Annotated in this window: 55 protein-coding genes (1 of these 55 running past the window's edge); 46 read left to right on the top strand and 9 right to left on the bottom strand. The window is 63.7% G+C overall.

Translation table 11 applies throughout. The features are described from left to right. Positions 1 to 453, bottom strand: partial view of an ABC transporter permease gene (locus tag OJJ21_RS14945; RefSeq protein WP_297687383.1) — the 5' portion only. The gene continues 489 nt to the left of window position 1, outside the view; 453 of the gene's 942 nt are visible here — the first part of the coding sequence; the start codon lies at positions 451 to 453; the stop codon falls past the left edge of the window. 39 nt (positions 454 to 492) lie between these two features. Next, on the bottom strand, positions 493 to 2,097 hold the full coding sequence (locus OJJ21_RS14940) for an ABC transporter substrate-binding protein (RefSeq protein ID WP_297687382.1): 1,605 nt from the start codon (positions 2,095 to 2,097) through the stop codon (positions 493 to 495). A 224-nt stretch (positions 2,098 to 2,321) separates the two neighbouring features. Between OJJ21_RS14940 and OJJ21_RS14935 the strand changes: the two genes are divergently transcribed. The 3 genes from OJJ21_RS14935 to OJJ21_RS14925 all read left to right on the top strand — a co-directional run bounded on the left by OJJ21_RS14935 (position 2,322) and on the right by OJJ21_RS14925 (position 6,004). Beyond that, positions 2,322 to 3,788, top strand: coding sequence for a M81 family metallopeptidase (locus tag OJJ21_RS14935; RefSeq protein ID WP_297687381.1), 1,467 nt, complete (start codon positions 2,322 to 2,324; stop codon positions 3,786 to 3,788). Between the two features lie 25 nt (positions 3,789 to 3,813). Further along, the gene (locus OJJ21_RS14930; RefSeq protein WP_297687380.1) at positions 3,814 to 5,361 is read left to right on the top strand and encodes a gamma-glutamyltransferase; all 1,548 of its coding nucleotides are present in this window, start codon (positions 3,814 to 3,816) and stop codon (positions 5,359 to 5,361) included. A gap of 85 nt (positions 5,362 to 5,446) precedes the next feature. Beyond that, positions 5,447 to 6,004 carry a VUT family protein gene (locus OJJ21_RS14925; RefSeq protein ID WP_297687379.1) on the top strand — a complete coding sequence of 186 codons (558 nt, stop codon included), beginning with the start codon at positions 5,447 to 5,449 and terminating at the stop codon, positions 6,002 to 6,004. 16 nt (positions 6,005 to 6,020) lie between these two features. Here the strand turns inward: OJJ21_RS14925 and queC are convergent, their stop codons facing one another. From queC to OJJ21_RS14905, 4 genes are all read right to left on the bottom strand, one after another. Further along, a complete protein-coding gene (gene queC, locus OJJ21_RS14920; protein ID WP_297687378.1) occupies positions 6,021 to 6,758 on the bottom strand; it encodes a 7-cyano-7-deazaguanine synthase QueC in 738 nt (245 codons plus the stop codon). Then, positions 6,755 to 9,346: a TRAP transporter permease gene (locus OJJ21_RS14915; RefSeq protein ID WP_297687377.1), complete on the bottom strand. Its 2,592-nt coding sequence runs from the start codon at positions 9,344 to 9,346 to the stop codon at positions 6,755 to 6,757. Before OJJ21_RS14915 ends, queC begins: the two co-directional genes overlap by 4 nt. 92 nt (positions 9,347 to 9,438) lie before the next feature. Continuing rightward, the gene (locus OJJ21_RS14910; RefSeq protein WP_297687376.1) at positions 9,439 to 10,416 is read right to left on the bottom strand and encodes a TAXI family TRAP transporter solute-binding subunit; all 978 of its coding nucleotides are present in this window, start codon (positions 10,414 to 10,416) and stop codon (positions 9,439 to 9,441) included. 297 nt (positions 10,417 to 10,713) lie between these two features. Next, a complete protein-coding gene (locus OJJ21_RS14905) occupies positions 10,714 to 11,637 on the bottom strand; it encodes a LysR substrate-binding domain-containing protein (RefSeq protein WP_297687375.1) in 924 nt (307 codons plus the stop codon). 196 nt (positions 11,638 to 11,833) lie between these two features. Between OJJ21_RS14905 and OJJ21_RS14900 the strand changes: the two genes are divergently transcribed. Beyond that, positions 11,834 to 13,093, top strand: a complete 1,260-nt coding sequence (locus tag OJJ21_RS14900; RefSeq protein ID WP_297687374.1) for a D-amino acid dehydrogenase — start codon at positions 11,834 to 11,836, stop codon at positions 13,091 to 13,093. On the opposite strand, the gene OJJ21_RS14895 is transcribed toward OJJ21_RS14900, so the two are convergent. The 3 genes from OJJ21_RS14895 to OJJ21_RS14885 are packed head-to-tail and all read right to left on the bottom strand — an operon-like array spanning position 13,090 to position 16,186. Continuing rightward, on the bottom strand, positions 13,090 to 13,923 hold the full coding sequence (locus tag OJJ21_RS14895; RefSeq protein WP_297687373.1) for a 3-keto-5-aminohexanoate cleavage protein: 834 nt from the start codon (positions 13,921 to 13,923) through the stop codon (positions 13,090 to 13,092). The genes OJJ21_RS14900 and OJJ21_RS14895 overlap by 4 nt on opposite strands. Beyond that, a complete protein-coding gene (locus OJJ21_RS14890; RefSeq protein WP_297687372.1) occupies positions 13,923 to 15,257 on the bottom strand; it encodes an aspartate aminotransferase family protein in 1,335 nt (444 codons plus the stop codon). Before OJJ21_RS14890 ends, OJJ21_RS14895 begins: the two co-directional genes overlap by 1 nt. Continuing rightward, positions 15,254 to 16,186: a MurR/RpiR family transcriptional regulator gene (locus OJJ21_RS14885; RefSeq protein ID WP_297687371.1), complete on the bottom strand. Its 933-nt coding sequence runs from the start codon at positions 16,184 to 16,186 to the stop codon at positions 15,254 to 15,256. The genes OJJ21_RS14890 and OJJ21_RS14885 overlap by 4 nt, the downstream gene beginning before the upstream one ends. A gap of 161 nt (positions 16,187 to 16,347) precedes the next feature. Between OJJ21_RS14885 and OJJ21_RS14880 the strand changes: the two genes are divergently transcribed. The 42 genes from OJJ21_RS14880 to OJJ21_RS14675 all read left to right on the top strand — a co-directional run. Beyond that, positions 16,348 to 17,256: a LysR family transcriptional regulator gene (locus tag OJJ21_RS14880; protein ID WP_297687370.1), complete on the top strand. Its 909-nt coding sequence runs from the start codon at positions 16,348 to 16,350 to the stop codon at positions 17,254 to 17,256. Between the two features lie 130 nt (positions 17,257 to 17,386). Continuing rightward, positions 17,387 to 18,190: a putative hydro-lyase gene (locus tag OJJ21_RS14875; protein ID WP_297687369.1), complete on the top strand. Its 804-nt coding sequence runs from the start codon at positions 17,387 to 17,389 to the stop codon at positions 18,188 to 18,190. 22 nt (positions 18,191 to 18,212) lie between these two features. Further along, positions 18,213 to 19,271, top strand: coding sequence for a TRAP transporter substrate-binding protein (locus OJJ21_RS14870; protein WP_297687368.1), 1,059 nt, complete (start codon positions 18,213 to 18,215; stop codon positions 19,269 to 19,271). A 72-nt stretch (positions 19,272 to 19,343) separates the two neighbouring features. Next, positions 19,344 to 19,943: a TRAP transporter small permease gene (locus tag OJJ21_RS14865; protein WP_297687367.1), complete on the top strand. Its 600-nt coding sequence runs from the start codon at positions 19,344 to 19,346 to the stop codon at positions 19,941 to 19,943. A gap of 4 nt (positions 19,944 to 19,947) precedes the next feature. Then, positions 19,948 to 21,231, top strand: a complete 1,284-nt coding sequence (locus tag OJJ21_RS14860) for a TRAP transporter large permease (protein WP_297687366.1) — start codon at positions 19,948 to 19,950, stop codon at positions 21,229 to 21,231. An 18-nt stretch (positions 21,232 to 21,249) separates the two neighbouring features. Next, a complete protein-coding gene (locus tag OJJ21_RS14855) occupies positions 21,250 to 21,930 on the top strand; it encodes a DUF2848 domain-containing protein (protein WP_297687365.1) in 681 nt (226 codons plus the stop codon). A gap of 24 nt (positions 21,931 to 21,954) precedes the next feature. Continuing rightward, positions 21,955 to 22,683 (top strand): 5-oxoprolinase subunit PxpB, encoded by a 729-nt coding sequence (gene pxpB / locus OJJ21_RS14850; protein WP_297687364.1) that lies wholly within the window; start codon positions 21,955 to 21,957, stop codon positions 22,681 to 22,683. Then, positions 22,680 to 23,732: a biotin-dependent carboxyltransferase family protein gene (locus OJJ21_RS14845; RefSeq protein ID WP_297687363.1), complete on the top strand. Its 1,053-nt coding sequence runs from the start codon at positions 22,680 to 22,682 to the stop codon at positions 23,730 to 23,732. Before pxpB ends, OJJ21_RS14845 begins: the two co-directional genes overlap by 4 nt. Before the next feature lie 16 nt (positions 23,733 to 23,748). Continuing rightward, positions 23,749 to 24,522, top strand: coding sequence for a 5-oxoprolinase subunit PxpA (locus OJJ21_RS14840; RefSeq protein ID WP_297687362.1), 774 nt, complete (start codon positions 23,749 to 23,751; stop codon positions 24,520 to 24,522). A 181-nt stretch (positions 24,523 to 24,703) separates the two neighbouring features. Next, positions 24,704 to 26,290, top strand: a complete 1,587-nt coding sequence (locus OJJ21_RS14835; protein WP_297687361.1) for an inverse autotransporter beta domain-containing protein — start codon at positions 24,704 to 24,706, stop codon at positions 26,288 to 26,290. Between the two features lie 59 nt (positions 26,291 to 26,349). Continuing rightward, positions 26,350 to 27,012: a TetR/AcrR family transcriptional regulator gene (locus tag OJJ21_RS14830; protein ID WP_297687360.1), complete on the top strand. Its 663-nt coding sequence runs from the start codon at positions 26,350 to 26,352 to the stop codon at positions 27,010 to 27,012. 120 nt (positions 27,013 to 27,132) lie between these two features. Further along, positions 27,133 to 28,152: a tripartite tricarboxylate transporter substrate binding protein gene (locus OJJ21_RS14825; RefSeq protein ID WP_297687359.1), complete on the top strand. Its 1,020-nt coding sequence runs from the start codon at positions 27,133 to 27,135 to the stop codon at positions 28,150 to 28,152. 78 nt (positions 28,153 to 28,230) lie between these two features. Then, positions 28,231 to 28,764: a tripartite tricarboxylate transporter TctB family protein gene (locus tag OJJ21_RS14820; RefSeq protein WP_297687358.1), complete on the top strand. Its 534-nt coding sequence runs from the start codon at positions 28,231 to 28,233 to the stop codon at positions 28,762 to 28,764. 15 nt (positions 28,765 to 28,779) lie between these two features. After that, positions 28,780 to 30,300 carry a tripartite tricarboxylate transporter permease gene (locus tag OJJ21_RS14815; RefSeq protein ID WP_297687357.1) on the top strand — a complete coding sequence of 507 codons (1,521 nt, stop codon included), beginning with the start codon at positions 28,780 to 28,782 and terminating at the stop codon, positions 30,298 to 30,300. Between the two features lie 85 nt (positions 30,301 to 30,385). Beyond that, positions 30,386 to 31,213 (top strand): sugar phosphate isomerase/epimerase family protein, encoded by an 828-nt coding sequence (locus OJJ21_RS14810; RefSeq protein WP_297687356.1) that lies wholly within the window; start codon positions 30,386 to 30,388, stop codon positions 31,211 to 31,213. Further along, positions 31,210 to 32,652 (top strand): enolase C-terminal domain-like protein, encoded by a 1,443-nt coding sequence (locus tag OJJ21_RS14805; RefSeq protein ID WP_297687355.1) that lies wholly within the window; start codon positions 31,210 to 31,212, stop codon positions 32,650 to 32,652. The genes OJJ21_RS14810 and OJJ21_RS14805 overlap by 4 nt, the downstream gene beginning before the upstream one ends. 17 nt (positions 32,653 to 32,669) lie before the next feature. Further along, complete coding sequence (locus OJJ21_RS14800; RefSeq protein WP_297687354.1) at positions 32,670 to 33,824, top strand: Gfo/Idh/MocA family oxidoreductase; 1,155 nt, start codon at positions 32,670 to 32,672, stop codon at positions 33,822 to 33,824. Between the two features lie 17 nt (positions 33,825 to 33,841). Beyond that, complete coding sequence (locus OJJ21_RS14795; RefSeq protein ID WP_297687353.1) at positions 33,842 to 35,005, top strand: dihydrodipicolinate synthase family protein; 1,164 nt, start codon at positions 33,842 to 33,844, stop codon at positions 35,003 to 35,005. Beyond that, positions 35,002 to 35,841, top strand: a complete 840-nt coding sequence (locus OJJ21_RS14790) for a sugar phosphate isomerase/epimerase (protein ID WP_297687352.1) — start codon at positions 35,002 to 35,004, stop codon at positions 35,839 to 35,841. The genes OJJ21_RS14795 and OJJ21_RS14790 overlap by 4 nt, the downstream gene beginning before the upstream one ends. A gap of 108 nt (positions 35,842 to 35,949) precedes the next feature. Further along, the gene (locus OJJ21_RS14785) at positions 35,950 to 36,504 is read left to right on the top strand and encodes a dTDP-4-dehydrorhamnose 3,5-epimerase family protein (RefSeq protein WP_297687351.1); all 555 of its coding nucleotides are present in this window, start codon (positions 35,950 to 35,952) and stop codon (positions 36,502 to 36,504) included. Continuing rightward, the gene (locus OJJ21_RS14780; protein ID WP_297687350.1) at positions 36,504 to 37,361 is read left to right on the top strand and encodes an urease accessory protein UreD; all 858 of its coding nucleotides are present in this window, start codon (positions 36,504 to 36,506) and stop codon (positions 37,359 to 37,361) included. The genes OJJ21_RS14785 and OJJ21_RS14780 overlap by 1 nt, the downstream gene beginning before the upstream one ends. 305 nt (positions 37,362 to 37,666) lie before the next feature. After that, on the top strand, positions 37,667 to 38,944 hold the full coding sequence (gene urtA / locus OJJ21_RS14775) for an urea ABC transporter substrate-binding protein (protein ID WP_366093091.1): 1,278 nt from the start codon (positions 37,667 to 37,669) through the stop codon (positions 38,942 to 38,944). A gap of 134 nt (positions 38,945 to 39,078) precedes the next feature. Next, on the top strand, positions 39,079 to 41,010 hold the full coding sequence (gene urtB / locus OJJ21_RS14770; RefSeq protein ID WP_297687348.1) for an urea ABC transporter permease subunit UrtB: 1,932 nt from the start codon (positions 39,079 to 39,081) through the stop codon (positions 41,008 to 41,010). After that, positions 41,003 to 42,172, top strand: coding sequence for an urea ABC transporter permease subunit UrtC (gene urtC / locus OJJ21_RS14765; RefSeq protein ID WP_297687347.1), 1,170 nt, complete (start codon positions 41,003 to 41,005; stop codon positions 42,170 to 42,172). The genes urtB and urtC overlap by 8 nt, the downstream gene beginning before the upstream one ends. Before the next feature lie 56 nt (positions 42,173 to 42,228). Then, entirely contained in the window at positions 42,229 to 42,999 is a 771-nt protein-coding gene (urtD, locus tag OJJ21_RS14760; RefSeq protein WP_297687473.1) for an urea ABC transporter ATP-binding protein UrtD, read from the top strand. A gap of 3 nt (positions 43,000 to 43,002) precedes the next feature. After that, on the top strand, positions 43,003 to 43,695 hold the full coding sequence (gene urtE, locus OJJ21_RS14755; RefSeq protein WP_297687346.1) for an urea ABC transporter ATP-binding subunit UrtE: 693 nt from the start codon (positions 43,003 to 43,005) through the stop codon (positions 43,693 to 43,695). 35 nt (positions 43,696 to 43,730) lie between these two features. Continuing rightward, a complete protein-coding gene (locus tag OJJ21_RS14750) occupies positions 43,731 to 44,033 on the top strand; it encodes an urease subunit gamma (protein ID WP_297687345.1) in 303 nt (100 codons plus the stop codon). Positions 44,034 to 44,166: 133 nt separating this feature from the next. After that, on the top strand, positions 44,167 to 44,472 hold the full coding sequence (locus OJJ21_RS14745) for an urease subunit beta (RefSeq protein ID WP_297687344.1): 306 nt from the start codon (positions 44,167 to 44,169) through the stop codon (positions 44,470 to 44,472). 17 nt (positions 44,473 to 44,489) lie between these two features. Further along, positions 44,490 to 46,253 carry an urease subunit alpha gene (ureC, locus tag OJJ21_RS14740; RefSeq protein WP_297687343.1) on the top strand — a complete coding sequence of 588 codons (1,764 nt, stop codon included), beginning with the start codon at positions 44,490 to 44,492 and terminating at the stop codon, positions 46,251 to 46,253. A 92-nt stretch (positions 46,254 to 46,345) separates the two neighbouring features. After that, on the top strand, positions 46,346 to 46,945 hold the full coding sequence (locus OJJ21_RS14735) for a DUF4145 domain-containing protein (RefSeq protein ID WP_297687342.1): 600 nt from the start codon (positions 46,346 to 46,348) through the stop codon (positions 46,943 to 46,945). Continuing rightward, positions 46,942 to 47,532, top strand: a complete 591-nt coding sequence (locus OJJ21_RS14730) for an urease accessory protein UreE (protein WP_297687341.1) — start codon at positions 46,942 to 46,944, stop codon at positions 47,530 to 47,532. The genes OJJ21_RS14735 and OJJ21_RS14730 overlap by 4 nt, the downstream gene beginning before the upstream one ends. Continuing rightward, positions 47,516 to 48,199 (top strand): urease accessory protein UreF, encoded by a 684-nt coding sequence (locus tag OJJ21_RS14725; protein WP_297687340.1) that lies wholly within the window; start codon positions 47,516 to 47,518, stop codon positions 48,197 to 48,199. Before OJJ21_RS14730 ends, OJJ21_RS14725 begins: the two co-directional genes overlap by 17 nt. Continuing rightward, positions 48,196 to 48,810 (top strand): urease accessory protein UreG, encoded by a 615-nt coding sequence (ureG, locus tag OJJ21_RS14720; protein ID WP_297687339.1) that lies wholly within the window; start codon positions 48,196 to 48,198, stop codon positions 48,808 to 48,810. Before OJJ21_RS14725 ends, ureG begins: the two co-directional genes overlap by 4 nt. 86 nt (positions 48,811 to 48,896) lie before the next feature. Continuing rightward, on the top strand, positions 48,897 to 49,742 hold the full coding sequence (locus OJJ21_RS14715; RefSeq protein WP_297687338.1) for a helix-turn-helix transcriptional regulator: 846 nt from the start codon (positions 48,897 to 48,899) through the stop codon (positions 49,740 to 49,742). A gap of 74 nt (positions 49,743 to 49,816) precedes the next feature. Continuing rightward, a complete protein-coding gene (locus tag OJJ21_RS14710) occupies positions 49,817 to 50,260 on the top strand; it encodes a nuclear transport factor 2 family protein (RefSeq protein ID WP_297687337.1) in 444 nt (147 codons plus the stop codon). A gap of 81 nt (positions 50,261 to 50,341) precedes the next feature. Then, positions 50,342 to 51,010 carry a bifunctional 4-hydroxy-2-oxoglutarate aldolase/2-dehydro-3-deoxy-phosphogluconate aldolase gene (locus tag OJJ21_RS14705; protein WP_297687336.1) on the top strand — a complete coding sequence of 223 codons (669 nt, stop codon included), beginning with the start codon at positions 50,342 to 50,344 and terminating at the stop codon, positions 51,008 to 51,010. 1 nt (position 51,011) lies between these two features. Further along, positions 51,012 to 51,263, top strand: a complete 252-nt coding sequence (locus tag OJJ21_RS14700; protein WP_297687335.1) for a DUF1272 domain-containing protein — start codon at positions 51,012 to 51,014, stop codon at positions 51,261 to 51,263. A gap of 3 nt (positions 51,264 to 51,266) precedes the next feature. After that, complete coding sequence (glpK, locus tag OJJ21_RS14695) at positions 51,267 to 52,766, top strand: glycerol kinase GlpK (protein WP_297687334.1); 1,500 nt, start codon at positions 51,267 to 51,269, stop codon at positions 52,764 to 52,766. A gap of 200 nt (positions 52,767 to 52,966) precedes the next feature. Next, positions 52,967 to 53,872, top strand: coding sequence for a hypothetical protein (locus OJJ21_RS14690; RefSeq protein ID WP_297687333.1), 906 nt, complete (start codon positions 52,967 to 52,969; stop codon positions 53,870 to 53,872). 153 nt (positions 53,873 to 54,025) lie between these two features. Continuing rightward, positions 54,026 to 54,610, top strand: a complete 585-nt coding sequence (locus OJJ21_RS14685; RefSeq protein ID WP_297687332.1) for a hypothetical protein — start codon at positions 54,026 to 54,028, stop codon at positions 54,608 to 54,610. Positions 54,611 to 55,033: 423 nt separating this feature from the next. Next, a complete protein-coding gene (locus OJJ21_RS14680) occupies positions 55,034 to 55,594 on the top strand; it encodes a F0F1 ATP synthase subunit delta (protein ID WP_297687331.1) in 561 nt (186 codons plus the stop codon). Next, positions 55,594 to 56,468 (top strand): HAS-barrel domain-containing protein (locus OJJ21_RS14675; RefSeq protein WP_366093041.1); only part of this gene is annotated, 875 nt, incomplete at its 3' end. The genes OJJ21_RS14680 and OJJ21_RS14675, both read left to right, overlap by 1 nt.

Raw genomic sequence — 56,468 nt, 5'->3', positions numbered from 1 at the left:
CATGATGTAGCCGAGCACGAAGACCGGGATCGAGAACCCGGCCACCGACAGGGCCATGATGCCGCGATCGAACCAGCTGCCCTGTTTCCAGGCAGCCAGAATGCCCATCGGAACGGCGACGGCGATAGCGAAGATCAGTGTGGTCAGCGCCAGCGACATGGTGGGTTCGACGCGCTGGCCGATCATCGTGGCAACTGGCTGTTTGGACAGCACAGACTTGCCGAGATCGCCCTGCGCAAGCTGACCGATCCAGGTGATGAACTGTTCCGGAATCGGGCGATCCAGGCCCAGATCGGCGCGAATGGCGGCGATGGCTTCGGGTGTTGCCGTGTCGCCGGCCAGGATCGCGGCCGGGTCGCCCGGGCTCAGGCGCAGCAGCAGGAAAACGAAAATGGCCACCACCCCCATGACGGGGATGGCGGCCACCAGACGTGAAAGAATGAGACGCAGCATGGAAAACTAATACGCAACAATCATGCCAGCGAAATCACTCTACTGCTTTTCGATGTTCCAGAGTACGTAGGCCGGGCTCGGCAACATCCCCTTGATGTTCTTGCGCACGGCAGACGGCTGGAAGTATTCGCCGAGCGGGATGTAGTGCACCATTTCATAAAGGCGCTTCTGCACGGCTTCCGCGATGGCCTTCTGCTTGGCCGGATCGGGTTCGCGGGCATAGGAATCGCGCAGCTTTTCCATTTCGGCGTCTTCGGTCCAGCCGAAGAAGCCGCCCTGCTTGCCCAGACCTTTGGTGCCGGCATTGGCGATGGGGTTCATCATGTCGGCAGTGCCCCAGGCGGTGTGGAAGATATGCCAGCCGCCCTGGTCGATCGGATCCATTTTGGCGCGGCGGCCGACCAGCGTCTGCCAGTCCATCGACTGCACTTCGATATTCATGCCGATGGCGCGCAGCAGGGGGGCCGAAACCAGCGGCAGCTGGTTGATGCTGTTCAGGTCGGTCGGCGCCATGATGACGATCTTCTCGCCCTTGTAGCCGCTTTCCGCGAGCATCTTCTTGGCCTTGGCGACATCGGCCTTTTTGGTGCCGACAGCGCCGGCAGTGGTGGCCAGCGGAGTCGAGCAGCCGAAGATCGCGCCGCAGACCTTGTAATATTCCGGATCGCCGACCTGGGCGGCCAGATAATCCTCCTGCTGCACGGCATGCAGGATGGCCTGGCGCACCTTGACGTTATCCAGCGGCGGCTGCAGCCAGTTCATGCGCAGCATGTAGTTCATGCCGAGCGGCTGCAGGTTGCGGATTTCGATGTCCTTCTGCTTCTTCAGTTCCGGCAGCAGGTCGAAGGCTGGCTGTTCCCAGATATCGACCTCACCCTTAATCAGGGCGTTCATGGCGGTCTGCGGATCGGCGATGGTCGTCCATTCGACGCGGTCGACCTTCACGACCTTGCCGCCGCTGGTGAAACTGGCCGGCTCGCTGCGCGGCTTGTAGTCGGGGTTCTTCTCGTAAACCACCTTCACACCGGGCTGGAACTCGGCCTTGATGAAACGATAAGGACCCGAGCCGATCTCTTCCGGCACGTTCTGACTCGCCGGAGTATCGGCCATGCGCTTGGGCATGATGAAGGGCACGTTCGAGCTGGGCTTGCCCAGCGAATCGAGCACCAAGCCGTAGGGCTCTTTCAGAACCAGCTGGAAGGTGGTGTCGTTCACCGCCTTCAGCTCCTTGGTATAGGTAAACAGCTTCTGGCCCATCGTGTCGTTTTTCGACCAGCGGGTCAGCGAGGCGACCACGTCGGCCGAGGTGACCGGAGCGCCGTCGTGGAACTTCAGGCCGGGGCGCAGGGTGAAGGTATAGGTGAGCTTGTCGCCGCTGATCTCGTACTTGTCGACCATCTGCGGCTTGACCTGCATCTTGTCGTCGACCGCAAAGAGCGTGTCGTAAATCATGTAGCCATGATTGCGCGACATAAAGGCGGTGGTCAGGATCGGATCGGTAATGCGCAGGCCGGCATGCGGGATGAAGCGCAGCACCTTCTTGTTGTCCTGCGCGACGGCCTCCGTGGCGGCGCCCGCCAGCAGGCCCAGGCCGATGCTCAGACCGATGGCTGAAACGAGCATATGGAATCGACGCGTACGCATAGCACTCCCCCTTGTCATTGTTTGACCGCTAATGAAAGCTGATCATGGTATGTAGGCTTCGGTCAAGAAGGAGTTTGCCTTTCTGTCAGGCAGTTGCGGCAATGCCCTTTCGCTGTGCAGCATGCCCGTTGCCATGGCGTCCATCGTATAACCAGGAGACATTGGTCCATGTCGAAGACTCGTGACTGTTCCGGGCTTTATCGTATGGGTGGAGGGATCGTCCGATGAATGTTTTCATTGCCTGCCTGGGCACAGAGACCAACACCTTTTCGCCGCTGCCAACGGCTGAAGCCGGCTTCCGGGAATGGATGCTGTATCGGGGCGATGCAACCAAACGGCCCGAGAACCTTTTCTCGGCTCCGTTGCATGTCTGGCGGCGTGCGGCCGAGGCGCAGCAGGCCACTGTCAGTGAAAGCCTCTCGGCTTTTGCCCAGCCGGCCGGCGTGACGGTTCGCAAGGTCTATGAAGGCTTTCGCGACGAGATTCTGGTTGATCTCAAGGCCGCAATGCCGGTGGATATTGTGCTGCTCAGCCTGCACGGTGCCATGGTGGCCGATGGCTATGATGACTGCGAAGGCGACCTGCTGGAAAAGATCCGAACCATTGTTGGACCAAAGGCCGCGGTCGGCGCCGAACTCGATCTGCATTGTTCCATTACTGAAAAAATGCTGACCAGTGCCGATGCGCTGATCACCTTCAAGGAATATCCACATACCGACAGCAAGGAACGGGCGCAGGAGCTTTACAATATCCTGCTGGCCAAACATCAGGGCGTGGCGAAGCCGGTGATGGCCGTGTTCGATACCCGCATGATCAACCTCTGGCGCACACCGGTCGAGCCGATGACCTCCTTTGTGCGCGAAATGCAGGCCCAGGAAGGCAGGGATGGCATTCTTTCGGTCTCGTTTGCACATGGTTTCCCGATGCAGGATGTGCCTGATGCTACCGCCAAGATGATCGTGATCGCGGATGGCGATGGCGCCAGGGCAGCTGCGGTGGCGGAAAAGTTCGGCCGCAAGATATGGAGCCTGCGCGAGCAGACGGCGACGGAAAATCTGAGCATCGATGCCGCTCTTGACCGTGCCTCGGCGGAAACGGCGAAGCGCCCGGTGGTGCTGGCCGATGTCACCGACAATCCTGGTGGCGGCGCGCCCGGCGATGCCACATTCATTCTGCGCCGCATCATCGAACGGGGCATCGGAAATGTGGTGAGCGGCCTATACTGGGATCCGATGGCGGTACGCTTCTGCTGCGATGCCGGCGAAGGTGCCGTCTTTGATCTCCGTGTCGGTGGCAAATGCGGGCCGAGTTCGGGCGATCCGCTCGACCTGAAGGTGACGGTGAAGCGGATCATCAAGGATGGCATGCAGCCGGCCTTGAGCGGGGCGGTACCGATCGGAGATGCCGTCTGGCTGCAGATGGAGGGGGATCGCGACCTGGTGCTGATCTCGACTCGCACGCAGACCTTCCATCCGGATGCCTTCGGCCAGTTCGGCATCGATGTTGCCGGCAAAGCGATCATCGTGGTCAAGTCGACGCAGCACTTCCATGCCGGCTTCGCGCCGATTGCGGGCGAGATTCTGCATGTGCAGGCACCGGGTGCGATGCGCTCGGATTTTGCCGATATCCCGTTCCAGAAGGTGCGTGGACCGTATTGGCCGCGCGTCGCCGATCCGTTCGCCGCCGAATAACACCGCCAGCAAAAAGAGTCTCTCCATGTCCTCGAATCTGAATCGTACGCTGCAATTCCGTAAATCCGCTGCCAGCAGCCGCCGCGGCGTTGTGGCGGCACAGAACCAGGCGGCCGCCGATGTCGGTGCTGCCGTGCTGCGTGATGGCGGCAACGCTATCGATGCGGCCGTTGCCACCTCTTTTGCGCTGGGTGTGCTGGAGCCGTGGATGAGCGGCATCGGCGGTATCGGTTACATGCAGGTCTGGGATGCAAAAAAGAAAAAAGCCCATGTAATAGACTTCAGCGCGATCAGCGCGGCCAAGCTCGATCCGGCCGACTATCCGCTGCTGGGTGGCCAGGACGACAGTATGTTCGGCTGGCCAACCGTCTTGGAGGATCGCAACATCTTCGGCTATCCCTCCATGGCCGTGCCGGGCCTCGTGGATGGCATGCGGTTGGCGCTGGAAACCTTTGGCACCCGCAGTTGGGCCGCCAGCCTGGCGCCGGCCATCGCGCTGGCGCAGCGTGGTATGGAAACCGACTGGTTCCTCAGCCTGCAGGTGACCAATGCGGCGCGGCATCTGGCGAAGTCGCCAGCGGCAAAGGCGGTTTTCCTGGCCGATGGCTTTCCACCGGTGGCTGAAGCCAGTGTCTATCTTAAGAACGATGCGCTGTTGGCGACGCTGCAGCGCCTGGCCAAGGCAGGTGCCCGCGATTTCTACGAAGGTGAACTGGCAAAGGGCATCGCCGGCGATCTGGCCGAAGGCGGCTCGAAAATCGATGCCGTTGACCTCAGCGGCTATCGCGCCCGCCTGACCGAACCATTGCGTTATGACTACGGCGGCAAGACGCTGCTGCTGCCACCCAATCTTACCGCCGGACCGTCTTTGCGCGATGCCTTTGAAGTCGCCGGCCCGAAACTGGATCGCACAGGCTTGGGTGCGCAGAGCTATATCGCCTATATCGAAGGCCTGACGGAGGCTTATGAAAAACGTCTGGCCGGCATGGGCGATGCCGACAATGGCAAGAGCTGCACCAGTCATTTCTGCGTGGTCGATGGCGATGGCAATATGGTGGCGGTAACCCAGACGCTGCTCGCCGCCTTCGGCAGCTGCACGATGCTGCCGGGCAGCGGCATCACCATGAACAACGGCATCATGTGGTTCGACACCCGGCCCGGCCGGCCTAATTCCATCGGTGCGGGCAAACGGCCCTTAAGCAATATGCTGCCGACCCTGGTGCTGGATGGCGACCGGCCCTGGCTGGCCGCCGGCGCCTCAGGCGGCCGCCGCATCATGCCGGCGGTAATGCAGATACTGTCCTTCCTGATCGACTACAAGCTGCCGCTGGAGGCCGCCTTCCACCAGCCGCGTATCGATGCCAGCGTGCTGGGGCAGCCCTGGTTCGATCCGCAGCATGACCCGGCCATACAGGAGGCGATCAGGGCCCGCTTCCCCGGCGCGCTGCCCAAGCGGCGCGATCCGCTGCCATTGCATTATGCCTGCCCCAGCGCCGTGATGTTCGGTTCTGACGGCCTTTGCAGCGGCATGGTCGAGATCGCGCAGCCTTGGGCGAGCGTTTCAGCAGCCTGATTATCCCGGAATTCCGGAATTAATACTTGCGGGGTTGCCTGAAACCCGGCGGCGCCGTATATCCCGGCGCCGAAGGAGCTTTCGCATGGACCGCCAGCGTTTCGAAGGTTTTATCTATCTCGCCGGTTTTATTGCCTGCGTGCCCGCCGCCAATTGGCTGATCGGCAATGTCGGTACCGTCTGTGTGCCGCAGGGGCCGTGCCTGATTCCGGTCGCCCCGTTCGGGATCACAGCCCCGAGCGGCGTGCTGATGATCGGCCTGGCACTGGTGCTGCGCGATCTGGTGCAGCGTCGCCTCGGCAAGAGCTGGACGCTGGGCGCCATTCTGGTCGGCGCAGCGCTGTCGGGGCTGGTGGCGCCGCCGGCGCTGGTACTCGCGTCCGCAGTCGCCTTCCTGCTGTCGGAACTGGCGGATTTCGCAGTCTATACGCCGCTGCAAAAGCGCGGCCTGATCCGCGCCGTGGTGTTGTCCAGCCTGGCCGGCCTTTGCGTTGACTCCGTCGTCTTCCTCTATCTGGCTTTCGGCAGCCTCGACTATCTGGCTGGCCAGATCATCGGCAAAGCCTGGATGGTGCTGCTCAGCATTCCGGTGATCCGGCTCTTGCGCGATCGCGACCAGCGGCTCGGCATCGCCGCGGCATAACAAAAAAAGGCGGCCTTTACGAGCCGCCTTTTTCTTTGCTGTTTGCCTTTTCGGCTTTCATCTCGGCGATGGCCTGCAGCCAGTATTCGGTATCCTCGTATTGCGTTGGGTCGGACACGCCGGCGAGGTGGAATGCCTCACGCCGTTCCACACAGGTGCCGCAGCGCCCGCAATGCTGCTCGCCGCCCTTGTAGCAGCTCCAGGTGAGATGGTAGGGCACGCAGAGCCGTACGCCCTCGGCCACGATGCCGGCCTTGTCGGTACCAGTGAAAGGCGCATACAGCTCGATCTCCCACATATCTTCCAGTGCGCAGGCCTGCATGATGCGGAAAGCCTCGACGAAGGCGGGGCGGCAGTCGGGATAGATGAAATGGTCGCCGCTATGGACGGCAATCCCCACTGCGTCGGCCTGGGCGCCGGCGGCAATGCCGAAAGCGATACTGAGCATGATGGCATTGCGGTTCGGCACCACGGTGGACTTCATGTTGTCCTGTGCGTAATGCCCATCGGGCACCGCATCTCCGCCACTGATCAGCGAGCTTGAGGTCAGGAAGCGGCCAAGTGCCGTGATATCCACCACATCGTGGCGGGCGCCAAGTTCGCGGGCGATCCGTGCCGCATGCTCGATTTCACGCCGGTGCCGCTGCCCGTAGTCGAAGGAAATCAGGCGATCGAGCCTGCGCTCGGCCGCCACCTTGTAGGCCAGCGTGACGGAATCAATCCCGCCGGAGCAAAGAACGACGGTCTTGCTCATGCGGTGGCCAGCCGGCCAGTCTTGCGTCGCCGCAGTTGCAGCAGCGTGACCGTAGCGAGCAGGACGAAGGCCGGGATGTAGATCAGGTGCTTGCTGGGGCGATCAGCCGGCAGCAGCACATGCTCGATGGTGAAACCGCTTTCCAGGCCGACGCGCTTGGCGGCCGAGCCGAATTTGATGGCACCAACCTGCAGGCGGTCGGCCATCGGCACCAGAGTGAGACCGGCATCGGCCAGCCGCTTGCGGCCGTCACCCGGGGCGGCCAGCGGCAGGCTGATGGTTTTGGTGACATCCTCCCCTTCCAGCGTGGTGCCGGCCACCACCAGCAGGATGCGACTGTCTGCCGCCTGACGGCCGGCGAGCTCGTAGATCTGTTTGGCCGGCGCCTGCGTGTAGGGCTCATAGAGCTTGTCCATGAAGAAGCCGGGCCGGAACATGGCGAAGCAGATCAGCAACAATGCGACGGATTCCCACAATTTGCTGCGGATCAGGAACCAACCCATGGTCCCGGCGGAAAACAGCAGGATGGCGACGGTCGAAACGACCACCACCAGCGCGGCTTCGGCACCATGGTCGATATCGATCAGCAGCAGCTGCGGATTGAAGATGAACACGAAGGGCAGTACTGCGGTGCGCATCGAATAGATGGTGCCCTGCAAGCCTGTCTTGATCGGGTCTTCGCCTGAGATCGCGGCGGCCGCAAACGAGGCGAGCCCCACCGGCGGTGTCACGTCCGCCATGATGCCGAAATAGAACACGAACATATGGACGGCGATCAGCGGAATGGCGAGGCCGGCCTGGGCGCCGAGCTCGACGATCACCGGCGCCATCAGGGTGGCAACCAGGATGTAATTCGCCGTGGTCGGAATACCCATGCCGAGGATCAGGCAGATGAAGGCCGTCAGGAACAGCATGATCATGACATTGCCACCCGACAGGAACTCGACGAAGTCGGTCATCATCAGGCCCATGCCGGTCAGCGTCACGGTGCCGACAATGATGCCTGCTGTTGCCGTGGCGATGCCGATGCCGATCATGTTTCGGGCACCGAGATTGAAGCCGTCGACCAGGTCGACCAGGCCCTGCTTCAGGGCTGTGGCGATCTCGTGGCTGCTGCGGAAGACCGTAATGATCGGACGCTGCGTCACCACAATGGCCATCACCGATGCGGTGGCCCAGAAGGCCGACAGGCCCGGCGACAATTCCTCAACCATCAGGCACCACAGCAGCACAATGATCGGCAGAGTGAAATGCAGGCCGGTGCGGGCCACGGTCCAGGCTTCAGGAATCTTGATGTTCGGATTGCTGGCGTCGTCGAGTTCCAGGTCGGGGAACCTGGCGGCATACCACAGCGATACAAGATACAAACCGATGCCGCCGATGCCGAGCAGCCACGGTGCGGCAGCGCCGAACAGCGCCTGAATGCCGAGAATGGCGTAATACAATGCGCAGATGAAGGCGACGGTGCCGCTCCAGCCAAGCATCTGACGCAGCCAGAATTCACCGCGCGGCCGGTTCACCGCACGTTCCAGCGGCTTGGCGTTGATCTTCTGCGCTTCCAGATCGACGATATAAAACAGCGCGATATAAGAGATTACGGCGGGCAGGAAGGCGTGCTTGACGATATCGGAATAGGGCAGGCCGACATATTCCGTCATCAGGAAGGCGGCGGCCCCCATCACCGGCGGCATGATCTGGCCGTTGACTGAAGACGCCGTTTCGATGGCGCCGGCCTTCACCCCGGACAGTCCGGTGCGCTTCATCATCGGGATGGTGAAGATGCCGCCGGATACCACGTTGGATACCGACGAGCCGGAGACCACGCCGTTCAGTGCCGATGAAACCACCGCGACCTTGGCCGGGCCGCCACGCAGGTGGCCCAGCAGGGCAACGGAAATCTGCATCATCCAGTTGCCGCCGCCGGCCTTTTCCAGCAGCGATCCGAACAGCACGAACAGGAAGACGAAACCGGTGGAAACGCCGAGCGCGACACCGAATACACCTTCGGTGGTCAGCCACTGATGCTGCAGGAATTTGGTGAGCGATGCGCCTTTATGCTGGATCACATCCGGCATCCAGGGGCCGGCGAAGGTAAAGGTGATGAAGACCGCAGCGACGATCACCATCGGTGGGCCGAGCGAGCGGCGGGTGGCTTCCAGCAGCAGCAGAAGGCCTACGCCCGAGGCGACGAGATCGTACCAGGTGGGCTGGCCAGGCCGTAGCGCCAGGTCACGGTAGAACAGGAACAGGTAGGCGGCGGCGAAGGCGCCGGCCAGGGCAAAGATCCAGTCGAAGAGGGGAATGTAGCTGCGCGGCGAGCGCTTGAAGGCGGGATAACAGGTGAAAGCCAGGAAGACCGAGAAGCCGAGGTGGATGGCGCGGGCTTCGGTGTCGTTGAGGATGAAGGCGCCCAGCAGAAAGGGCAGCGGCGAGGCATACCAGACCTGGAATACCGACCAGGCGACGGCAACCGCCAGGATAATGCGGGCAACGCCGCCTTGTGGATTCCGGCCGCCGAGATCGGCTTCCTTCACAAGCTCCTGCAGCTCCTGCTCGGTGGCGGGCCGGTTGGTTGTGCTGGCGGTCATGGCAATCCCCGGAAAATTCAGTGCGGTCTTCTACTTAAAAAAAAGCCGGCCCGTTCCTGGAAACGGGCCGGCTCAGCCTGCATGCCTCGGGCTTACATCAGGCCCTTTTCCTTGTAGTACTTCACGGCGCCGTCATGCAGCGGGGCCGAGTTGCCGTTCTTGATCATCGCCTTCTGATCCAGGCTGGCGAAGGCCGGGTGCAGCTTCTTGAACTCGTCGAAGTTCTCGTACACGGCCTTGACCAGCTGATAGACGGTCTCGTTGTCAACCTTGGTCGAGCTGACCAGGGTGGCGAGCACGCCGTAGGTCTGGGTCGGCTGCGGATTGTTGTTGTACAGGCCGGCCGGGATCGTCGCCTTGGCGTAGTACGAATTCGCCGCGACCAGCTTGTCGACCGCCGGGCCGGTCAGTGAAACCAGCTTGGCCCCGCAGGTCGTGGTCGGATCCTGGATGTTGGCCGACGGATGGCCGACGGCATAGAAGAAGCCGTCGATCTTGTTGTCGCACAGCGCCGGGCCATGCTCGTCAGCTTTCAGCTCGGATGCCAGCGCGAAGTCGGTCAGCTTCCAGCCCATCGCGCCGAGCAGCTCTTCCATCGAGTTGCGGGTACCCGAACCGGGGTTGCCGACGTTGAAGCGCTTGCCCTTGAAATCCTCGAACTTGGCGATGTTGGCTTCCTTGCGGGCCAGCACCGTGAAGGGCTCCGGATGGACCGAGAACACCGAACGCAGTTCGGTGAATGCGCCGGCATCCTTGAACGAGCCGACGCCCTTGAAGGCCTGGTAATGCACGTCCGACTGGGCGGCGCCGAAATCGAGTTCACCGGCCTTGATGGTGTTGATGTTGTAGGACGAGCCGCCGGTCGATTCGACCGAGCAGCGGATACCATGGGCCTTGCGGTCCTTGTTGAGCAGGCGGCAGATCGCGCCGCCAGCCGCGTAATACACGCCGGTCACACCGCCGGTACCGATGGTGACGAATTTCTGCTGCGCCATGCTGGCGCCGGGCAGGGCGGCCAGCAGGGCCGCGCCGAGTGCACCGATCGCGAGGCGCTTGGTTTCAAACAGCATGATAACTTCTCCTCCGTGAGTGGCCGACTACCGAGATTGGCGGGGCCAGGCTTTACTGCTGACGCCGTTCAGGGACTGCGGAAGTCCAGGAACGGCAGTATCGGGACAGACGCGGGACCGGGGCTGCCGGTTTCGGATTTCCGAATTCCCTGGCAGACCATGAACCGGGGCCGCTCCCCGTAGCGGCGTCGGTCAGTTCCTGAGCCCTGTGATAGCTGAACCGTACAGCTTTTCTGCCATGCGTATCGGTGCCATGTCCATAACCCAAGGGTATGGAGACGATTTAGGGGGATTTCGTCAAGCCCGATATGCCTTTTCGGCAGGGCCGAGCACCCCGGAAATGGCCTTTTCAGTCAGGGCCAGCATGGCACTGAATTTCCGCGCCAGAACCGAGGCGGGCTGGTGCTTAGCGCGCATGGTATGCACCGTGAAATCAATTCGTGGTGATAGCGGGCGGGCCACAACCAGCGCCGGATCATGGGAGGCTGCGGTATACTGGTCAACGATCGCCACGCCGGCCCCGCGCGATACCAGGGCCAAAGCGATCTGGTTCGTTTTGACCTCGACGATCGGTTGCAGTTCGACGCCGGATAGCTTGACTGCGGCGCTGAAAGCGGCACCCAGCGGATCGTCACTGCGCAGGCCGATAAAGGGATGCTTGCGGAACCAGTCGATCTTCACCGTCGCCGGCAGCTGTGTTTCCATTGCCTTCGGGAAAATGCCGTAGAACTGCGCTGGCGCCAGAGTCTGGATATCCAGGCCGGGATGCGCCTGGATGTCGAAGCCGATGCCGAGATCGACTTCGTGGTTCAGCACCACGCGAACCAGATCAGCATATTGCCGGCTTTCGACCTCGAAGCTGACATCGGCATGTTTCTGGCGGAAGCGGGTGATCGCCAGCGGGATGAGATCGACGCAAAGCGCGGGGGCCGCCGCGATGCGCAGATGCCCGCTGGTGGCGGCACCGAGATTGCGCGACAGTTTGCGCAGGTTGTCCAGCCCGCTGATGATGCGTTCGCTTTCAGCATGCAGAATCTGGCCCTCGCGGGTCGGCAGCAGGCGGCCCTTCACGCGGTCGAACAGCTTGTAGCCGAGCTGATCTTCGGCGCGCAGCAGCAGCCGCGTGGCGGCCGGTTGCGAGATACTGAGCAGCTTGGCGGCCGCGGTGATCGTGCCGGTCAGCATGATGGCGTGGAAAACTTCGAGATGGCGCAGTTGCATGGTTGGTCCGGATACAGGCGGCGCCGGATGGCGAGCCAGGAAGGAATACCGGGCAAGACATGGCATAACGCAATGTTATGGGCAACCGCCGGATCGGCAGTGGCAGCCGGTGGCAGGGCTGCCTAGCTTGGGATGACCGCTGCCGGGCCATGCATCCCTGCGGCGCGCCCAAGCGTTGTGTAACGTGGAGCGTCGCATGGATATCGTGGTGATCGGTTCTGGCGTGGTGGGGATGACGACGGCCTGGCGGCTGGCGCGCGACGGCCATCGCGTCACCGTGGTGGATCGTGCACCCGCTACGGCGCAGGGCGCCAGTCATGCCAATGGTGCGCAGCTCAGTTATTCCTATGTCGCGCCGCTGGCCGGTCCATCCGTGTGGTTCGATCTGCCGAAATACCTGTTCGGCCGCAACTCGCCGATGCGTTTCCGTCCCACCTTCGAATTGTTTCAGTATCGCTGGCTGCTGAGGTTCATGGGCGCCTGCACGCAGCAGGAAGCACTGGCCACCACTGACAAGCTGCTGCGCCTGGCGTATCTGAGCCGCGACGTGCTGCATGCGGCATCCGATATCCGCGGCCTGGATTTTGCCTGGAATAAGGCCGGCAAGCTGGTGGTGCAGGGCAACGCTGCCGGTCTGGCCGGAGCGCAGGCGCAGGTCGAATATCAGAGCCGTCTGGGCAGCGTGCAGCAGGTGCTGGATCGCGACGCCTGCATCAGGCTGGAACCGGCGCTGAAGGGCATCGCGCATCGCATCGTCGGCGGCGTCTATACCGTAGACGAGGAAGCCGCTGATCCCTACCGGCTGTGTCAGGGTATCGAGGGGCTGCTGTCGGGCGACAACAGCGATGTGCGCTTCGTCTATGGTGCCAGGGTACGCCGCCTGCTGCGGAGCGGTCGCCGCCTGCTCGGTGTTGAAACCGCGGATGGCAATGTGCTGGAAGCCGATGCCTATGTGCTGGCGGCCGGCGCGGCCAGCCGGCGGCTCGGTCTCACCGCCGGCCTCGATCTGCCGATCTATCCGATCAAGGGCTATAGCCTGTCATTGCCGATTGCCAATGACGATGCGGCCCCGCGCGTCTCGGTCACTGACACCGAATACAAGGTGGTCTATGCCAGGCTGGGTGCAAAGCTGCGCGTCGCCGGCATGGCCGATATCGTCGGTACGGATGAGAGCATTGATCCGCGCCGGCTTGGCCAACTGGTCGCGCAGGCGCGCGAAACCTTCCCGTTGGCTTCCACCTGGCAGCAGATGGAGCCCTGGACCGGCCTGCGGCCGGCGACGCCCCGGGGCCTGCCGATTCTCAATACCAGCGGCATCGACAACCTGCTGCTGAATGTTGGCCATGGTGCGCTTGGATTCACGCTGGCCTTCGGTTCGGCCGAGGTAATTGCCGCAGCCCTCGCCGGCCGGTCGTCGCCGGTACCGACCGACGATTTCTCGCTCGCCGCCGCCTAGCGCAGCGCTGCCAGATAGGCGCGCGCGGTTTTTGCATCGGCGATGCTGCGGCCCATCACGCCGGCGACCTGCACGGTCTGGCGGATTAGCGCGGCATTGTCGGGTGCCGTGCTGCCGTCGCTCAGCAGCGTATTGTTCTCGAAGCCCAGCCGGGCATGGCCGTTGAGGCCGAGCGCGGTCAGCGCGCAGGCCGATTCTTTCGGCCCGAAGGCGCAGACCGCAAAGGCACCGTCGCTGCTGCTCCAGTCATGCATGAAGGGCAGCAGATCGGCCGGCTCCGAACGTTGGCCGGCGGTATAGCGGCCGAGCACGAACAGCACGAAATGTTTGTCGCCCGGAATGACGCCGCGCGCCTTCAGTTCGTGGAAACGCTGTACGTCGGTGTCGGCATAGAGGATGTACTGCATCATCACGCCGGCCTTGTAGAGTTCGGTCAGGAAGGCGGCGCCTTCCGCTTCGGCCTCGGCATCGGGCAAGATTTCGCGCACCGCCAGCGAACAGGCTTCCGGAATCAGGGCGCGCATCGCCGCCATCTGCTGATGGCGGTCGTATAAGCCGGCTGCTTCGGAGGTGGCCTGGATGATCAGATCGTCGCCGGCCTCGCGCCGCACCGCCCGGATCGCCTCACGATACAGTCCGGCATCCAGCGAGTGCCTGCCGCTGCCCGGTTCGCGGACATGCAGGTGGATCATCGCGGCGCCCGCATCCAGGCACTGCGCAGCGCAGGCGCCGAGTTCGTCGGCGCTGAGCGGTACGGCGGGATGATCGGGCTTCAGTTTGCGCGCGCCGTTCGGGGCGACGGCGATGATGGCGGTGGTCATGCTGTTCATCAGGCGACGCTCTTCAGTGCGGTGTCGACGGTATCGCCAAGCAGTTCGACGATCTGGCTGATGTCGTCCTTGCGGCAGATGAAAGGCGGGGCCAGCAGCACATGATCGCCATGCAGACCGTCGATGGTGCCGCCCATCGGATAGACCATCAGGCCGCGGTTCATCGCTTCCTTCTTGATGCGGGCATGCAGCTTGAGGGCCGGATCAAAGGTCGCCTTGCTGGCGCGGTCCTGCACCAGCTCAATGGCCTGGAAAAGGCCGCGACCGCGGATATCGCCGATATGGCGGTGGTTGCCGAAGCGGTCCTGCAGGCGGTCCATCAGATGTGCGCCCATCGCCTTCACGTTGTCCAGCAGGTGGTCGCGCTCGATCACCTCCTGCACGGCCAGTGCGGCGGCGCAGGCCATCGGATGCCCAAGATAGGTATGGCCGTGCTGGAAGAAGCCGGAGCCATTCCTGAAAGCGTCGAAGATATGCTGGCCGAGCAGCACGGCGCCGATTGGCTGGTAGCCGCCGCCCAGGCCCTTGGCGATGGTCATGATGTCGGGCGAAATGCCCTCCTGCTCGCAGGCATGCAGCGTGCCGGTCCGGCCCATGCCGCACATCACCTCGTCAAGGATCAGCAGCACGCCGTAGGTGTCGCAGATTTCGCGGATGCGCTTGAAATAACCCGGCACGGCGGTGACGGCACCCAGTGTGGCGCCGACCACCGGCTCGGCGATGAAGGCAATCACACTGTCCTTGCCGAGTTCGAGAATCTTGACTTCCAGTTCCTCGGCCACGCGCTGGCCATAGTCTTCCGGCGTTTCGTCGGGACGACGGTCGCGATAGTCGAAACAGGGCGAAATGTGGTGCGCATCGATCAGCATGGGCGCGAACTGCTGGCGTCGCCAGGCATTGCCGCCGACCGACAGCGCACCCACCGTGTTGCCGTGATAGCTCTGGCGTCGGGCGATGAAATGCTGGCGTTGCGGCTCGCCGCGCTCAACATGATACTGCCGCGCCATCTTCAGGGCGGCTTCGATGGCTTCCGATCCGCCGGACACATAATAGGTATGGCTGATGCCCTTCGGTGCATTGGCAATCAGCTTGTCGGCCAGTTTCTCAGCCGGCTCGGTGGTGAAAAAGCTGGTATGGGCGAAGGCCAGCTTGTCGGCCTGCTCATGCATGGCGCGCGTGATGTCAGGATGGCCATGGCCGAGGCAGCTCACGGCTGCGCCGCCCGAGGCATCGATATAGCGCTTACCCTCGGCATCGATGATGTGGATGCCTTCGCCGCCCACGGCGACCGGGTAGGTATGATTGATGGCGCGATGAAGGATGCGACTCGTCATGACTTTGGCTTTCTGCGTTGCGGCCGGCGGGACCAGTAGGTGGAAAAGGCGTCGAGCTGATGCTCGGCATTGCGGATGGCGCTCAGCGCCTGCTCCCCACCGCGTGCCGCCACCAGGGCGATCAGTGTTTCGGCGACGGAAAATGCAGGTGTGATGGCATGGAAGAATGACGGTGTCTCGGTCGGCACCAGGGTGCAATTGCGTGCGATGGCGGCGACCGGCGAAACCCGGCTGTCGGTGATCGCCACGACGGCGACCCCGTGCTTGGCCGCATAGGCCGCCCGCTCGACGGCTGCCGTGGTATAGGGCGCCACGCTGACCACCAGCAGCACGTCTTTCGTACCGGCATGGCGCAGGGCATCGAAGCCGGTATCGCCGGCGCCATCCAGCAGCACGCCGTTATCGCGGAACAGGCCGTGGACGTAATGAGCGTGGAAGGCGACGGCATGACAGGAACGCAGGCCGAGGAAATAGACCCGCCGCGCACCCTCGATCAGGGCGGCGGCGGCGATCAGCGCCGCGATCCCGGCTTCATCGTGACTGCCAGCGATATGGTCGGCCATGGTCCAGCCGATCTGGGCGGCCAGCGCGCCGTCGCCGCTCTGCTGCTGATGCTTTTGCAGCCGGCCGGCGCGATGACTGAACTCGGCCGTATGAATTGGGCGACGCAGGGCACTGGCCTGCACATCCCGGAAGGCGGCGTAATCGGCAAAACCGAGCTGGCGCGCCAGGCGCGTCATCGTCACCGGCGGCACGCCGGCGCGGCGGGCCTGTTCGCGCATCGATAGCAGGGCCACATCGTCGGGATGATCGAGCACGAATTGCGCGGCTGTCTGCAACTGCGGCGGCAGGCTGGCGAAAGCCTGGGCGATGCGATCGCCCAATGACAGGGCGGTCTGGGGGGCGTCCGGTGAGGCAGGGAGGGACATGGGCTGATTGAAGCGCAGGCCCGCGAGGAATGCAACAATTGATTCTGTGGTATTTAAAAATGATACGAATGTTTCATTAGATTTTCCATCCGCGATATCGGCTTGCCCCGGACCGATAAGCCCGGCTTATAGTCTGCCGGGAAATTCCGGAGCTTATGGTTATGGCCGATCTGCGCAATCTCGAAACTTTTGTCTGGGTCGCCCATCTTGGCGGCTTCCGCGCTGCCGCCGACAAGCTCAACACCACGCAACCGGCCGTGTCGCAGCGCATTGCTCTGCTCGAATCCGAACTCGGCGTGAAACTGTTCGACCGCGAGCCGCGCGGTATCGCGCTGACGACAAAGGGCAATGAGCTGCTGCCCTATGCTGAACGCATGTTGCAGTTGCGTGCCGATCTGCTGCAGGCAGCGCGCGAAAAGCGGGCCATGCGCGGCGTGGTGCGGCTCGGCGTCGCCGAAACCATCGTGCACACATGGCTCTCCAAACTGATCGAGCGTATGCATGCCGATTATCCGGCACTGACGCTGGAGATCGAGGTCGATACTTCGCCGCTGCTGCGCGAGCGGCTGCTGGCGCATCAGCTCGACGTTGCCTTTCTCCTCGGTCCGGTCAGCGAACCACGCACGAAAAACGTGGCTTTATCGAGTTATCCGCTGGCCTGGGTAGCCAGCCCGGATCTCGATCTCGGCCCGGAGCCTGTCCCGCTGCCGGTGCTGGCGCGCTGGCCGATCATTACCTATCCGCGCAACACCCGGCCCTTCATTACCATCCGGGAAATGATGACGCGCTCCGATCTGCCCAACCTGCGCATGTATGGCAATGCCTCGCTCAGCACCATCGTGCGCATGACGCTGGACCGCATCGGCATCAGCGCGATTCCGCCGGTGGTGATTCGTCGTGAGCTGGCCGAGAAACGCCTGCGCCTGGTGCGCGCGGAACAAAGCCTGCCCGATCTGAACTTTACCGCCACCTATTCGGTCAAGCCGGACAGTTATCTGGCCGAGGCCGTGACTGAAATCGCCCGCACGGTGGCGCAGGCCGAGGCTAAGCGCCGGCAGAAGCGCCAATAAATCCGGCGCAACGCCTCAATTTTAACCGATAAGAATTTCTTATAGGCTTCCATGCGAACTCCCGATTGGACAGACTTGCCGCCTGTATTGCGATAATGCGTCGCCTTTGTTTCAGGCTCGCGAGGGGGACATGAACGCAGTATCTGCCGGTAAAATATATGCAAGCGGTCGCGAGGCACGACAGGCGATCCGGCGCGGCGATCATCGCGGCCCCACCGCCGGCATCGCGCCCGGCTTCGTGCAGGGCAATCTCGCCATCCTGCCCAGAGCACTGGCCGACGATTTCTTCCGCTTCTGCCACTTCAATCCGAAACCCTGCCCATTGCTCGCCGCCAGCGAGCCTGGTGATCCACATCTGCCCAGCCTGGGCGAGGATCTCGACATCCGCACCGACATTCCGCTCTACCGCGTCTGGCGCGACGGGCGGCTGGTCGAGGAAGTGCCCGACCTGAAAGCCGTGTGGCGTGAAGATCTGGTGGCATTCCTGATCGGTTGCTCGTTCTCTTTCGAGGAAGCGCTGATCGAAGATGGCATCGACCTGCGCCATATCAGCTGCGGTACCAACGTGCCGATGTATCGCACCAATATCGAAACTATGCCGGCCGGACCGTTCCATGGCCCGCTGGTAGTCTCGATGCGACCGCTGAAGCCGGCCGATGCGATCCGCGCGGTGCAGATCACCTCGCGCTTCCCGGCCGTGCATGGCGCGCCGGTGCATATCGGCAAGCCCGAACTGCTTGGCATCAAGGATCTCGCCGAGCCCGATTATGGCGATCCCGTCGAGGTGAAAGCCGACGAACTGCCGGTTTTCTGGGCCTGCGGTGTCACGCCGCAATCGGTGATCGCCACGGTGAAACCGGATTTCTGCATCACCCATGCGCCGGGGCACATGCTGGTGACTGACCTGAAAAACAGCCGCTTAGCCATTCTTTGAGTTCAACCACGGAGGGGAAGAGATGACATCCATGATCAAGACGCTGGCGATTGCCGGCGCCCTTGCTGCCGGCCTGGCCGGCGCGGCCATTGCGCAGGACATGCCGAAGACGCCGCTGAAAGTGGTCGGCGCCTGGGGCAACCTGACGCAATACAAGAATTTTGAGCAGCCGTTCTGGACCAAAGAAATCACCGAGAAGTCCAAAGGCGCCATCACCGCCGAAATCACCCCGTTCAATGAAATGGGCCTGAAGGGTGCGGAAATCTTCCGCCTTATGCGCCTCGGCGTGATCGACTTCGGTTCCACCGTGCTCGGCTATGTCGCCGCCGACGACGCCCGCAACGAAGCGGTCGATCTTGCCGGTCTGTCGCCGGATGTGGCGACCGCACGCAAGGTTTCGGATGCCTACAAGCCGGTCTATGACAAGTTCTACCGCGAGCGTTTCGGCGTGCAGGTGCTCGGCATCTGGCCGTATTCCGCCCAGGTTCTGTTCTGCAACGGCGAGATCAAGGGACTGGCCGACCTGAAGGGCAAGAAGGTGCGCACCGGCAACCGCACGCTGGCCGAATTCGTTGAGGCCTTCGGTGGTACCGGCGTGACGCTGGCCTTCAACGAAGTGGTGCCTGCCCTGCAGAACAAAGTGGTCGATTGCGCCATCACCGGCACGCTGTCGGGCAACTCTGCCAAGTGGTATGAGGTGGCAACGCATATCTATGCCCTGCCGCTCGGCTGGAGCCATGTCATGCATGGCGTGAACGTCAAGACCTGGGACAAGCTCGACCCCAAGGTGCGCAGCTTCCTGCAGGCCGAGATCAAGGGCCTGGAAGACCGCATCTGGAAGGCGGCCGCCGAGGAAACCGAGCAGGGCTATGACTGCAATGCCGGCAAGGCGAATTGCACCATGGGCACCAAGGCGAAGATGACCGTTGTGCCGGTCACCGAGGCCGACAAGGCGCTGCTGAAGAAGGCGATGGCTGAAACCGTCGTGCCGAAATGGGCGGCGCGTTGCGCGGGCGATTGCGTCCCGGCCTGGAACGACAGCATCGGCAAGATCGTCGGTATCACCGCCAAGGCAAACTGATTATCTTTCTCCGCCATGGGCGGGGCCGTGCTCGCACGGCCCCGTTCCGTCTTTGAAGTCTCGGGGGACACCATGACTGCGCTGCTCGACCGCTGGCTCGGCTTTGCCGATCGCCTTTCGCATTACGCCATCTGGGCGGGCGGAACCCTGATTCTGGCCTCCGCTTTTCTGGTTTCCGTCGACGTCGTGCTGCGCAAACTTCTGCTGGTATCGCTCGGCGGCGCCGACGAACTTTCCGGTTACGCCTTCGCCATCGGCACCACCTGGGCGCTGGCCTTTACGTTGCTGCGCCGCGCCAATGTGCGGGTGGACGCGCTCTATATCCATCTGCCGCAGGCGTTTTGCGCCATTCTCGATATCCTGGCCCTGATCGCTTTCGGCGGCTTCCTTGCCCTGTTGACCTGGCAGGCCTGGGATGTGCTTGACACCTCGCTGGCCTTCCAGGCCCGCGCTACCACACCGCTGGCGACGCCTTTGTGGATTCCGCAGTCGCTCTGGCTGATCGGGCTGGTGTTCTTCCTCTTCACCATCCTGCCGCTGCTGCTGCGCAGCCTGTTCGCGCTGCTGGGCGGTGATCTCGTCAAGGTGCGCAGCCTGGCCGGGGCGCGCACCATCGAGGAAGACGCCGCCGACGAAGCCGCCCACACTGCCACCATCAAGCCGCAGGACTGATCCGATGCTCGGCACGACACTCGTTCTCCTGCTCGCCCTGCTGGCCGCCGCCATCCCGGTTGCCGGTGCGCTCGGCATGCTCGGTCTGCTGCTCGACAAGATCTATTCCAAGATGCCGCTCAGCCTGGCGCTGGGCGAGGTGGCCTGGTCGTCGTCGAAGGACTTCCTGCTGGTCTCGATCCCGATGTTCATCCTGCTGGGCGAGATTCTGCTGCGGGCCGGCGTGGCCGAACGCATGTATGCCGCCATGGTGAAGTGGCTGGCGTGGATTCCCGGCGGCCTGATGCATTCCAATATCGGCGCCTGCGCCATCTTCGCCGCCACCTCCGGGTCTTCGGTGGCCACGGCCGCCACCGTCGGCACTGTCGCGCTGCCGCTGGTCAAGAAGCATGGTTATAACGAGCGCCTGTTCCTCGGCACGCTGGCTGCCGGCGGCACGCTCGGCATCCTGATCCCGCCGTCGATCAATATCATCATCTACGCGGTGCTGACCGATACCTCGATTCCGAAACTGTATCTGGCCGGCATCATTCCCGGCCTCGGTCTGGCTTTCCTCTTCATGGTCTTTGTCGGTATCTGCTGCATGGTGAAGCCGGCCTGGGGCGGCCGGACGGTCAGCGTCACCTGGGCAGAACGCATTGCCAGCCTGGTCGACCTGCTGCCGCCGCTCGGCATCTTCCTGGTCGTGGTCGGCTCGATCTATGCCGGCCTGGCGACGCCGACCGAAGCCGCCTCGCTTGGCGTGGTGGCGGCGCTGGGGCTGGCGGCCTTCTATCGCCGCCTGTCCATCGCCATGCTGAAAGAGGTGATGGAAAACACCATGCGCACCACGGCGATGGTGATGATGATCATCGTTGCGGCCTATTTCCTCAACTTCGTCATTTCGGCCATCGGCCTGACCACGATGCTGACGGATTACATCGCCGGCCTTGGCCTGTCGAAATTCGAGATGCTGATCGCGCTTGTGGTCTTCTACCTCATCCTCGGCTGCTTCATGGAAACCCTGTCGATGATGATCACCACGATCCCCATTGTGGCGCCTGTAATGTTCGGTCTGGGTTTCGATCCGATCTGGTTCGGCATCATCATCATCATCCTGATCGAGATGGCGCTGATCACGCCACCCGTGGGCCTCAACCTCTTCGTCGTGCAGTCGCTGCGCACGCATGGCACGCTGAATGATGTGATCGCGGGCTCGGTGCCGTTCGTCGGCATCATGGTCCTGCTCATCCTGATCCTCACCATCTTCCCGGGCCTGGCGCTCTGGCTGCCCAATACTTTCGGTTAAGCTTCAGGGATTCCCGACATGCTCACTTTCGACCGCTTCTGGCAGGACCGCCGCGACCGCGTCGCCGTGCAGATCGACACGCTGATTGTTGCCGGCTGGGCCGGTCGCGACCAGCACGCCATCGAACACCATATCGAGGAACTGGCCGCCATCGGCGTGCCGCGGCCCAGCAGCGTGCCGCTGTTCTATCGCATTGGCACCGGGCAGCTGATCCAGACTGCGCACCTGCAGGTGCTCGGCTCCGACACCTCGGGCGAGGTCGAGCCGGTGATTCTGTCACTGGCCGACGGCCTCTGGGTTACGGTCGGTTCCGACCATACCGACCGCAAGGCAGAAGCCGCCGGGGTCGCCCTGTCCAAGCAGCTGTGTTCGAAAGTGCTTGGCAGCGGCCTGTGGCGTTACGACGAAGTGGCGCCGCACTGGGACAGTCTGATCCTGCGCGCCTGGGCGACCATTGATGGCCAGCGCGTGCTCTACCAGGAGGGTGCGGTCTCCGGTCTGCGCAGCCCGGCCGACCTGATGCAGCGCTACAGCAATACCGCAACGCTTCCGCCCGGCAGCCTGATGTTCGGCGGCACGATCGGTGCCATCGGTGGCATCCGCCCGGGCAGCCGCTTCGAGATGGAACTGGAAGATCCGGTGCTGCAGCGCAAGCTCAGCCATGCCTACGATATCGAGGCACTTCCTGTTGTCGCCTGACTGGCGAGGTCGTAAGACAGGGGCATGAACGGCTATCCACAGATCCGGTCCTTCGGCGATACCGGCTTCAGCGTCGAATTCGGCGAGGGCATCGACCGCGGCGTCAATGCCATGGTCATGGCGCTGCATGCCGCGCTCGGCGATCTGAAACCGGCCGGTCTGGTCGAGACCGTTCCGTCTTTCCGCGCCCTGCTGGTGCAGTACGACCCGCTGGCGACGAGGCGCGCCGATCTGGAATCGCAGGTACGCGGCCTGCTGGCCGGGCTGCGGCCGCAGCAGCGCGCCGGCCGGCTCTGGCGTCTGCCGGTCTGTTATGCTGCCGACCTGGCGCCGGATCTGGCCGACGTCGCCGAACGGTGCAAACTCACCACCGACCGGGTGGTCGCGATCCACACCGGCGGTCGTTTTTTCGTCTACATGCTCGGCTTTATGCCGGGCCTCGCCTATATGGGTGGACTGGATGCGGCACTGCATCTGCCGCGCCGTTCGGCGCCGCGTACCAAGGTGCCGCAGGGTTCGGTTGCCATCGCCGAATCGATGACCACGATCTATCCGTGGGAAAGTCCCGGCGGCTGGCATCTGATCGGTCGCACGCCGCTGAAGCTCTTCGATGCCGCGCGACCCGAGCCGATTCTGCTCGGGGCCGGCGACGAAGTGAGCTATTTCGCCGTCTCCACCGATGACTATGTCGCCATGCAGCGCCAGATCGAGCAGGGCAGCTTCGACTATGCCGCGTTGAAGGTGACGCCATGAACGCGGCCGGTTTTCTCGAAATCGTCTCGCCCGGCCTGATGACCTCGGTGCAGGATCTCGGCCGCTTCGGGTCGCAGGCGCTCGGCATGCCGGTGGCGGGCGCCACCGATCCGATTGCGCTTCGTCTCGCCAATGCCGTGCTCGGCAACCCGGAGAACACGGCAGCGCTGGAGATCGGCTATCTTGGCCCGACGCTGGTCGCGGCGGTGGATGGCGTGCGCGTCGTGCTCGGCGGCAAGGCGAAGCTGACCCTGCAGCCGGCCGATGGCGGCGAGGCGCGTAGTCTCAAACCCTGGCGCTCGCTGCTGCTCAGACGCGGTGACCGCCTGGCCATTGGCGCGGTTGAAGAGGCCAGCATCGCCTATCTTGCGGTGGCCGGCGGCTTCGCCATCGCACCCTTCATGGGCAGCTTCTCGACCTATATGCGTTCCGGCCTCGGCGGCTTCGATGGCCGCGCGCTGAAGGCCGGCGACCGTCTGCCGCTGAATGTCGTGGCTGCCGAAGGCGACGAGCGCGAACTGGCGGACGAGATCGACTACGGCGGCGGCCCGATCCGTGTCGTGCTCGGGCCGCAGGAGGATCGCTTCACACCGAACGGCATTGAGACCTTCCTGTCGGCCACTTATACAGTGACCAAGGAAGCCGACCGCATGGGCATCCGCCTCGATGGCGAGACCGTCGAGCATGTGCGCGGCGCCGACATCGCTTCTGAAGGCGTGGTCACCGGCTCGATCCAGGTGCCGGGCAACGGCAAGCCGATCATCCTGATGGCCGACCGCCAGACCACAGGCGGCTATACCAAGATTGCCACGGTGATTTCCGCCGACCTGCCGCGGGTCGGCCGCATGAAGCCGGGCGACACGTTGCAGTTTGCCGCTGTCACGGTAGCCGAGGCCGAGGCGGTTCGCCGCGAACAGGAAAAGCAGGTGCGCCGCCTGATCGACGGCATCCGCACGGCAATGCCCGATGTCACTCTCGACCTGAACGCGCTATATACACAAAACCTGATCAGCGGCGCCGTCGATGCCCCCAGCGGGCAGTGGCGCTGACGGAAGCGAGGCTCCCATGACGGTGAAGACCAACCTGAACAGCGACCTGGGCGAAAGCTACGGCGCCTGGACCATGGGCGACGACGCGGCCATGCTGGCCGTGGTCGGCACCGCGAATGTCGCCTGCGGTTTCCATGCCGGCGACTGGAGCGTGATGCAGGCCACCGTGACCGAAGCCGTGAAAAACGGCGTCTCGATCGGCGCACATCCCTCCTATCCCGATCTGCAGGGGTTCGGCCGCCGGCCGATGACCATGAGCAACAGGGAAGTCGAGGCGCTGATGGCCTATCAGATCGGCGCGCTGATGGGTGTGGCGGCGACCAGGGGCGGCAAGGTCACGCATGTGAAGCCGCATGGCGCGATCAACAACAAGGCGGCCACCGACATGGATCTCGCCATGGCGCTGGCACGCGGCATCGCGGGCGTGTCGAAAGACCTGATCTTCCTGGCCCCGGCCGGCTCGGCCATGGTGACGGCGGCAGCGAAGATGAACCTGCCGGTGGCGCAGGAAGTCTTCGCCGACCGCAATTACGACGACGACGGCAACCTGGTGCCGCGCGGCCAGCCCCATGCCATGGTGCATGACAACGACGAGGCTTTGCGCAACGTGCTGCGCATGGTGCAGGAGCGCGCCATCGTCTTGGTCAGCGGCAAGCGCATCCCCTGCAATGTCGATTCGATCTGCGTGCATGGCGACAGCGCCGGTGCCGTGTCGATGGCGCGGCATATCCGCGCCGGGCTGGAGCAGGCCGGGGTGAAACTGGTGACCCTGCCGGAGATGGTGAATTGAAATATCACCCATAAGTTGTGGATTCAGAAGTCATTTGACGGATTAATAGGCATCCTCTACCTCTGGCGCTGAGAATGTGGTGCAAGACCGCGTTCCGGAGGCGAGTATGCACGCATGTCAGCTGGCTGTGCCGCGCAGGCAGGGCAGACCTGTAGTCTGCTTACTTCTGTGTTTGGTCGGTATGCTGGTGTCGTTTGCCGTTGCCGCACAATCGGCCCTGGACCCCAAATGGAGCCCGCATATCGATGTCGAGGGTAAGCTCGGCACCAAGCGTAATCTGGGCGAGGTAGATGCCTTCCTGCCGCTGGCGCAGGACGGTGCCACCTTGCTGTTCGCCAGTATCCGCACCCGCATGGATGACAACGACAGCGCCGAAGGCAATTTCGGCCTCGGTGTGCGCCACATGCTGGAAAGCGGCTGGAACCTCGGCGCCTATGGCTATTTCGATCGCCGCCGCACGGAGTATGACAACCACTTCACCCAGGCAACCTTCGGCATCGAGGCGCTTTCCATCGATTGGGATGCACGCGCCAATTATTACGCTCCCGTCGGCCGCCGCAGCCATCAGGTCGACCCGCTGAACACGGCCGAGGTGTCCGGCACCAGTGTCGTCTTCCGCGGTGGCGAGGAACGCAGCCAGGGCGGATTTGATGCCGAACTGGGTTGGCGCGTGCCGGTCTTCGACGCCGATGCCGGAAAGGCGCTGCGTGTCTATGGCGGCGGCTATCGCTTCTCGGGCAATGGCATCGAGGACATCTCCGGCCCGCGCCTGCGCGCCGAATTGACCTTCGATAGCCTGCCGAATTCCTGGGAAGGCTCGCGTTTCTCCGTCGGTGCCGAATGGCAGCATGACGATCCGCGCGGCGGTCAAGGCTTCCTTTCGGTGCGGCTGCGCATCCCGCTGCAGATTTACGGTCGCGCTGCCTCGAAGCTGACGCCGATGGAGCGCCGCATGGCCGATCCGGTGGTGCGCGATATCGACGTCGTCGCCCAGGCCGGTGCCTTCGGCGCCACAGAAATAGCGACAACCACGGCCAATGGCCAGGCCATCACGGTGCTGAGCAGCGCCAGCACCAGCGGCGCCAATCTGCCGACGGCGGTGACCAATGCCGGCGCCAATTCCACCGTGATCCTGTCGGGCAGTTTCACTGCTAACAGCAACGCCAGTGGCATCACGACGCTGCAGTCGGGCCAGACCCTGATGGGCGGCGGCAGTGTCGCGGTGCGGGCGCCTTCGGGCCGCGTCGCCACGCTGACCTCGCCGACTGCCACGCTGACCGGCGATGTCGGCGGCGCCAACGCCACCATAGTGATGGGCAACAACAGCACCTTGATGGGCCTGACCATCAACAATACGGATGCCACCGGCAATAATGCCATTGCCGTAAGTGCGAATGGTGTCAGCGGCGCCCGGATCGTCAACAATACGATCAATGCGAGATCAACCGCCGGCGGCACGACGCACGGCGTGGATGTCTTGAGTAGCTCCAGCAATGTGACGGTCAGCGGCAACACCATTACGGTGAACAATGTCACTGCTGGTACGGCCCTGGGTATCCAGGTGAATGGCTCCTCGGCGACGGTCGCGGACAACACGTTCAGTGTCGCCCGTAGCGGTGCCGGCACATTCGGTGCCGTCGTTTTCAATAACGGTACGGCTCTGGCCGGGTCGACCGGCAACACGGTCACCGCCGGAACGGCCTGCAGCATCGTCGCCGGCCCCAATACCGGCACGGTCAGCTTCACCAGCGGCGCTACCTGTCCGTAACGGCTGCTGCTTGACGCCGCCCCCCGTGGCCCGGCAAGACTGGGCGAGGGGAGTGCTGCATGCCGAAGTCCAAGACTGCCAAGCCTGATGCCAGGAAAACCACGGGCCGCACCCGCCAGCCCGATGTGACGCGGCGCAATATCCTGGATGCCGCGCTGGTCGAGTTCGCCGCCAAGGGCTTATCCGGAGCGCGGGTCGACGAGATTGCCGCGCGGTCCGGCTCCAACAAGCGCATGATCTACGAGTATTTTGGCAACAAGGACGGCCTGTGGCTGACCGTGCTGGAACGCGCCTATGAGCGCATGCGCGAGGAAGAACATGCCATCGACGTGGCCCGCATGTCGCCCGTCGAGGGCATGCGCTATCTGATGGAATTCAATTTCAAATTCTGTTCGCGCAATCCGGAATTCATCGCCCTGCTGAATGCCGAAAACCTGCATAAGGCCAGTTTTCTCAAGAACTCGAAGAAAATCCGCGAGTTATATACACCCCTGCTGGTGGTGATCACCGATTTGCTGCAACGCGGTCAGCGCGACGGCGTATTTCGCAAGAATGTCGATCCGGTCGAGCTGTATACCACCATCGCCGCGCTCGGATTCTTCTACTTTTCCAATATCCATACGCTCTCGACCATTTTCGGCCGCAACCTGCTCAGTCCGAAGCAGCAGAAAACCCGTCTCGACCATTCCATCGCGGTGGTGCTGGGGTACCTGCGGCCCTGATCCGGCCGAAAGTCGAATTTCGTAACTGGTCAGTTACTTCTCCGTTGACAAGTCCGTCCGGCATCGGAATGCTGGGCGGATAACAAGGATCGCGACGATCCATAAACGGAGGAGACCGCCATGCAAGGCAAGCTTGCTATTCGTACCGCTGTGGCCGCGTTCGTTGCCGGCACCCTGGGCTTCGTCGCTCAGCCGGCTGCCGCCCAGCAGTGGAAGCCGACCAAGCCGATCACCATCATCGTGCCCTGGGCCGCCGGCGGTTCGACCGACCAGGTCACCCGCGTCACCGCGGCCGAACTGGAGAAGGAACTCGGCCAGAAGGTCGTGGTGGTGAACCAGCCCGGCGCGTCCGGTTCGATCGGCACCAAGAGCGTGCTGGAGGGCAGCAAGGATGGCTATACCTGGGCGGCCGGCGCGGCCAAGGACGTCGGCTCCTATGCCGTGTCCGGCCTGCTGAACACCACCGCCAATGACTGGGACTTTTATCTCACCGTCGCCAACCAGGCGGTCATCAGCGTCAATCCCAACACGCCCTACAAAAGCGTCGCCGACCTGCTGGCAGCGATGAAGGCCAAGCCGGGCCAGGTGTCGTTCGCCACCGCCGGCGTGAATTCCTCGGGCCATTACGGTTCGGAGGCGCTGTCGCGCGCCGCCGGTGCCACCTACAAGCATGTCTCCTACGATGGCGGCAATCCGGCGGTGATCGCCACTGTCTCGGGCGAGACCGAAGTGACCAGCCAGCTGGGCGTCGAGCAGATCGAGATGATCCGCGGCAAGCGCCTGCGCCCGCTCGCCGTGCTGGCCAGCAAGCCGCTGGAAGTCGATGGCGTCGCGCCGATCGAGCCGATCACCAAGACGCTGCCGGGCTTCCGCACCGAGGCGAATTACTTCGGCATCTTCGTGCCCAAGGGTGTGCCGGCGGAAGTCATCGCCACGCTCGACAAGATCTGGGCGGAGAAGATCAAGAACAACGCCGCCCTCAAGAAATATTCCGCGGAAAAGGGCGCGCTGTTCGGGCCTGAATATGGGGAGGCTGCCAAGAAGGCGTCCTTCCCGGCGATCCAGGGTGCCGCCTGGATCCTGCAGGAAGGCGGCAAGGCCAAGGTCTCGCCCGACACGCTGGGCATTCCGAAGCCGTAAGTCACGCACACCACGCGGCCGTCTGGCTCCTCACCGGGCCGGACGGCCGATTTGCTTTTTTCGCAGGGAGTTTCCGCGATGGACCAGACCGAAGCCCCGCCGGCAGCCGCCGAACCGGCTGTTTCGCCGCGTGTCGATTTCTGGTCCAGCTTCGTCTGGATCGCGCTCGGTCTTGCCATCGCAGCGATAAGCCTGGGCATGGACCGGATGGAGCGCTTCCAGGCCAGTATCTACACCGCGCCGGGCCTGGTGCCGGGCCTGCTCGGCCTTGCCATTGCACTGATGGGCGCGATCCTGCTGCTGCGCGCGGTGAATGCCGGTGCCCTGCGGCCACGGCGGCGCCGCCCGCTGGTGCTGGTCGAACACTGGCGCCTGATTTTCAGTCTGGGCCTGTCGCTGGTCTACGCACTGGTCATCGTCGCCAGCGCGCTGCCGTTCTGGCTGGTCACCGCCGTCTACGTCACCACCTTCGTGATCGTCTTCCAGTATGCCGAGCGTCGCGCCAGCCGGCAGGTGCCGCGCGGCATCGTCGTGGCCCTGGTGCATGGCCTGCTGGCCGGACTGGTGATCCAGTATGCCTTTGAAGAACTCTTCCTGGTCCGGTTGCCGTAAGTCAGGATTGCATCGATGTTTGACGGTCTGATTGGTTTTGCGAATTCGATCTGGCATTTTGCCAGGCCGGAAGTCCTGCTCTTCGCCTTGGGTGGCTCGCTGGTCGGCCTGATCATCGGCGCCTTGCCGGGCCTGACCGCCACCATGGGCGTGGCGCTGATGACCACCCTGACACTCAAGCTGCCCTCCGACCAGGCGCTGCTGATCCTGATCTGCACCTATGTCGGTGCCATCTATGGCGGCAGCCGCAGCGCCATCCTGTTGAATATTCCGGGCACGCCGGCCTCGGCCGCCTCCTGCCTCGATGGCCACGCGCTGGCCAAGCAGGGCCTGGCCGGCCGTGCCATGGGGATCGCCACCTCGGGCTCGATCCTCGGCACCTGGATCGGCATGTTCTTCCTGGCGCTGTTCACGCCGATCCTGGGCGAGATGGCGCTGAAATTCGGCGCCTACGAATTCTTCTGGCTGGCCGTCTTCGGCGTGGTGATCTCGGGCAACCTGACCGGCACCGACCCGCTGAAAGGCTGGATCGCCGGTTTCATCGGCCTGTTCATCGCCGCCATCGGCCAGGAAGGCATGTATGCCTACGACCGCTTCACCTTCGGCGTGCACGATCTCTCCGGCGGCATCGCGCTGATCCCTGCGCTGGTCGGCGTCTTCGGTTTTGCCGAAGTGCTGAACGTGATGAAGGACAAGCCGCAGAAATTCATCATCAATACCTATGACACGGTGATCCCGAAAATCCGCGATGTGCTGCAATACTGGCGCACCGTGATCCGCTCCGGCCTGATCGGCACCTTCATCGGCATCGTGCCCGGTGTCGGCGAGGATGTCGCAGCCTGGAGTTCCTATGCCGCCGCGCGTCGCGCCAGCAAGGAAAAGGAAAAATTCGGCAAGGGGTCGGTAGAAGGTCTGATGGCGGCCGAAACCGGCGACAATGCCTGCGTACCCGGCGCTGTCATTCCGGTGCTGACGCTGGCGGTGCCGGGCTCTGCGCCGGCTGCTGTCCTGCTGGCCGCCATGCTGATCCATGGCGTGCGGCCCGGTCCGCTGATCATGGTTGAGAATCCGACCTTTGTTTACGACGTCGTTGCGATGATGTTCTTCGCCTCCATTGGCATCCTGATTTACGGCCTGGTGCTGACCAGGCTGCTGGTGAAGATTCTGCTGGTGCCGCGCGCCCTCATCATGCCGGTGATCTTCGTGCTCTGCGCTGTCGGCTCCTATGCCATCGCCTCACGGCCTTTCGACATTCTCGTCATGCTGGTCTTCGGCATCCTCGGCCTGGTCATGCGCAGCATGAATTATCCGATGGCACCGCTGGTGCTGGGAATCGTGCTGGGCGACCTGCTGGACAAGAGTCTGCGTCGCGGCCTCAGCCTGTCGGATGGCGATCTCACACCCTTCTTCGGCCGCCCGATCGCCTTCGTGCTGTTCCTGCTGGTGCTGCTTACCCTGCTGATGAATATCCCGGTTGCGCGGCGGGTGATGGGGCAGGGGACCGCGTTGTTGCTGCGCCCGTTTCGCCGCGCCTGAGCCATGCTGCGAATTGACGAAACCGGCTGTATCGCATTATAAGTAACTGACTGGTTACTTCAGGACCAACAACCCGACCCGAACGATGCGCCTCTCGCTCTGCAATGAAGTTCTCGCCGGCCGGCCGTTCGTCGCACAATGTGCGCTGGCCGCCGAACTCGGCTATGACGGACTGGAGATTGCGCCTTTCACGCTGTCGGACGATCCACTGACCCTGAACGCGGCCGAGCGGCGGGTGATCCGCCGTGCCGTCGAAGAAGCCGGCCTGGCAGTTACCGGCCTGCACTGGCTGCTGGTGGCGCCCAGGGGGTTGTCGCTCACCGATCCCGACCCGGCCATGCGCCGCCGCACCCGCGAGGCGATTCAGGCGCTCTGCGAACTCTGTGCCGATCTCGGCGGGCGCTATCTCGTACATGGCTCGCCGGCACAGCGTCGCCTGCCGGATCGCGACATTCATGCCGCCAAGGGCTGGGCGCTCGAAGCCTTCGGCGTGGCCGCCCGCGCCGCCGAAAAGGCCGGCGTGACCTATTGTCTGGAGCCGCTGGCGCCGCGCGAAACCAATTTCGTCAATACGGTGGGTGAAGCGGTCGGCATCGTCGAATACATCGGCAGTAATGCCTTCAAGACCATGATCGACTGCAGTGCGGCTGGCCTGGCGGAAAGCGAAAGCGTGCCGGCGCTGATCAAACGCTGGCTGCCGACCGGCCTGATCGCCCATGTGCAGGTCAACGACCCGAACCGCAAGGGTCCCGGCCAGGGCGAGATGGATTTCGTGCCGATCATCGCCGCGCTCAAAAGCGGCGATTATGCCGGCGACATCGGCGTCGAACCCTTCATCTACGAACCCGATGGTCCAGGCGTTGCGGCCCATGCCATCCACTACCTGCGCCCGATCCTGCAGGAGGCTGCATGACAGCCCGTTCGCAGAATGGCGCACCTGCCTTCCGGCTGGCCGAGATCCGGCTGTTCGAGCGACCGGTCACCCTGCGCCTGCCATTCCGCTTCGGAGTGGTGACCCTGACCGAGGCGCCGCAGGCCTTTACCCGGCTGCGGATCGAGACATCCGACGGGCGCAGTGCCTGGGGCGCCTCGGCCGAACTGATGGCGCCGAAATGGTTCGACAAGAATCCAGCCCTGTCGAACGAGCAGAATTTCGACCAGCTGCGTCTCAGCCTCCGCCATGCCGCCGACGCCTATGCCGCCGATACCGCGGCGCGCACGGCGTTCGGTCATTCCGCCGCCCATCATGCAGCGCTGGTGCGGCAGGGTGCGCAAACCGGCCTGAATGCCCTGGTGGCCTCCTATGGCCCGGCCCTGCTGGATCGCGCCGTTATCGATGCGCTGTGCCGCCTGCGCGGCTTGCCGTTCGATGCCGTGCTGGGCAGGAATCTGCTCGGAATCAGGGCCGAAGTCCTGACGCCTGATCTGGCCGGCTTCGGTCTCGATGCCTGGCTGTCCGATCTGGTGCCGCATCGCCGCATCGCCGCACGACATACGGTTGGCCTGATCGATCCGCTGCGTGAAAGCGACGTGGCGGCAGGGTCGCGACTCAACGACGGCTTGCCGGAAAGCCTGGAAGGCGCCATCGCGCAATACGGCCATCGCTGGTTCAAGCTCAAGGTCGGTGGCAATGCCGAAGCCGATCTCGCCCGCCTGCAGGGCATCGCCGCCGTGCTCGACCAGTCGGCGGATCCGTATTACGTCAGCCTGGATGGCAACGAGCAGTATGACGATGTCGATGGCATCGCAGTCCTGTGGCGGACGATGCAGGCCGATCCGAAACTGCGCCGGCTCTGTGCTGCCATCCAGTATATCGAGCAGCCGATCAAACGCGCTGCGGCATTGCAGAAATCGGTTCAGGCGCTGTCCGCCGAAACGCCGCTGATCGTCGACGAGTCGGATGCCGATTACGATGTCTTCCCGCAGGCACGCAGCCTCGGCTATCGCGGCATCTCGTCCAAGACCTGCAAGGGCGTTTATCGTGCGGTGCTGAACGCGGCGCGGTGTGTCCGGTGGGGCAACGGCTATTTCATCACCGGCGAAGACCTCACCTGCCAGGCCGGCCTTGCCGTGCAGCAGGATCTTGCCCTGGTCGCCACCCTCGGCCTCAGCCATGTCGAGCGCAACGGGCATCATTATGTCGACGGCTTTGGCACTGCGCCCCAGATCGAGCAGGATGCCTTCTTTGCCGCCCATCCCGATCTCTACAGCCGCGACCCGAAATACGGCCGGGTGCGGCTCGCCATCCGCAACGGCAGCCTCGACCTGCGCAGCGTGATGGCTGCTGTCAGCTTTGCCGCCGAAGCCGAACCCGATTGGGGCAGTCTCGCCCCCATGACACTGAATTCGTGAAAGAAGGACAAGAAACCATGAGCAAGGATATTCGTCTCGGCATCATCATGAATGGCGTGACCGGACGCATGGGCATGAACCAGCATCTGATCCGCTCGATCTGCGCGATCCGCAAGGATGGCGGCGTGGTGCTGAAGAACGGCCGCCGCGTGATGCCCGATCCGATCCTGGTCGGCCGCAATCTCGACAAGGTTGCACGTCTGGCCAAGGCTCATGGCATCGAACGCTATACCGACGATCTCGATGCCGCGCTGAAAAACAAAGACGACACCCTGTTCTTCGATGCCGCCACCACCCAAGCCCGTGCTGGCCTGCTGAAAAAGGCGATGGCAGCCGGCAAGGATATCTACTGCGAGAAACCGACAGCCGAGACGCTGGCTGTGGCCATGGATCTGGTCAAGGCGGCGAAGAAATACGGCGTCAAGAACGGCGTGGTGCAGGACAAGCTGTTCCTGCCCGGCCTGGAAAAAATGAAGGTGCTGATCGACAGTGGCTTCTTCGGCAAGATCCTCTCGGTGCGCGGCGAGTTCGGCTACTGGGTGTTCGAAGGCGACTGGCAGGTGGCGCAGCGGCCGAGCTGGAACTACCGGTCCAAGGATGGCGGCGGCATCATTCTCGACATGCTGTGCCACTGGCGCTATGTGCTCGACAACCTGTTCGGCGGCGTCAAAAGCGTCTCCTGCCTTGGCGCCACCCATATCCCCAAGCGCTGGGATGAGAATGGCAAGCCCTACAAGGCCGATTCCGACGATGCCGCCTATGCCACCTTCGAACTGGAAGGCGGTGTGATTGCTCAGATCAATTCCTCCTGGGTCACCCGCGTGCGGCGCGACGATCTGGTCACCTTCCATGTCGATGGCACGCTGGGTTCGGCGGTGGCCGGCCTGCATAAATGTTTCGTACAGCCGCGCGTCGCCACGCCCAAGCCGGTGTGGAATCCCGATCTGCCGCAAAGCATCAATTTCTTCGATACCTGGCAGGAAGTGCCGGAGAATCGCGTCTATCCGAACGGCTTCCGCGCCCAGTGGGAGATGTATATCCGCCATCTGGTCGACAACGAGCCGTTCAAATGGACGCTGCTGGAAGGCGCCAAGGGCGTGCAGCTCGCCGAAGCCGGCCTGAAGAGCTGGAAGGAGCGCCGCTGGATCGACTTGCCCGAGTTGAAAATTTAACTGTCTGAAGGTCTGAGATGACGACACTCACCCTGCCTGCCGGCGCCGGCAAACTGGTGCCCTATACGCTGAAGACGCCGAAGGCCTTCCCGACAGTGAAGCCGCCATTCAGCCGCGTGGCTTATGCCGCTGCCCATGTGGTGGCCGATCCGCTGGCCGATCACGATCCCTGGCTGACGCCGGCGATCGACTGGGACCGCACGATTGCCTTCCGCCGGCATCTGTGGTTGCTCGGCTTCGGCGTGGCCGAAGCCATGGACACTGCCCAGCGCGGCATGGGGCTGGACTGGAACGATGCGCTGGAACTGGTGCGCCGTTCGCTCGATGCGGCAAAGGATGTGCCGGGTGCGGTGGTGGCGTCTGGCGCCGGCACCGACCATCTGGCGCCAGGCCCGGATGTCACCATCGATGCGGTGATCCGCGCCTATGAGGAACAGTGCGGCGCCATCGAGAAGCTCGGCGGCCGCATCATCCTGATGGCCAGCCGCGCGCTCACCGCCGCGGCGAAGTCGCCGGATGATTACATCAGGGTCTATGGCCGCATTCTCAGCCAGGTGAAGCAGCCGGTGGTGATGCACTGGCTGGGCGAGATGTTCGATCCGGCACTTGCCGGCTACTGGGGCAATGCCGACCACATGCAGGCGATGGAAACCTGCCTGCAGGTTATTGCCGCCAATGCCGACAAGGTCGACGGCATCAAGATTTCCCTGCTCGACAAGGACAAGGAAATCCTCATGCGCCGCAGGTTGCCTAAAGCTGTGCGCATGTATACCGGCGACGACTTCAACTATGCCGAACTGATCGCCGGCGACGCGCAGGGCCATTCCGATGCGCTGCTCGGCATTTTCGACGCCATCGCGCCGGCCGCTTCGGCGGCGCTCGGCGCACTCACGCGCGGCGATGAAAAGACCTTCCACGATATCCTGGCGCCGACCGTGCCGCTGTCGCGCCATATTTTCAGGGCGCCGACGCGCTTCTACAAGACCGGCGTGGTCTTCATGGCCTATCTGAACGGCCACCAGGATCATTTCGTCATGGTCGGCGGCCAGCAGAGCACGCGCTCGGCATTGCACCTGGCCGAGCTGTTCCGGCTGGCCGATGCGGCCGGGCTGCTGGCCGATCCGGAACAGGCGGCGGCGCGCATGAAGGCCGTCATGGCCGTGCATGGGGTGGCGGCATGACCACGAAACCCGGCCCGCTGTCGCTCAATACCGCCACGGTGCGCGAGCAGTGGTCGCTGCAGCAGTGTATCGAAGGCTGTGCGCGCCATGGCATCACCGGCATTTCGCCCTGGCGCGACAAGCTGGCGGACTACACGATCGCAAAGGCTGCTCGGCATATCCGCGATGTCGGTCTCACGGTGACCGGCCTCTGTCGCGGCGGCATGTTCCCGGCGGCTGACGCTGCCGGCCGCCGGGCTGCCATCGAGGATAACAAGCGCGCCATCGACGATGCGGCGGCCCTGGGCGCCCAATGCCTGGTGCTGGTGGTCGGCGGCATGCCGGCCGGATCGAAGGATCTCGCCGGTGCGCGGCAACAGGTGCAGGACGGCATCGCCGCCGTGCTGGAGCATGCCAGGGCCGCGAAGGTGCCGCTCGCCATCGAGCCGCTGCATCCGATGTATGCCGCCGACCGCGCCTGCGTGAATACGCTGGGCCAGGCCCTCGATCTGTGCGATGCGCTGGGCAGCGGCGCCGACGACACCCATCTGGGTGTTGCCGTCGATGTCTATCATGTCTGGTGGGACCCGCAGCTGGCCCGGCAGATCAGGCGGGCCAGCCGGCGCGTGCTGGCCTTCCATATCTGCGACTGGCTGGTGCCGACCACCGACCTGCTGCTGGATCGCGGCATGATGGGCGATGGCGTGATCGACATTCCGGCGATCCGGACGATGGTGGAGGGTGTCGGTTATCACGGCTTCTGCGAGGTCGAGATCATGTCCACAAATAACTGGTGGAAACAGGATGCCGATGCTGTGCTGCGCACTTGCATCGAGCGGCATGCGACGGTGGTGTGACGGTCGCCATTCCGTATGAGTGCCGGTGGATAACTCCGGCCCATGCCTTGATTTGGCGGCGGGCCTCCAGCCATGATGGAGCCCGCCTCGTCTCATTCCCGGTCCGCCATGTTTCACGCCACGCCGCTTGCCATTCCCGGCCTCCTGCTGATCCGCCCCGACACCGTGATGGACCAGCAGGGCTGGACCAGCGCGGTCTATAACGAAACCGCGCTCGGTGCCGTCGGCGTGCATGACCGCTTTGTCGACGACCGCATCATCTATGCCGACAAGTCCGGCAACGTGCGTGGCCTGCGCTACCAGCTGGCACCGGCGAGTCAGGCCACGCTGCTGCGCGTGCTGCATGGCCGGCTGTTTGTCGTTGCTGTCGATGTGCGGCGCGGCTCGTCCACCTTCGGCCGCGCCGGCACCGCGACGATCAGTTACATGGGCAGCGAGCAGTTTTATGCCATGCCCGGTTTTGCGGTCGGCTGGTGCAGCCTCGACAATGCAACGCAGATCCTGCTCAAGACCAGCGCCAATACCAGCCCCGAGCTGATGCGCGGCATCGCCTGGGACGATCCGGCGCTGAAGATCGAATGGCCGGTCAGCCCGGAAGTCGCCGAGGTGATGATCGCCGATACCGACCAGCCCCTGCTGGCGGGACAGCAAGACCTGCTGTGATGACTGCAGCGCCGGCGCCGCGGCTGCAGCGCGCCGACGGCGCCCTGCGACTGCGCTTTGCCGATGATGCCGGCACCACGCGGCTGGCCGATCTCTACCAGTCCGATCCCTGCCGCGCCCTGCTGCCGGCATCCGACCCCGGCGAACCGCTCACCGCCATTCTGATCACCACCGCTGGCGGTCTTACCGGCGGCGACCGGCTGCGTCTGGCGGCCATGGTGGATGCCGGTGCCGATGCACTGTGCACGCCGCAGGCGGCGGAAAAAATCTATCGCGCCGCCGATCAGCAGGCCGCCGCCATCGATCTCACGCTTGAGGTCGGCGCCAATGCTGCCCTGGAATGGCTGCCGCAGGAAATGATCCTGTTCGACGGTGCCCGGCTCGAGCGCCGCGTCGGCGTGGCGCTGGCTGCCGGTGCGCGACTGCTGGCCGGCGATATCACCGTCTTTGGCCGCACTGCGCATGGCGAACGCTTTGCCGGTGGCAGCCTGTTCGATCGCTGGCAGGTGCGCCGCGATGGCCGGCTGGTCTGGACCGACAGCACCCGGCTCGAGGGCGACACCGCCGCACTGCTGGATCATCCGGCCGGCTTTGCCGGTGCGGTGGCCCAGGCGCTCATCCTGTATCAGGCCCCGGATGCTGTCGCGGCGCGCGACCGCCTGCGCAGCCTCGAGATCGGCGAGCCACATGGCCCCGGGAATGGTAACTGGGGCGCCACCGTGATCGATGGTCTGCTGTTGGTCCGTCTGCTGGATCGCGATGCGGCCCGCCTGCGCCGGGTCTTCGCCCATCTGTGGTCGGCCTTGCGGCCGGGGCTGGGGCATCGCCCGGCCATGCCCCGGCTGTGGCGATTCTGACTCCCTTTGAATCATCCGACTCTGGTTTCTGCTCGTATTTTACGCTTTGCACTTTTTTCAGGATGATGTGATTAAAAAACAAGCATTAGCTCGTAGTGATTGTTCGTCGACGGAGTTTTGAATCGCTGCAGTGGCAGACATCTGTCTTTGTCATATTGCGGCGCGGAATCAGCGAATTAAGGGTGGCATTGGCCCATGCCGGGAGGACATGGGCGGCTTGGCACACTCCTTGCCATTCCAATCTCCGTATGGCCGGCCCGGGGGGGCATGGCCCAAGCAGGAGAGGAATTCCAATGAGCAAGTTCATGCGGACGATGGCCGTGGCAGGCGCCATGCTGGGCGCCGTTGCCGCCGGCACCGGCGCGCAGGCTCAGGACACGATCAAGGTCGGCGTCCTGCATTCGCTGTCGGGCACCATGGCGATTTCCGAGACGACCCTGAAGGATACCGTCCTGATGATGGTCGACGATCTCAACAAGAAGGGCGGTCTGCTCGGCAAGAAGGTCGAGGCCGTGGTGGTCGATCCGGCTTCCAACTGGCCGCTGTTCGCCGAAAAGGCGCGCGAACTGATCTCGAAGGAAAAGGTTTCGGTGGTGTTCGGCTGCTGGACCTCGGTGTCGCGCAAGTCCGTGCTGCCGGTCTTCGAAGAACTGAACAGCATGCTGTTCTATCCGGTGCAGTATGAAGGCGAGGAAAGCTCGAAGAACGTGTTCTACACCGGCGCCGCGCCGAACCAGCAGGCGATCCCGGCGGTGGAATACCTGATGAGCAAGGACGGCGGCGAAGTGAAGCGCTGGGTCCTGGCCGGCACCGACTACGTCTATCCGCGCACCACCAACAAGATCCTGGAAGCCTTCCTGAAAGCCAAGGGCGTCAAGCAGGAAGACATCATGATCAACTATACGCCGTTCGGTCATTCCGACTGGCAGACGATCGTCGCCGATATCAAGAAGTTCGGCTCGGCCGGCAAGAAGACCGCCGTGGTGTCGACCATCAACGGCGACGCCAACGTGCCGTTCTACAAGGAACTCGCCAACGCGGGCATCAAGGCTTCCGACATCCCGGTGGTCGCCTTCTCGGTCGGTGAGGAAGAACTCGCCGGCATCGACACCAAGAACCTGGTCGGCCATCTGGCCGCCTGGAACTACTTCCAGTCGGTCAAGGGCCCGGTCAACGACGGCTTCATCAAGCAGTGGAAGACCTTCATCAAGGATCCGAAGCGGGTGACCAACGATCCGATGGAAGCCACCTATATCGGCTTCAAGATGTGGGCCCAGGCCGTTGCCCAGGCCGGCACCACCAATGTGGATGCCGTGCGTCAGGCGATGTATGGCCAGAAGGTCAAGGCGCCGTCGGGCTTCACCGCCGTGATGAACACCAACCACCATCTGTCCAAGCCGGTGCTGATCGGCGAAATCCGCCCCGACGGCATGTTCAACATCGTCTGGCAGACCAAGGGCCCGGTGAAGGCCGATGCCTGGTCGAAGTACATCCCGGAAAGCGCCAAGCTGACCGCCGACTGGACCTTCCCGTGGGTCTGCGGCAACTGCGAGAAGCCGAAATACGCGGCTCTGGCCAACTAACCGGTAAAGCGTAACGCATGGCATCCGGCCCCTTCCTTCGCGGCAAAGCTGCGCAGGAAGGGGTTCGGAGCGCCCAACACCATAAAATCCGTTCCGTCATCGTCCCAAGAATCGCTCAAGCGGTCGCTGAAAACATGCAACGTTTCCTGCCTATTGTGCTGATCGCCCTGATGCTGGCGCTGGTGGCGGTCGTCCGCCCGGTCGCTGCGCAGGACCTCGCCGCCACCCTGAGCGGCCTGACAGATGCCGATCCCAAGCCCGCGATTGCCGCGCTCAACCAGAGCGGCGACGACAAGGCCAAGGCCGCGCTCGCCGCGCTGGCCGCCGGCAATCTCTATATTCGGATATCCGACAATGCGGTGGTGATCGGCGAGAAAGACGGCGAGATGGTTGTCGTCACCAATGCCGCCACCGGCGATGTTGAAGACATGCTCAAGCCCGAGGAGCTGCAGGCCATCGCCGTGCCTGACGATGCCAAGTCGCTGCTCGGCGTGGCTGCGGCCGATACGCAGAGCGGCCCGGTTGATTTCAATACCGCCATCGAGGGCCTGAAGGCCGACAGCTTCGCCGACAAGGCCAAGGCCATCGCCGCGCTCACCGCGCTGGGCGATGCGCGCGCCGTGCCGGCCTTCCAGGCGCTGGCCGCCGGCCGGCTGTTCACCCGTAAGAGCGACAGCGCTCTGGTGATCGGCGCTGCCAGCGGCAACGACGTGGCGCTCACCAATGCGGCCACCGGCGAGCCGCTCGGCATTGTCGCGCCCGGCGAGATCGACCCGCTGTTCGTCAACAACAACCTGCGTAACGTGCTGCGCGAAGCCGTCGGCCGCCTCGGCCTGGGCAGCAGCGATCCGGCCGTGCGCCGCTCGGCGGCGGCCGCTCTTTTGGAAAACCCGGCGCCCGAAGCGGTCGCGCTGCTGCGCGAAGCGCATGACAAGGAACAGAATGCCGGTGTCAAATCGGTGATGGCGCTGTCGCTTGCCGCCACCGAACTCAGCGACCCCGACAAGTCCAAGCGCATCCTGGCGATCCAGACGCTCAGCGGCGCGGCCGAGCTGCGGGTGCGGTCGTTGCTGCAAGCCCGCCTCAGCCTGGAAACCGACACCGAGGTCAAGGCCGCGCTGGTCAAGGCCTTCGACAGGATGCAGACCAAGATCACGCTGTATTCCTATGCCGAGAATTTCGTGCAGGGCATCTCGCTCGGCTCGGTGCTGCTGCTCGCCGCCGTCGGTCTGGCGATCACCTTCGGCGTCATGGGCGTCATCAACATGGCGCATGGCGAGATGATCATGCTGGGTGCCTATTCGGCCTATGTAACGCAGGAAATCTTCCGCGCGCTGCTGCCGCCCGGCTGGATTGGCGCCTATCTGCTCGCGGCCTTGCCCGTCGCCTTCCTGGTGGCCGCCATCGTCGGTGTCGCCATCGAGCGCGGTATCATCCGCTTCCTCTACGGCCGGCCACTGGAAACCATGCTGGCCACCTGGGGCGTCAGCCTCTGCCTGCAGCAGGCGGTGCGCAGCATTTTCGGCGCCACCAACAAGGAGGTCGCCAATCCGGGCTGGATGACCGGCGCCATCGAGGTGGCCGGCGGTCTCGCCGTCACCTGGAACCGCGTCTACATCATCATCTTCTGTTTCGCCGTGCTCGGCCTCATCGCGCTGATCCTCAAGCGCACCAGCTTCGGCCTGCATATGCGCGCGGTGACGCAGAACCGCCAGATGGCCGCGGTGATGGGCATTCCCACCGCCCGCGTCGATGCCATGACATTCGCGCTCGGTTCCGGTATCGCCGGCATGGCCGGCGTGGCGCTCAGCCAGATCGGCAATGTCTCGCCCAATCTCGGCACCATCTATATCGTCGACAGCTTCCTGGTCGTCGTCTTCGGCGGCGTCGGCAGCCTGATGGGCACGCTGGTCGGCGCCCTCACGCTCGGCGTGGTGAACAAGATCCTCGAACCGGTGGCCGGCGCGGTGCTGGGCAAGGTGGTGGTGCTGGTCTGCATCATCCTCTTCATCCAGAAACGTCCGCGCGGACTCTTCGCCGCCAAGGGGAGGTCCGCAGATGCTTGATCAGCTGCAGACCCTCGCCAGGCCCAAGCCGTTGCTGGATCGCCGCGGCTGGGCCGTCTTCCTCGCCATCGGCTTCGTGCTGATCGTGGTGGTGCCGCTGCTCAACCTGCTGCCGGGCCGCGGCAGCATGATGCAGGTGCCGGACTACCTGATTCCGCTGCTCGGCAAATATGCCTGCTACGCCATTCTCGCGCTGGCCCTCGATCTGGTCTGGGGCTACGCGGGTATTCTGAGTCTTGGCCACGGTGCCTTCTTCGCACTTGGCGGCTATGCCATGGGCATGTACCTGATGCGCCAGATCGGCACCCGTGGCGTCTATGGCAATCCGGTGCTGCCCGATTTCATGGTGTTCCTGAACTGGAAGGAACTGCCCTGGTACTGGATGGGTTTCGACAGCTTCCCGTTTGCCATGCTGATGGTGCTGCTGGCGCCCGGACTGCTGGCGCTGGTGCTGGGCTGGTTCGCCTTCCGCAGTCGCGTCACCGGCGTCTATATCTCTATCGTCACCCAGGCGATGACCTTTGCCCTGCTGCTCGCCTTCTTCCGCAACGACATGGGTTTCGGCGGCAATAACGGCCTGACCGACTTCAAGGACATCCTTGGCTTCCCGATCCAGGCGCCCAGCACCCGCATCGGCCTCTATGTGGTTTCGGTCATCGTGCTCGGCCTGTGTTTCCTGCTCTGCCGTTTCGTGGTGCAGTCCAAGCTCGGCCGTGTGCTGCTGGCGGTGCGCGACGCCGAAAGCCGCGTGCGCTTCCTCGGCTATTCGCCCACGGCAGCCAAGCTGTTTGCCTTCGTCCTTTCGGCATTGCTGGCCGGCATCGCCGGTGCGCTTTACGTGCCGCAGGTCGGCATCATCAACCCGAGCGAATTCTCGCCGGCCAATTCGATCGAGATCGCCATCTGGGTGGCGGTCGGCGGCCGCGGCACGCTCTATGGCGCCATCCTCGGCGGCGTGGTGATCAACCTGGTGAAAACCTGGCTCACCGGCGCGGCGCCGGAACTCTGGCTCTTCGTACTCGGCGGACTCTTCATCGCCTCCACGCTGCTGTTCCCCAAGGGCATTGTGGGGCTGCTCGGCCAGTGGCGCGGCTGGCGCGCCGCGAAACAGGCCTATGCCCTTAATGAAAAAGTGCCCTTGAAAGAAAAGGCGGCCGAGTGATGAAACGCCCCGCCATGCCTCTGCCATCGCCGTTACTGCAGCGTGCCACCGCCGGTATGTCGCCGGATGTGGTCGACCGCCCGCGCGTATCCGATACCCAGCTTTATCTCGATGGCGTTTCAGTGTCCTTCGACGGTTTCAAGGCCATCAACAACCTGGCGCTGATGGTGGCGCCGGGCGAGCTGCGCACCATCATCGGCCCGAATGGTGCCGGCAAGACCACGATGATGGATATCATCACCGGCAAGACAAAGCCGGATTCCGGCGAGGTGATGTTCGCTGGCCGCGTCGACCTCACCAGGCTGGACGAGGTCGAGATCGCCAATCTGGGCATCGGCCGCAAATTCCAGAAGCCGACCGTGTTCGAGAATCTCACCGTTTTCGAGAATTTTGAACTGGCGCTGAAATCCGCGCGCGGCGCGTGGAAGACGCTGCTCGGCCGGCTCAATTCCGAGGCGCTCGACCGCATCGCCTGGGCGCTCCATACGGTCGGCCTCGAAGCCAGGATCCGCGATTTTGCCGGGTCGCTCAGCCATGGCCAGAAACAGTGGCTCGAGATAGGCATGCTGCTGGTGCAGGATACGCAATTAATCCTGCTGGACGAGCCGGTCGCCGGTATGACCGACGCCGAAACCCGGCAGACCGCCGAGCTGATCCTGACGCTGAAGGGCGAACGCACGCTGGTGGTGGTGGAGCACGACATGGAATTCGTGCGCGATCTCGGCGCCAGGGTTACCGTGCTGCATGAAGGCAGTGTGCTGTCGGAAGGCACGGTCGACCATGTGCAGAACGACCCGCGCGTCATTGAAGTCTATCTGGGACGCTGAGCCATGCTGACCGCCGAAGGCCTCAATCTCTATTACGGCGCCAGCCATGCTTTGCGCGATGTCGGCGTCACCGCCGAGCCGGGCAAGATTACCTGCGTGCTGGGCCGCAACGGCGTGGGCAAGACCTCGCTGATGCGGGCCCTGGTCGGCCTGCAATCGGTGCGGTCGGGGAAAATCATGTGGGAAGGCCAGGATATCGTCGGGCTGAAACCGCATGAGCGTGCCCGGCGCGGCATCGCCATGGTGCCGCAGGGCCGCGAAATCTTCCCGCGCCTGACCGTCTACGAGAACCTGGAAACCGGCCTCGCCCCGCTGCCGCGCGGCGGCAGGATCGAGGACGAGATTTTCGCGCTGTTCCCGGTGCTGCACGAAATGCGCAACCGGCGCGGCGGCGATCTTTCGGGGGGACAGCAGCAGCAGCTGGCGATTGCGCGGGCCCTGGTCACGCGACCCCGGCTGCTGCTGCTGGACGAACCGACCGAGGGCATCCAGCCCTCGATCATCAAGGATATCGGCCGGGTGATCCGCGAGCTGGCCAACCGGGGCACCATGGCGATCGTGCTGGTCGAGCAGTATTTCGACTTCGCCCGGGCGCTTGCCGACAACTTTATCCTGCTGCAGCGGGGCGAGGTTGTGGTCGAAGGCGACGCTTCCCGGCTGGATGCCGACGACGTCCGCCGTTATCTTACCGTCTGACATTCGGTTCGTTTCAGCAGGGGAGGGGTGGCGGCATGAATTTGACGCCCCGCGAGAAGGACAAGTTGCTGGTCGCCATGGCGGCCAATGTTGCCCGGCGCCGGCTGGAACGCGGCGTCAGGCTGAATCATCCGGAAGCCATCGCCCTGATCACCGATTTTGTGGTGGAAGGCGCGCGCGACGGCCGCTCGGTCGCCGACCTGATGCAGGCCGGCGCCACCGTGTTGACCCGCGCCCAGGTGATGGACGGCATTGCCGAGATGATCCACGAGATCCAGGTCGAGGCCACCTTCCCGGATGGCACCAAGCTGGTGACTGTCCATAATCCAATCCGGTGAGGGCGATGCGAGACTTTGCACAACTCTCTCCGTCATGCCCGGGCTTGACCCGGGCATCCCATTTTCTTTCCCATCAAAATGGGACCCGCGGATCAAGTCCGCGGGTGACGAAAGTAGGGAGAGGAGCGTCCGCATGATTCCCGGTGAAATCATCACAGGCGACGGCGAGATCGAACTCAATGCCGGCCGGCCCACCGTCACGCTGGAGATCGCCAACAGCGGCGACCGGCCGATCCAGGTCGGCAGCCATTACCATTTCTTCGAGACCAATCCGGCGCTGAAATTCGACCGCGACAAAGCCCGCGGCATGCGGCTGGATATTCCAGCCGGCACGGCGGTGCGTTTCGAGCCGGGCCAGACCCGCAGCGTCAACCTGGTGTCCTTTGCCGGCAAGCGCGAGGTCTACGGTTTCCGCGCGGCCGTCATGGGCAAGCTGTAAGGCGAGGGAAGAGAACAATGGCAAACCGCATTCCCCGCAAGGCCTATGCCGGCATGTACGGCCCCACCCTGGGCGACAAGGTGCGGCTCGCCGATACCGACATCATCATCGAGGTCGAAAAAGACTTCACCGCGATGCCGCCGACAGCGAAAGCGGGCGAGGGCGGCTATTCCGCCAACACGCCGCTCTATGGCGAGGAAGTGAAATTCGGCGGCGGCAAGGTGATCCGCGACGGCATGGGCCAGAGCCAGGTCACCAGTGCGGCCGGCGCCGTCGATACCGTCATCACCAATGCGCTGATCCTCGATCACTGGGGTATCGTCAAGGCCGATATCGGCCTGAAGAACGGGCGGATCGTCGGTATCGGCAAAGCCGGCAATCCCGATATCCAGTCGGGCATCGACATCATCATCGGCCCCGGCACCGAAGCCATCGCGGGCGAGGGCAAGATCGTCACCGCCGGCGGCTTCGATGCGCATATCCATTTCATCTGCCCGCAGCAGATCGACGAGGCGCTGTATTCCGGCGTCACCACCATGATGGGCGGCGGCACCGGCCCGGCGGCCGGCACCTCGGCCACCACCTGCACGCCCGGCCCCTGGCACCTGATGCGCATGATGCAGGCGGCCGAAGCCTTCCCGATGAATATCGGCTTCCTCGGCAAGGGCAATGCCTCGCGTCCCGAAGGCCTGGTCGAACAGGTCGCCGCCGGTGCCTGCGGCCTCAAGCTGCATGAGGACTGGGGCACCACCCCGGCCGCCATCGACAACTGTCTCACCGTAGCCGAGCAGTATGACATCCAGGTGGCGATCCATACCGATACGCTGAACGAAAGCGGTTTCGTCGAAGACACCATCGCCGCTTTCAAACATCGCACCATCCATGCCTTCCACACCGAAGGCGCGGGCGGTGGTCATGCGCCGGACATCATAAAGGTGGCCGGGCTCGCCAATGTGCTGCCCAGTTCCACCAACCCGACCATGCCCTACACGGTGAATACCGTGGACGAGCATCTCGACATGCTGATGGTCTGCCATCATCTCGATGCGCGCATCCCGGAAGACGTCGCCTTCGCCGACAGCCGCATCCGCCGCGAGACCATCGCGGCCGAAGACATCCTGCACGATCTCGGCGCCTTCTCGATGATGTCGTCGGACAGCCAGGCGATGGGCCGCGTCGGCGAGGTGATCATCCGCACCTGGCAGACGGCGGACAAGATGAAGAAGCAGCGCGGCCGGCTGCCCGAGGAAAAGGGCGACAACGACAACGTTCGCGCCAAACGCTATATCGCCAAATACACCATCAACCCGGCGCTCAGCCACGGCGTGGCGCATGAGATCGGTTCGGTCGAGGTCGGCAAGTTCGCCGATCTGGTGATCTGGTCGCCGGCCTTCTTCGGCGTCAAGCCCGACATGATCCTCAAGGGCGGCAGCATCGCGGCGGCGCCGATGGGCGATCCCAATGCCTCGATCCCGACGCCGCAGCCGGTGCATTACCGCCCGATGTTCGCCGCCTTCGGCCGCAACTCGATCCAGTCCAGCCTGCTGTTCGTCAGCGCGGCCGGGCTGCAGAACGACATCGCCGGCAAATTCGGCCTGCAGCGGCCATTGGTCGCGGTGAAGGGCTGCCGCACGGTGACCAAGAAGGACATGGTGCATAATGCCTACATGCCGAAGATCGAGGTCGATCCGGAGACTTACATGGTGCGCGCCGACGGCCAGCTGCTGACCTGCGAACCGGCGAAAGTGCTGCCGATGGCGCAGCGCTATTTCCTGTTTTGATTATGGCGCGCGTAACCGGAAAAATAGTTAAATCACATTGCAATCAGTGCGTCGGGATTCGAGATCATACAGTCCTTCTTTCAAGGGATGTGATGGATGACAGTCGAGATGAAAAGGGGAGGCTTATAATCAGTTTTATTGATCGATACGATTTTCTGACTTGTTGTGGGTGCGGTCACTACTCATTACGCCAAAGCACTTGGCTCGACGTTACTTCTAGAAAGAAACCGAAAGGTGATCCCGCATTCGTAAAACATTACCCTCCGGCTGTATCTCGGCGAAGGCCGGATTGGTTGGATGCGGCAGAATACTACGAAGCTATTCCGGATGATTTACGGGATATTTTGGATGAAATTTACTCAGCATTGCATTCGCATTTAACGCGTTTAGCTGCATCAGGCATTCGAACTGCCATAGACATGATTATGGTGGAGAAAATCAGTGATGTAGGAGACTTCGGTAAAAAACTGTCAGAATTTGAGCGTATGGAGTACATCTCCAAAAAGCAGCACGAAGTTTTGAGCATTGTAATTAATGCTGGAAGTGCTTCGGCTCATCGGGGATTTAATCCTTCGAGTGAAGTGCTGTCGATGTTGATGGATGTTTTAGAAGGTATTGTTGCCTCGGTGTATATCCATCCGATCCAAGCGGAAATGGTAAAAAAGAAAACACCATTGAGGGCAAAGAAATGATGCGCGCCGCCCAAGTAATTTCCGCCGGCCACTGGCCCCTGCCCGAGCGCAAGGCCACCGTGACGCTGGCGCATCACGACCGCCATCGCCGCCGCATCCGGCTCACCGCCGATGACGGCACCGCCTTCCTGCTCGATCTGGCGGAAGCCACCGTGCTGCGCCATGGCGACGGACTGAAACTCGACGGCAATGCTGGCTATATCGAGGTGCAGGCAGCACCTGAACAGCTCATCGAGGTGTCGGCGCCGACGCCCGAACTGCTGGCGCGGCTCGCCTGGCATCTGGGCAACCGTCATCTGCCGGCCGAGATTCGCGGCGACCGCATCCTGATCCGCGACGACCATGTGATCGTCGACATGCTGAAAGGCCTTGGCGCCAGCGTCGCGGCTGTGAACGCGCCCTTCGATCCCGAAGGCGGCGCCTACGGCCAGCATAACCATGATCCCTCGCATCCCTACGGGCTGGGCTCGCGCTATGGCGAGCCGGCGCATAGCCATGGCGGCCATGGCCATACCCATGTGCATGCCCATGCCGACGATCCCGGCCACGAGCACGATCACAGCCACGACCATGACCACAAGCACTGAGCTGTATCGCCTGCTGGCCTGGTTCTCGCCGAGCTATCCGATCGGCGCCTTTTCCTACAGCCATGGCGTCGAATATGCGGTCGAAACCGGCCGGGTGACGAATGTCGCCACGCTCACCCAATGGATCGCGCATATCCTGCGCCACGGCGCCGGCTGGGTCGATGCCGTGCTGCTGAAGGAGGCGCATGCCGCCGCCGATGACGCGGCAAAGCTCGGCGATCTGGCCGATCTGGCATCCGCCTGGCGCGGTACGGCGGAAATGGCGCTGGAAAGCTGCCAGCAGGGCGGCTCGTATCTCAGCGTCACCCGCGCCGCCTGGGGCGACAGTCCGGCGCTCGATGCCTTCGCCGCGCTCCGTGCCGACAGGCCGGTGCCGCTGTGCATCGCGGTCGGCGTCGCCGCCGCCGATCACAGCCTGGAGATCGAGTCTGTGCTGGCCGCCTATCTGCATGCCTTTGCCGCCAACCTGGTCTCGGCCGCCGTGCGCCTGATCCCGCTCGGCCAGACCGACGGCCAGCGCACCCTGGCCGCCCTGATGCCGGTGGTCGAGAGCATCGTGCCTTGCGCGCTGACCTGTGCGCTGGACGACTGCGGCACGGCCTCGCCGATGATCGATCTCACCTCTATGATGCACGAAACCCAGTATACGAGGCTGTTCCGCTCATGAGTTCGTCAAACCCCCTTCGCGTTGGCATCGGCGGGCCAGTCGGCTCCGGCAAGACCGCTTTGGTCGAGCGGCTCTGCCGTCATCTGCGCGACGACTGGAATATCGCCGTCGTCACCAACGACATCTACACCAAGGAAGACGCCGAATTCCTCACCCGCGCCGGTGCGCTCGATCCGGCGCGCATCGCCGGCGTCGAGACCGGCGGCTGCCCGCATACCGCGATCCGCGAGGATGCCTCGATCAATCTGGCCGCCGTCGCCGACATGCAGAAGAAATTCCCCGGCCTCGACGTGATCTTCGTCGAATCCGGCGGCGACAACCTGGCGGCCACCTTCTCGCCGGAACTCGCCGATCTCACCATCTATGTGATCGACGTCTCGGCCGGCGACAAGATTCCGCGCAAGGGCGGCCCCGGCATCACGCGCTCCGACCTGCTGGTGATCAACAAGATCGACCTGGCGCCGCTGGTCGGTGCCTCGCTCGAGGTCATGGACCGCGATTCCAAAAAGATGCGCGGTGCGCGGCCGTTCATTTTCGCCAACCTCAAGGCGGAACAGGGCGTCGCCGAGATCGCCGACTTCATCCTGAAAAGCGGCGGGCTCAAGGAATAGCCACTAAGCGGTTCAAATCGCTGCTTTCAGCCGATTGACCTCAGAGGTAATTGTCGGCCTTACCGCCCGGGCGTAAGCTTGCGGCCATGAACGGCATGCTGGCTATCGCGCCGGCGCGGCAAGGCCGCCCGGATTTCCAGGACCTGCTGCGGCACTGGCGCGGCGAACGGCGCATGAGCCAGCTCGGCCTCGCCACCGAGGCCGGCATCTCCGCCCGCCATCTCTGTTTCCTTGAAAAAGGCCGCTCGCAGCCCAGCCGGGAAATGGTCGTGCTGCTGGCTCAGGTGCTCGATATCCCGCTCGCCGGCCAGAATGCCCTGCTGGTCGCCGCCGGCTTCGCACCGCTGTTCCATGAAACCGGCCTCGACGCGCCGGAACTCAGCAATGTGCAGCAGGCGCTGGATGCCATGCTGGCGCAGCAGGAGCCGTTTCCGGCCCTGGTGGTGGACGAGGGCTGGGAGGTGCGCCAGCGCAACACGGCGGCCGGCCGCATCCTCGGCGCGCTGCGGCCGTATTACGACGTGCCGGAAACGCTCGCCCACAATGCCATGCATGCGATGTGTCATCCCGGCGGCATGCGGCGCTTCATGCCGAACTGGGCGGAGTTCGTTGCTGCCTATCTGCAGGTGCTGCATCGCGAGGCAACCCAGGGTCTCAGCCATGCGGCGGCGCAACTGCGCGAGGCGCTGCTGCGCTATCCCGACATGCCGGCGGCTTTCAGTGCGCCGGCGGTGGATCATCCGATGGCGCCGATGCAGCTGCGTATCGGGCGGCACGATCTCTCCTTCTTCGTCACGCTCACCACCTTCGCCATGCCGCGCGACATCACGCTGCAGCAGATCAAGATCGAATGCTTCTTCCCCGCCGACGCGGCGACGGCAGCGCTGGCGCGCCGGCTGGCGGCGGAGCCGAATCTTTCCCTCTTCGATTGACGCCGCAGGTAATTGCGCGACCGCCGCGCGATGCGCGACACAGACGGCACTGTCATTCCACGAGGGGAAATGTCGTGCTCGATAAAACGCTGGTCGCCCTGCGCCGGCTCAATGCAAAATTCATCCATAATTTCGTCACCAACGATGTCGCGGCGCAGGCGGCGATCGTCCACAGGCGCTTCACCTGCATCATGCCCAACGGCCTGCGGCTCAATCGCGAAGACTATCTGAAATACTGGGCCACCGGTTTCGATCCCGATGTCATCACCTACTGGGATTACCGCGACGAGAAGATCGAGGTCTTCGGCGATGTCGCGCTGGTCTGCGCCACCAACTGCTACACACGGCGGCGCGATGGCGTCGCCAATGCGGGCATGACCGTCTATACCGACACCTACCTGCTGGAAGACGGGCTGTGGTCCTGCATCCAGGCGCAGATCACCCCGATGCAGCCCGAGTATTTCCCGCCGGACGACACCGTGGTGCGCCGCTACCATCGCGGCCGGCTGCAGGACTGAGCGCGGCTTCCCTTCCCGGTTCGGATGGCTTGAAGCCGGCGCCGTCCCGCGCGTATCCTTCCCAAAACAACGGGAGGACACATGCCGGACAAGGCCACTGAAAAGACCACCGAGCGCACAGCCACGCTGGATGCCATCCTGACCCGCAGCCCGGTCATCCCGGTGCTGGTGGTGGAAGACGCCGCCCATGCCGTGCCGCTGGCCAGAGCCCTGGTCGCCGGCGGCCTGAGCGTGCTGGAAATCACCCTGCGCTCCAATGCGGCGCTGGAGGCGATCAAACGCATCGCCGCCGAGGTGCCCGATGCGGTGGTCGGCGCCGGCACCGTGCTCAATCCGGCGCAGTTCGCCGCCGCCCAGCTGGCCGGTGCGCGTTTCGTGATTTCGCCGGGTGCGACCGAGTCGCTGTATTTCACCGCGAAAGATACCGGTCTGCCCTATCTGCCGGCGGTGGCGACCGCCAGCGACATCATGCGCGCCATGGAGCTCGGCTTCAGCCGTGCCAAATTCTTCCCGGCCGAAAGCAGCGGCGGCATTGCCGCGCTGAAAGCCTTTGGCGGTCCTTTCCCGGAGATGAAATTCTGCCCCACCGGCGGCATCACCGAGGTCAACCTGCGCAGCTATACCAGCCTGCCCAATGTGTTTGCCGCCGGCGGTTCCTGGCTGGCGCCGAAAGACCTGCTGCAAAAGGGCGACTGGGCCGGGATTACCGCGCTGGCGAAAAAAGCGGTCTCCATCGCGAAAGGAAGCTGAGATGCTCGAGCTGCGACCGAACTGCGAATGCTGCAACCGCGATCTCGTGCCCGATGCGACGGATGCGATGATCTGTACCTTCGAATGCACCTTCTGCCGTGAGTGTGCCGAGACTGCGCTGAAAGGCATCTGCCCGAACTGCCGCGGCAATCTGGTGGCGCGGCCGGTGCGGCCGGCGGCGATGCTGGCGAAATACCCGGCCTCGCAGAAGCGTGTCTTCAAGGCCGAGGGCTGTGCCGCGGCAGCGGAATAGGCCATGGCCAAGTATATCCTCGCCATCGACCAGGGCACGACGTCGAGCCGCGCCATCGTCTTCGATGCCGCCGGCCTGCCGGTCGCCACCGCGCAGAAGGAATTCGCCCAGCATTACCCGGCCGATGGCTGGGTCGAGCATGATGCCGAGGAGATCTGGCGCGACGTGCAGAGCCTGATGCGCGAAGCCGTTGCCAAGGCCGGGCTGCGCGGCAGCGATATCGCCGGCATCGGCATCACCAACCAGCGCGAAACCACCGTGGTCTGGGAGCGCGATGGCGGCCGCCCGATCCATCGCGCCATCGTCTGGCAGGACCGCCGCACCGCCGACATCTGCCGCCAGAAGATCGCCGACGGCGTCGGCAGCCTGGTGCAGAAAAAGACCGGCCTGCTGATCGACAGCTATTTCTCCGCCACCAAGATCGCCTGGCTGCTCGACCATGTGCCTGGCGCGCGGGCGCGGGCGGAGAAGGGCGAGTTGTGCTTCGGCACCATCGACAGTTTCCTGCTGTTCCGCCTGACCGGGGGTCCGGGGAAAACAGGCATTCATGCCACCGACGCCACCAACGCCTCGCGCACCATGCTGTTCGATATCACCAGGCAGGACTGGGACGAGGTGCTGCTGAAGATTTTCGATGTGCCGCCGGCCATGCTGCCCAGGGTGCTGGATTGCAGCGGCGAGTTCGGCATCGCCAGCGCCGATATTCTCGGCCATGCCATCCCGGTCACCGGCATCGCCGGCGACCAGCAGGCGGCGGTCTTCGGCCAGGCCTGCTTCCAGCCCGGCATGGTGAAATCCACCTACGGCACCGGCTGCTTCGCCCTGGTCAATATCGGGCCTCAGCCGGTGCTGTCGACCCACCGCCTGCTCACCACGGTGGCCTATCGCCTGAACGGCAAGCCGACCTATGCGCTGGAAGGCTCGATCTTCGTCGCCGGTGCCGCCGTGAAATGGCTGCGCGACGGGCTGAAGATCGTCGGCGGCGCGGCCGAGACGGCGACGCTGGCGGCGGGCGTGCCGGAAAATCACGGCGTCTATCTGGTGCCGGCTTTCGTCGGCCTCGGTGCGCCCTACTGGGATCCCGATGCGCGCGGCGCTCTGATCGGCCTCACGCTCGATACCGGCCGCGCCCATATCGCGCGCGCGGCACTGGAAGCTGTGGCCTACCAGACCCGCGATCTCACCGCGGCGATGAAGGCGGATGGCGCCGAGAAGCCGACGGCCATCCGTGTCGATGGCGGCATGGTGGCGAATGACTGGCTCTGCCAGTTCCTCGCCGACATGCTCGATGTCGCCGTGGAACGCCCGAAGGTGATCGAGACCACGGCGCTCGGCGCCGCCTATCTCGCCGGCCTCGCGGTCGGGCTCTATGCCGGCCTCGATGCGGTGGCCTATGGCTGGCACTGCGAACGCCGCTTCGAGCCGCGCATGAACGCGGAAACCCGCGCGCGGCTCTATGCCGGCTGGCAGAAAGCGGTGCGGCGCGTGCTGACCAGAGACTGAAGCGGGCGCATTAACGTTACCGGGTCCGTTAACCTTAACGCGCGCGAATCTCCGGCACTTGCGCCCGTAAACCGCAAAAACACCTTGTCGTTGTCCACCCATCAGGGTTAAATAATTGCACGCAGCGGAAGGAGTCCGCCGCGTGTCGTTAAGCATAACCATGACAGCCAGAAGGCCGCGGTTGGGCGAGACGACCGGAGTTGACGCTGATCCAGAACGAGATCGGGGCCATGCTTTCGGCGAATACAAACATCGGCGCCTCCGTGGCACTGGCGACCCTGCGGTCGACCGGCGACGGACTCAATCAGATTTCCAAGCGCATCCAGACCGGCCTGCGCGTGAACGACGCGCGCGACGACGGCGCGATCTTTTCCATTGCCCAGGGCGTGCGTTCGGATGTGCGCTCCTATGCCGCCGTGCAGTCTTCGCTGTCGGCTGGCGTCGGGCTTGGCGAGGTGACGCTGGCGGGGATCACCGGCATCAACAGCCTGATCGGCGACATCAAGGCCAAGATCGCCAGTCTGGGCGACGGGTCGCTGGCGCAGCCGCAGCTCGATACCTATCGCAGCGACATCAGCCAGCTGGTCGGCCAGGTCAATGCCTATATCAGCCAGGCCACCTATAACGGCCGCAACATCCTGCGCGGCGATGCCACGGCGGCGCCGATCAGCTTCGTTGCCGATATCACCGGCCGGTCGCTGTCCTATTCGGTCAGCCACGAACTCGATCTCGATGCCGACGAATTCCTCGGCCCGTCGGTGCTGGTGCCGTCCGCCACCGACGTGACCGAAGCGGTCGGCGGGGCGCCGCCCGATATCGCCACCGCGCTCGCCTCGCTCACCAGCTTCGAGGCGCGGCTGATGGATATCGGCCAGGTGGTGTCGTCGCAGAAACGCGCCATGGAGGCGCAGCGCGGCTTCGTTGACAATCTGGTCGATGCCATGAAGAAGGGCCTTGGCCTGCTGATCGATGCCGATGTGGCGGAAGACAGCGCCCGCCTGCAGTCCAAGCAGGTGGCCCAGCAGCTCACCATGCAGGCGCTTTCGGTCTCCCAGCAGGGCTCGGGCGCCGCCGTCACGCTGCTGCTGCTGCAGGCCGGCGCCTAGGCGCCGGCGGCGCACTTAACTCTGTCTTTCAGACATATTGCATGAACGGGGGCGTTCCCCCGGGCGGTCTTGGTGGAAATAAATGTTCTTTATTTGTTCCTATTCTTGTGCTAGGGTATGGACTGCTCGACGTCAGCCTTCCGGAGGTCCGCCATGCGCGACCCGATCGATCCGCCGCCGCCCGTCCCGCTGCCGTCCGAGGCCGAACTGGCCGAGGCGCGCGACGCCTTTAATCATGCGCTGAAACAGGCGCGACAGGGCCAGCAGTCTCCGCATCCGCCCGAACCCCCGCACCCGCCGGAACCGGTCCCTGAAAGATCGGTGCCTGAAAGACTGGCACCTGAAATGCCGCCCCCTGAACCGCCGCGGCCGGCGGGGCCGGGCCGCAAGCGGGTGAACTGGACCCTGGCGGCCGAATTGCTGGCCCGCGGCCTGGATGTCGAGGCGGCCGCCAACCAGCTCGGCTGTCCGGCCCAGGTGATCCGTCGCAACCTGCGGCGCAGTTCGCGCTTCCGCCATCGCATCGAAGCGGCACATGAGGAATTGCGGCTCTCGGCGCAATTGCGGTTCCTGGCCCTGGGCGAGCATGCCGTGCGGCATCTGCAGCGCGCCGACAAACTGGATGTCCGCACCCTGCAATGGCTGGGCAGCATGGTCGGCCTCGGCAGCCTGCGGGCGCGGCCGGCCGGCGAACTGAGTGCGCGGTTCGAGACCGTGCAGAACGGCAAGCCCAAATAAACTCGTCGCCCGCCGCCCATGCGGGCTGCCGCTGGCCGGCATTGGCTCGCATTGGCTCCCGTTGGCTCCCGTTGGCCCGGATTGGCTCCGCCTGGTCTGCCATCGGCGCCAGACCGGCATGGAGCAGGCCGCTTTTTACGGCAAATCCGTGCGCGGATCGCACGCCTGACGTGCCGATGATGACGTTGCGGGGAACTGCGGCAAATAGCCTTGTTTGCAGTGCGGGCCTCGCTGTTGCGCCGCCCAGACCCGTATGCTAGGTAAACGCGGCTTTCGCGCCGGGGGGGCCGTAAAAAAGCTATAGTCTCCCTGAAAATTCCTTAAGTCGGTCAATGTCTTAAGCGGAGCGTCCGGAGGCTGGCCCCCAATCCTGGTGGCGAGTCTCGGCCGGCTGCTCCGGTCCATGAAGAAGAAGGGGCTTTCGTGGCTCAGGAAACCTCGCTTGTTACCGGCATTGCCGGCCGCTATGCGACCGCGCTGTTCGATCTGGCGCGCGATGCCGGCCAGCTCGATGCCGTCGCCAAGGATCTCGACAGCCTCTCGGCCATGCTGGCCGGCTCGGCCGATCTGGTGCGCCTGGTGCGCTCGCCGGTGTTCAGCCGCGAGGATCAGGCCCGCGCCATCGCCGCCGTCGCCGAAAAGGCCGGCATGAGCGATCTGGTGCGCCGCTTCCTCGGTGTTGCCGCCGCCAACCGCCGCCTCTTCGTGCTGGCCGAGGTGATCGCCGGCTTCCGGAAGCTGCTCAGCCATCATCGCGGCGAAGCGCTGGCCGAAGTCGTCTCGGCGGTGCCGCTGAACGACGCGCAGCTCGCCCAGATCAAGTCTTCGTTGTCGACGGCTTCCGCCGGCAATGTCGTGATCAACGCCAAGGTCGATCCCTCGCTGATCGGCGGCCTGATCGTGAAATTCGGATCGCGCATGATCGATGCGTCGGTCCTCACCAAGCTCAATAATCTGAAGACCGCCATGAAAGGTGTTGCGTGATGGATATCCGCGCCGCAGAGATTTCTGAAATCCTGAAGAGCCAGATCAAGAATTTCGGCGCCGAAGCCGAGGTTTCGGAAGTCGGTCAGGTTCTGTCCATCGGTGACGGCATCGCCCGCGTCCATGGTCTCGACAAGGTCCAGGCCGGCGAGATGGTCGAGTTCCCCGGCGGCGTGAAGGGCATGGCGCTGAACCTCGAAACCGACAATGTCGGCGTCGTGATCTTCGGCGACGACCGCGGCATCAAGGAAGGCGATACCGTCAAGCGGACCGGCGCCATCGTGGACGTTCCGGTCGGCAAGGGTCTGCTGGGCCGCGTCGTCGACGCGCTCGGCAACCCGATCGACGGCAAGGGCCCGCTGAAGGACGTCACCCGCGCCCGCGTGGAAGTGAAGGCCCCGGGCATCATTCCGCGCAAGTCGGTGCATGAGCCGATGCAGACCGGCCTGAAGGCGCTCGATGCGCTGGTGCCGGTCGGTCGCGGCCAGCGCGAGCTGATCATCGGCGATCGCCAGACCGGCAAGACCGCCGTGGCGATCGACGCCATCCTGAACCAGAAGGCCACCAATACCGGCGACGACAAGAAGAAGCTGTTCTGCATCTACGTCGCCATCGGCCAGAAGCGTTCGACGGTTGCCCAGGTGGTGAAGACCCTGGAAGAAGCCGGCGCCATGGAATACTCGATCGTGGTGGCCGCCACCGCGTCCGAGCCGGCGCCGCTGCAGTTCCTGGCGCCCTATACCGGCTGCGCCATGGGCGAGTTCTTCCGCGACAACGGCATGCATGCCGTGATCGTGTATGATGATCTGTCCAAGCAGGCCGTCGCCTACCGCCAGATGTCGCTGCTGCTGCGCCGTCCGCCGGGCCGCGAAGC

The organism is Ferrovibrio sp. (assembly GCF_025869515.1).
In the GTDB taxonomy this organism is placed as follows: domain Bacteria; phylum Pseudomonadota; class Alphaproteobacteria; order Ferrovibrionales; family Ferrovibrionaceae; genus Ferrovibrio.
This window is presented reverse-complemented; position numbering and strand designations above follow the sequence as displayed.

Excerpts from the sequence above, each read along its gene's own strand:
- OJJ21_RS14940 (WP_297687382.1), bottom strand. The coding sequence starts at position 2,097 with ATGCGTACGCGTCGATTCCATATGCTCGTTTCAGCCATCGGTCTGAGC.
- OJJ21_RS14935 (WP_297687381.1), top strand. The coding sequence starts at position 2,322 with ATGAATGTTTTCATTGCCTGCCTGGGCACAGAGACCAACACCTTTTCG.
- OJJ21_RS14930 (WP_297687380.1), top strand. The coding sequence starts at position 3,814 with ATGTCCTCGAATCTGAATCGTACGCTGCAATTCCGTAAATCCGCTGCC.
- OJJ21_RS14925 (WP_297687379.1), top strand. The coding sequence starts at position 5,447 with ATGGACCGCCAGCGTTTCGAAGGTTTTATCTATCTCGCCGGTTTTATT.
- queC (WP_297687378.1), bottom strand. The coding sequence starts at position 6,758 with ATGAGCAAGACCGTCGTTCTTTGCTCCGGCGGGATTGATTCCGTCACG.
- OJJ21_RS14915 (WP_297687377.1), bottom strand. The coding sequence starts at position 9,346 with ATGACCGCCAGCACAACCAACCGGCCCGCCACCGAGCAGGAGCTGCAG.
- OJJ21_RS14910 (WP_297687376.1), bottom strand. The coding sequence starts at position 10,416 with ATGCTGTTTGAAACCAAGCGCCTCGCGATCGGTGCACTCGGCGCGGCC.
- OJJ21_RS14905 (WP_297687375.1), bottom strand. The coding sequence starts at position 11,637 with ATGCAACTGCGCCATCTCGAAGTTTTCCACGCCATCATGCTGACCGGC.
- OJJ21_RS14900 (WP_297687374.1), top strand. The coding sequence starts at position 11,834 with ATGGATATCGTGGTGATCGGTTCTGGCGTGGTGGGGATGACGACGGCC.
- OJJ21_RS14895 (WP_297687373.1), bottom strand. The coding sequence starts at position 13,923 with ATGAACAGCATGACCACCGCCATCATCGCCGTCGCCCCGAACGGCGCG.
- OJJ21_RS14890 (WP_297687372.1), bottom strand. The coding sequence starts at position 15,257 with ATGACGAGTCGCATCCTTCATCGCGCCATCAATCATACCTACCCGGTC.
- OJJ21_RS14885 (WP_297687371.1), bottom strand. The coding sequence starts at position 16,186 with ATGTCCCTCCCTGCCTCACCGGACGCCCCCCAGACCGCCCTGTCATTG.
- OJJ21_RS14880 (WP_297687370.1), top strand. The coding sequence starts at position 16,348 with ATGGCCGATCTGCGCAATCTCGAAACTTTTGTCTGGGTCGCCCATCTT.
- OJJ21_RS14875 (WP_297687369.1), top strand. The coding sequence starts at position 17,387 with ATGAACGCAGTATCTGCCGGTAAAATATATGCAAGCGGTCGCGAGGCA.
- OJJ21_RS14870 (WP_297687368.1), top strand. The coding sequence starts at position 18,213 with ATGACATCCATGATCAAGACGCTGGCGATTGCCGGCGCCCTTGCTGCC.
- OJJ21_RS14865 (WP_297687367.1), top strand. The coding sequence starts at position 19,344 with ATGACTGCGCTGCTCGACCGCTGGCTCGGCTTTGCCGATCGCCTTTCG.
- OJJ21_RS14860 (WP_297687366.1), top strand. The coding sequence starts at position 19,948 with ATGCTCGGCACGACACTCGTTCTCCTGCTCGCCCTGCTGGCCGCCGCC.
- OJJ21_RS14855 (WP_297687365.1), top strand. The coding sequence starts at position 21,250 with ATGCTCACTTTCGACCGCTTCTGGCAGGACCGCCGCGACCGCGTCGCC.
- pxpB (WP_297687364.1), top strand. The coding sequence starts at position 21,955 with ATGAACGGCTATCCACAGATCCGGTCCTTCGGCGATACCGGCTTCAGC.
- OJJ21_RS14845 (WP_297687363.1), top strand. The coding sequence starts at position 22,680 with ATGAACGCGGCCGGTTTTCTCGAAATCGTCTCGCCCGGCCTGATGACC.
- OJJ21_RS14840 (WP_297687362.1), top strand. The coding sequence starts at position 23,749 with ATGACGGTGAAGACCAACCTGAACAGCGACCTGGGCGAAAGCTACGGC.
- OJJ21_RS14835 (WP_297687361.1), top strand. The coding sequence starts at position 24,704 with ATGCTGGTGTCGTTTGCCGTTGCCGCACAATCGGCCCTGGACCCCAAA.
- OJJ21_RS14830 (WP_297687360.1), top strand. The coding sequence starts at position 26,350 with ATGCCGAAGTCCAAGACTGCCAAGCCTGATGCCAGGAAAACCACGGGC.
- OJJ21_RS14825 (WP_297687359.1), top strand. The coding sequence starts at position 27,133 with ATGCAAGGCAAGCTTGCTATTCGTACCGCTGTGGCCGCGTTCGTTGCC.
- OJJ21_RS14820 (WP_297687358.1), top strand. The coding sequence starts at position 28,231 with ATGGACCAGACCGAAGCCCCGCCGGCAGCCGCCGAACCGGCTGTTTCG.
- OJJ21_RS14815 (WP_297687357.1), top strand. The coding sequence starts at position 28,780 with ATGTTTGACGGTCTGATTGGTTTTGCGAATTCGATCTGGCATTTTGCC.
- OJJ21_RS14810 (WP_297687356.1), top strand. The coding sequence starts at position 30,386 with ATGCGCCTCTCGCTCTGCAATGAAGTTCTCGCCGGCCGGCCGTTCGTC.
- OJJ21_RS14805 (WP_297687355.1), top strand. The coding sequence starts at position 31,210 with ATGACAGCCCGTTCGCAGAATGGCGCACCTGCCTTCCGGCTGGCCGAG.
- OJJ21_RS14800 (WP_297687354.1), top strand. The coding sequence starts at position 32,670 with ATGAGCAAGGATATTCGTCTCGGCATCATCATGAATGGCGTGACCGGA.
- OJJ21_RS14795 (WP_297687353.1), top strand. The coding sequence starts at position 33,842 with ATGACGACACTCACCCTGCCTGCCGGCGCCGGCAAACTGGTGCCCTAT.
- OJJ21_RS14790 (WP_297687352.1), top strand. The coding sequence starts at position 35,002 with ATGACCACGAAACCCGGCCCGCTGTCGCTCAATACCGCCACGGTGCGC.
- OJJ21_RS14785 (WP_297687351.1), top strand. The coding sequence starts at position 35,950 with ATGTTTCACGCCACGCCGCTTGCCATTCCCGGCCTCCTGCTGATCCGC.
- OJJ21_RS14780 (WP_297687350.1), top strand. The coding sequence starts at position 36,504 with ATGACTGCAGCGCCGGCGCCGCGGCTGCAGCGCGCCGACGGCGCCCTG.
- urtA (WP_366093091.1), top strand. The coding sequence starts at position 37,667 with ATGCGGACGATGGCCGTGGCAGGCGCCATGCTGGGCGCCGTTGCCGCC.
- urtB (WP_297687348.1), top strand. The coding sequence starts at position 39,079 with ATGCAACGTTTCCTGCCTATTGTGCTGATCGCCCTGATGCTGGCGCTG.
- urtC (WP_297687347.1), top strand. The coding sequence starts at position 41,003 with ATGCTTGATCAGCTGCAGACCCTCGCCAGGCCCAAGCCGTTGCTGGAT.
- urtD (WP_297687473.1), top strand. The coding sequence starts at position 42,229 with ATGTCGCCGGATGTGGTCGACCGCCCGCGCGTATCCGATACCCAGCTT.
- urtE (WP_297687346.1), top strand. The coding sequence starts at position 43,003 with ATGCTGACCGCCGAAGGCCTCAATCTCTATTACGGCGCCAGCCATGCT.
- OJJ21_RS14750 (WP_297687345.1), top strand. The coding sequence starts at position 43,731 with ATGAATTTGACGCCCCGCGAGAAGGACAAGTTGCTGGTCGCCATGGCG.
- OJJ21_RS14745 (WP_297687344.1), top strand. The coding sequence starts at position 44,167 with ATGATTCCCGGTGAAATCATCACAGGCGACGGCGAGATCGAACTCAAT.
- ureC (WP_297687343.1), top strand. The coding sequence starts at position 44,490 with ATGGCAAACCGCATTCCCCGCAAGGCCTATGCCGGCATGTACGGCCCC.
- OJJ21_RS14735 (WP_297687342.1), top strand. The coding sequence starts at position 46,346 with ATGGATGACAGTCGAGATGAAAAGGGGAGGCTTATAATCAGTTTTATT.
- OJJ21_RS14730 (WP_297687341.1), top strand. The coding sequence starts at position 46,942 with ATGATGCGCGCCGCCCAAGTAATTTCCGCCGGCCACTGGCCCCTGCCC.
- OJJ21_RS14725 (WP_297687340.1), top strand. The coding sequence starts at position 47,516 with ATGACCACAAGCACTGAGCTGTATCGCCTGCTGGCCTGGTTCTCGCCG.
- ureG (WP_297687339.1), top strand. The coding sequence starts at position 48,196 with ATGAGTTCGTCAAACCCCCTTCGCGTTGGCATCGGCGGGCCAGTCGGC.
- OJJ21_RS14715 (WP_297687338.1), top strand. The coding sequence starts at position 48,897 with ATGAACGGCATGCTGGCTATCGCGCCGGCGCGGCAAGGCCGCCCGGAT.
- OJJ21_RS14705 (WP_297687336.1), top strand. The coding sequence starts at position 50,342 with ATGCCGGACAAGGCCACTGAAAAGACCACCGAGCGCACAGCCACGCTG.
- OJJ21_RS14700 (WP_297687335.1), top strand. The coding sequence starts at position 51,012 with ATGCTCGAGCTGCGACCGAACTGCGAATGCTGCAACCGCGATCTCGTG.
- glpK (WP_297687334.1), top strand. The coding sequence starts at position 51,267 with ATGGCCAAGTATATCCTCGCCATCGACCAGGGCACGACGTCGAGCCGC.
- OJJ21_RS14685 (WP_297687332.1), top strand. The coding sequence starts at position 54,026 with ATGCGCGACCCGATCGATCCGCCGCCGCCCGTCCCGCTGCCGTCCGAG.